Here is a 49282-nt window from a genome sequence, read left to right as displayed (position 1 = left end):
TCATAGTTGGTGGATAAAAGCATTTACATCATTTACATCAATTCTTACACAAAGCCCCCACGAAACTAATCGAAAATAAAGTAAAGTAGGATTTTGAAAAAATCTGATTTGCGACTTATTTTGAACTATGTTGGGTTATAGCAAGAATTGAAACGATGTCCTAAATCGTCCCCACTATGAAGCCCATCGACTAATATGGCTATTGTAGCACAATGCATTTCGGGAATTTCCTACATCCTAAAAAGATGTTTTACACCTGATTTACACTTTTTCGTTTTATAAGCCCACAATAACGACTTCTGAAAAGACACTTTTGCGTAATGCAAAGGTGTTTTTTCTTATACCCATACCGCCCACAATAGGCAGGCGGTATACATATATCATTGTATGCTTATAAGATTATTGCAGGTAGTGCAGTAATGTTATAAACACACAGATACCCCGTATTAGCTCCAGAATTAGCTGTACGGGCTTTTATAACACTGATATAGTCGCCTGCCACAAAAAACGTCGTGAGAGGCGTCCTGCGGCTGTTACAAGGGATGGACTGGTTAGCTCCAGTCTGTCCCTTTTTTTTACGCAAAAAAATGGGGACATACCCAAGAAAGGTAGCCCCCATAATACACCCACAAAAAATCCGTTAGTCATTCTTTGCGTAACCCCTTATATTTTCTATGAAAGTATGGTTACGCATATGATTTTCATATGCTTCTTTGATAACCCTGATGGCGATATCTACTTCGCCATTTGTCATATCGTTGCTTGTGATAATGTTTTCGTACTCCTGATTGAACTGCGCTTGTTATCAATTAAAATAGAGAGAGTATCGCTATTGTTCTTATCCAGCTTCTTATCAAGCTCACTAATGCTCTTGTCATATTGCTCTAATTTCGAGTTCACCAGGCGTATCCAATCATCACGCATGCGTATGTTGTCTGTGCTATAATGCTGATTTAGGTCGTTCAGGGTAACCTGAACTTTGTCCAGAGTTTCTCCCATCTTATGTATCAGAACTTTTTCTTTTTTTCTTCGCTGAAACACTTTACGAATTTTGACAAACTCTGGAACAACCTTCCCTTTGAATTCCAAAAGCTCCCCGATAACTTGAATAACAAGGAACAGACCGACAAGGACAATAGCGACCTTAGTCGGCACGTTCAGAAATTCAATGTAGTTAATCATAGGGCTTGCTCACCCCCTAACTTGTTTGCTTGCAAGCACCTATCATTACTTGCTATCTGTTTTTGTAATCTGAGTAATCGTTTCCTTAAATTTGTCGAATCCAAACATAGCTGCATAAGAGGTGAAGAAGCCGACAATAACAGCTGCTACAACCATATACCATACTACGGCAATACCACTGATTTGGCAGTATGCGAAAAATGAAACAAGGGTAAGAACCATACAATGACCTGGCAACGACAAACCCGCAACTTCTTACGGAGTGGGATTATGAGAAAAATGCCACGGTCAGCCCGGAAATGATTTCGCCAAATTCGTTGAAAAGTGTCTGGTGGAGGTGCGCCTGTGGACATTCATGGAAAGGAAAAATCCAAAAGCGGGTATTTGAAGGTGAAGGATGTAAGGTCTGTGAACGTGAGTTTCAAAGCGTATTGCCCCAGCTGGCAATCAAGTATTATGCCGAAATGAAAGGGCTGACAGCTTGGTTTTATGCCGCCGAAGTTATCGGATTACCTCTTGATGTTTATCTTCCGGAAGAAAAGCTCGCTATTGCGGTGAACACAGAAACAGAGGCAATGGACAGAGTGAAAGAGCATTTATGTCGGAAGAGGGGGATTCGTTACATAAAGATGCCATATAGGAATTGCACAGTTGCATCAGATTACATGTATGATATTATAAAGGCGTTCCAGACAGCGCATATATACTTTTCAACGGACGTTGACAGGGATCTTGTGTATATCAGAACTCGATTTGTGAAATGGAGAACCGAACAGAAGTCTTTGTAGGCAGGAGGATAAATCATGTGGTGGAAGAAGAAAGAAAAGTATTATCTCTATCTTACATACAATGAACTGCGAGTCGTCATGGCCAGCCTGGTCCATTGCAAAAACAAGCTGATCCGCGAGGGCAGATACACCGATTGCATCGACGAAATGATCCTGAAGGTGGCCAACCTGATGTGAGAGCCTGCAATTACATATTGTTTCTTTGAGAGCCGCTTATTCTAACGCAGAGTAAGCGGCTTTTTCCATGTCCGTACACAGCCGCCTGTTGCCGCAGGCGGCTAAATCTATGAAAGGAGGAGGAACCCCATGGCAAACACAAAGGTTATCGCCGTGGCTAATCAAAAAGGCGGGGTCGGGAAAAGTACATCCGTGTACTGTATCGGCGCGGGGCTTGCCGCCGCTGGACACAAGGTCCTGCTCGTGGATGTGGACCCGCAGGGCGACCTGACAAAGATGCTGGGCCAGCGCAGCCGCTGACGCTGGCAAATAAAATGAATGACGTTGTAGCCGGTATCGACGCTGCGGAGCACCCGGAAGTTATGCACCATGCGGAGGGATAAGGATTACGAACAAGCAATTTCTCAGGAGGTACATACATAGGAACCTTTCGAATCTCTCATTATTGTCCTTGCTCTATCTGTAATGGCGGTTATTCTGGCACTGCGACTGGTGCCACGTTAACACCTTGGTGTACAATTGCTGTTGACCAGTCGGTAATCAAGCTTAATAGCACGGTATATATTGATGGGTATGGAGAATTCAAAGCACAAGATACAGGAAGCGCAATCAAAGGAAATAGAATTGACGTCTGTGTGAGCAGCCACGAAGAAGCATATCGACTTGGCGTTGTATAAGAAATTTTTGAAAGACAGAATTGACAATAAAAAAAAAGATGATATAATATATTCAAAATATTTAGTACTGATTAATAGTACAAAGAGGGAGGGGATATTTCGCTGGAATATAGTCAAGTAAGTGGACACATAAAAACAAGAAGGAGGTTTCATAATAAAATGAAAAAACTTTTATCGACACTATTAATAATGGTATTCTCTTTTGTTTTGTTTCCGCTAAGTGCCCTTGGAGCATCTACAGATGAATCTAGTCTTTCTTTGCAATTGATGGCGCTACCTATGGAAGAGATTATTGATTACATCAAGAACCATGAAGTAGATGTAAACACCTTGAGAGATGCATTAATCGATCGTGAATTATCAAGTTACCAGGATGATAAAGAATTTTCAAAGCACTATGCAGAAGATCCAACTTCTGCAATGGAAATGATTCAGGGTATTGTCGACAATCAGCTTGCCCTTATTCATGAGGAGACGGGTGTTATTCCTAAAGTTGGTAATTCTACAAATGCGTGGATTGATCCGGTTTTAATCAAACAAAAAAATAACTACTATTGTGGTCCTTGTAGTGCGTTGCAGGCAATAACAGCGTATGGTGGATATGTAGCCGGAAATACAAATAATGAAAAGCAAGATACACTTGCAAATGCCATGGGGACAAGTAGTACCGTGGGGACGCTTGTATATAAAGTCAGAAATGTTTTAAATACATATATATCGGGGTATTCTTATAAGCGCGGAAGCGCAATGAGCAACTATACTTTTAGACAAACTGTATTGAATAGTCTTGTCAACAATAAGGCCCCTATACTACATGCAAGGACACAATACTTGAATTACTATGGTGGTCATGCAAGTGGGCACTATATCTGTGTGACCGCAATCAACAACATTACTAACAAGATTCGTTTGTCTGATTGCAATCGGAATCCTGCTTACTACGGAACACGGTCTATTCCAACATCTGAAGCCAAAGCATCCGTTTCTGCAGCTGAAAGATATCTCATCTCTACCTCTTTGATTTAAGGAGACATACGATGAGAGGAAAATTACAACTTCTTCTATGTGCCTTTAGTATGATTTCCTCTGTAGCCTTACTGGTATCTGGATGCTCCCAAGATAAGGATACCGAACAAGCGAAGGCCGAAGAGGCGTATGTCCAAGAGATCCCCATTCACTTGGAGTCAGGTTGGGCTGTAGGAGGTATTGCGTCTAATGGAGATATGGCTTTCTGCCTTCTAACTGAAGACGTACCGATGACTTTAAATTTGCGTTCGGCAAAGCTCTGTGCTTGGGACTTGCTCTCCGGAGCGGAGACTGTCCTCTACGAATATACCAACGCAGACGGATTTTATATCAACGAATTGCAGGCTACAGCCAATGAGGTGTTTTGGGTTCGCACCGAGGGTGAGCAGTGCGCTATTGAGCGATTGGACTTAGCTACCAGAGAGGTCCAGATGATTGAGCAGTATAATTGGGGCGGGTATGATGTTCTTCTACAGTGTGATGGAAGCTATCTAACCTGGTATCGCCTGTCGGACGAAACGGCATTCATTCGGGGATATGAGATTGCAACAGGGACTCTTTTTGATATCGCCGAGGAGGTCGTTGCGGACTTCCCCTTTATCAGAGCTAATATTAGCGATGGGATCTGCGCCTATGCTGTAGATCAGGGGGGAGAGAGAAAAATCCAAGTGTATGACCTATTTGAAAAAAAACAACTTCGAGAGATCCCTTTGGATGCAGATATCGCCTTATTTAATATTGTTGCAGATAGAGAGCGATGCCTTTATTCCATCCTTAAAGAAAATACCGTGGATTATAGAATTTTTGTCTATGACTATGGTGATGGAAAAGAAACCGTGATCAATGAGGACGAGAGTATGTATGTGTTTTATTGGAATTATGACGATGGCAGACTCTTTCTCAATGAGCGTAACGACAATGCCATCCTGATGAAGACACTGAATACAGGTGAAACATCGATCATCTCTAACCAAGGAAATCATCTTTATATACTTAGTAGAATTACCTCTGATGGGAGTTACATTGTTTTAGACTCTGCCAACGAGGTAATCCCTGTTCTCACTTTGATCAAGGCATCGTGAGGAAAAGGGCTGATACCAACCATATGTGAACGCAAGGCGGGACCAGGAAAAAGCTGGTCCCGTTTTTGCAGGCCACATGGCAGATATATATATCGTTACATCGATGCCAAAGGCATACCAAGATTCGTTTATAGCTGGACTTTAACTCAGTCAGATCGAACACCGAAAGGAAAGCAGTCGTGGATTTGCTTGCGAGAACTCGAAAAATCAATTGCAAAAGACTTGCAGGATGAAATCGACACATTCAATGCAAGAAAAACCAGATTGGATGCCTTTTGTGAGGACTGTATATCTGACAAAAAAGAGTTGAAGAAAAGCACACGCAGTAACTAAATATATGTATGACAAGTATGTGCGTAACGAACTTGGGAATAAAAGACTGGTAGACATTAAATACAGCACGATCAAGAAGTTCTACAATTCTCTGCTCGAAAATGGTTTTGATTTTACTCTTAAGCCGGGGCAAACAATCAAGATTCCGACTGGAATTCGTGTGAAGATTGATGACGGATGGTGGCTCGGCGGATTTCCACGCAGTGGGCTTGGATTCAAATATAGATTCCAGCTTGATAACACAATCCCCGTTATTGACAGTGACTATTATGGTTCGGATAACGAAGGTCATATCTTCATTAAGGCCACAAACGATACAAAGGAAAACAAGACAATTGAAATTCATGCTGGTGACAAGTTCGTGCAGGGAATTTTCATTCCATACGGCATCACATATTCAGACAATGTAGATAACGTAAGAAATGGCGGTATGGGCTCCACGGATACAAAGGAGAATGTGCTATGAGCAGCAAGAGTTCGAGCAGTGGCCTTGGTATCTTGGACGTCGTAGCCGTTGTATTTATTATACTGAAGCTCATAGGCGTGATTAACTGGAGCTGGGTATGGGTTTTATCACCAATATGGATTCAACTTATTATCCTGTTGATTGTCATATGTGTAATTGTTATTAAAGACCGTTAATCACAGCAAAAAAATGGGCTGGCAATAAGCCAGCCCTATTTTTTTATAATCGAAAGTAGGTGTTACATGAATAAATCCACACAAATTCCATTCTGGGACGATATACAATGAGCGTAGAAGAAGCGTCTGCGTATTTCCGTATAGGCGAAAACAAATTGAGAAAGCTTATCAGTGAAGATAACGATGCTGATTACATACTATGGAATGGGAACAGGCCACAAATAAAGAGGAAAAAGTTCGAAGAGTATGTAGATAGGCACAATTTAATTTAGATATCTTGAAAAACAGAGCCGGCTATGATACACTAAGTTAATCGTATTATTGTGGGCTCTTTATCGGAAGGAGCTGAATATGTCCGAAAAGAGACGCGATAACAAAGGCAGAATCCTCAGACAAGGGGAGCTGCAAAGAAGTGACGGCAAGTACGAGTACAGATATTTTGACGCAAAAGGAGAGAGGAGAAGCGTTTATAGCTGGAAACTGGTAAGCACAGACAAGATTCCAAAAGGAAAGAGAGAATGCCGTGCACTCAGGGACATTGAGCGAGATATACGCAGAGATATCGAAGATGGAATCAATAGCCATGAGGCGTACCGAACATCTCTAAATAGGTTCTTTGACGATTATATCGAAACAAAATATGAACTGAAGTCGTCCACCAGAACTAACTATAAATATATAATGAGATGGAATCAGAATCCGCAAAAAAAGAAAAGCGTCAACCTGAACTTCTCCCTCATTTTACAGTTCATAATCTCAGGCATACATTCTGCACACGCTTTTGCGAGAATGAGACCAACTTAAAGGTTATACAGGAGATTATGGGGCATGCCGACATTTCAACAACGATGGATATTTATAATGAGGCAACAAAAGAAAAGAAGAAAGAAAGCTTTGCGAACCTTGAGGGAAAGGTCAAAATCAGTTAATCGAATTTACACCTGGTTCTACACCTTTTCAGAGCGGAGTTTCGTTAGCTTATAAGGTTTTATGTGTACTACGGGTTTTAAGGCATGTTGTGTCGCAACGGTTTCAACAGGATATAAGAGGATATGGGAATGCTGCCTTCACATCCCCACCATGAAGCCCCTGGATATGCCCAAGAAGGAGACGGCTGCCGCCCCTGCGGCAGAAGCACCCAAGGCCGAGCCTGAGAAGATCGACTTTTCCAACGTGAAGATCGAGCCCCTCTTTGAAGAGACGGTCGATTTTGAGACCTTTGCCAAGTCCGACTTCCGCGCAGTGAAGATCGAAGCCTGCGAAGTCGTGCCCAAGTCCAAGAAGCTGCTGAAGTTTACCCTGAACGACGGCACCGACCGGAAGCGGACCATTTTGAGCGGCATCCATGAGTACTATGAGCCCGAAGAGCTGATCGGCAAGACGGCCATTGCCGTTGTCAACCTGCCGCCGAGAAAGATGATGGGCATCGATTCTGAGGGGATGCTGATCTCTGCGGTGCACGAGGAGAACGGCAGAGAAGGGCTCAACCTCCTGATGGTGGACGACAAGATCCCGGCGGGTGCAAAGCTGTACTAAAACGGGAAGGACTTCCTGCTTCTTTCTGCCGCCGCAGGGCGTGCAGAGAGAGGAGAGCGGGTGGAAAGACGCTTGTCCTATGCCTGGCAGGAAGTCCCCTGAATAGAAACAATACGACATACCGGCGGGGAACTGCCGGTATGTTGCATATGGATTGTTGTGTTCTGAGTGAAGCGGGACTGGGCTGTGGGGCCCGATCCCATCAGGAGGTCTGCTTTGAAGCAATTGTTGCATTGGATATTGGGGAAGCGGGCGCGGCGGGGGATGAACGCCACCCGGATGGTGGCCCTTTCCTTTGGAGGAATGATCCTTTTGGGTGCTGCACTCCTGACCCTGCCGGCCATGTCGGCGGATGGAGAGAGTGCAGGCATCCTGTCCGGCCTGTTTACGGCGACCTCAGCCACTTGCGTTACCGGGCTGGCGCTGCGGGATACGCTGACCCAGTGGTCCCTGGGGGGCCAGGTGGTGATCCTTTGTATGATCCAGCTGGGCGGCCTGGGGTTTATGACAGCCTGCACCCTGATCCTGTCGGTGTTCCGTCAGGATATTGACCTGTCCCAGCGGATGGTGCTGGCCTCCGGCATGGGGCTGCGGCATATTGGCGGCGTGGTGCGGATGGTGCGGCATGCCCTGGTGGGCACGGCTGTGATAGAAGGGATCGGCGCCCTGCTCCTTTCTTTCTTCTTTGTTCCCCAGCATGGCCTGCTGCGGGGGGTCTGGTATGGCGTGTTTCACTCCATTTCTGCCTTCTGCAACGCCGGGTTTGACCTCATGGGTCCTGCGGGCGGCGGGAGTTTGATCACCGCTGCCGATCGGCCTTTGGTTTTGCTGATCCATGGGACGCTCATTGTAACAGGTGGCCTGGGATTCTTCGTCTGGGAGGACATCTACCGGAACCGCCGGTGGAAAAAGCTGTCGGTCTATACCCGGCTGGTGCTTGGAACAACAGCGTTTTTGATTCTTTCCGGCGGGTTGTATTTTCTGGCGGCAGAGTGGTCCAATCCCATGACTCTGGGGCCCATGCCCTGGTGGGATAAGGTGGCGAACAGCCTTTTTCAGTCGGTGAGCCTGCGGACAGCCGGGTTTGCCAGCATTCCTCGGGGAGGAATGTATGAGCACTCTCAGGTCATGAGCCTTTTGTACATGCTGGTGGGCGGAAGCAGCGGGTCCACGGCGGGCGGTATCAAGACCGTGACCGCCCTGGTGCTGGCAGCAGCTCTGTGGAGTGGTCTGCGGGGCCGCCGGGACGTGACCATTTTCCGCCGGCGGGTGCGGGAAGAACAGATTTCCGATGCGTTCACGCTGACGCTGACGGTGCTTCTGGCGGTGTTTGTGTGCGCCATGACCCTGTCTGTTTTGGAGGAAGTCCCCTTCCTGTCCCTGCTGTTTGAGGTGGTTTCTGCCATAGGTACGGTAGGCGTCAGCACAGGGATCACCAGTTCTCTGTCTCCTGTCAGCTGCCTTATTTTGATTGGACTGATGTACATGGGAAGGGTGGGCATCCTCTCGTTCTCTCTGGCCTTTATCATCCGGCGGGGGAAGACGGACAAGGTGCGCTATCCCACCTGCGATTTGATGATCGGCTAAGGAGGCACGGAAAAGATCATGAATATGTTTGTTGTGATTGGCTTGGGGCGGTTCGGTTCTTCCGTGGCCATGGAATTAAGTGACCTGGGCCATCAGGTGCTGGCCATTGATACAGATGAGGCCATGGTGCAGCGCATGGCAGACAAGGTGACCCAGGCTGTGGTTGCCGACTGCCGGGACCAGGAGGTCCTGCGGTCGCTGGGGGTGAAAAACGCCGACTGCGGCGTGGTAGCCTTCGGCAATGACATTGGCAACAGTGCGCTCATTACCTTGAACCTGAAAGAGTTGGGCATTCCTCGCATCATCTGCAAGGCCCGGGACCACAGCCACGAGGAGCTCCTGCTCCGCATTGGAGCGGACAAAGTGGTCTTTCCGGAGCGGCAGAGCGGCCGCTGGCTGGCGCGCACCCTGGACAAGCGGGAGATCCTCAGTTATGTGGAACTCTCGGAACGGTATGGGATCGTAAAGATCCAGGTCCCCGACAGCTGGGAGAACAAGACCCTGCGTGAACTGGACATTCGATCCAAGTATAAGGTGAATATCGTTGCCATTCAGAGTGCGGACGGCGGCCTTCAGACGGTGCCGGACCCCGGCTACCGGTTCCGCCCGGGGGATCTGGTCTTTACGCTGGGAAAGAATGAGAGCAACGAGCGGTTGATTATGGGGTAACGATGGAGCGGATTACAAGCAAAAGCAACCAGCTCATGGTACAGATCCGGAAGCTGGTCAGCGATCGGAAGCATCGCCGGCGGGACGGTCTTATGGTGTGCGAAGGGCCCAAAATGCTGGCAGAGGCCCTGCGCTGGGGGGCGGATTTGGATACTGTTGTCTGGGAGGAAGGAGCCGCAGAGACGGCGTCTGTTCCGGCAACAGTCCGCCAGGTGGAGGTACCCAAAGACCTTTTCCGCAGCCTGGCAGCCACGGAGACCCCGCAGCGGGTGCTCTTTCTCTGCCGGATGCCTGTCTCCCGCCTGCCGGATACCCTGGCAGGGGACCGGTATCTGGTGCTGGATGGGCTCCAGGACCCGGGCAATGTCGGGACGCTGTGGCGCACCGCAGATGCGTTCGGCGCAGATGGTATGATCCTTCTTCCAGGCAGCGCAGATCCCTGGAACCCCAAGACTCTGCGGGCTACCATGGGGGCCTGCTTCCGCCTGCCTGTGTGGGAGAGCGATCTCCCTGGGCTGGAGGCCCTGCTGGAGCGGGAAGGGCTGCCCCTGTTCGCCACGGCTCTGCGAGAGGACACGGAGGACATCCGATCTCTGTCCCTGGCGCGGGCTGCAGTGGTCATTGGAAGCGAGGGAAAGGGCGTGTCGGAAGCGGTCCTCTCCCGGTGTGAAAAGACGATTAAGATCCCCATGGAGGCCAGGTGCGAGTCACTGAATGCTGCGGTGGCTGGTGCTGTGGTGCTCTGGCAGATGGGATATGGAAGGGTACAATAAGAAGCGGTCCAACGGACCGGAAAGAGGTCGGTGAGTATGAGCGCGATCAGACACTGGCTATGGCTGAGCACCCGAGGGCCCAGCCCGGGCATGTATGCGGCCCGTATTTTGGAGCAATTTGGCACGCCCAGCGCGGCTTATTTTGCAGATGAAAAGGAATATGATCTCATGGCAGACCTGCCGCTGAAGGTCCGTCAGGCGCTGCGGGACAAGCGGCTGGATGAGGCTGACCGCATTTTGCATGACTGCGAGCAGCAGAACATCCAGGTGCTGACCATGCAGGACGCAGCCTATCCTGAGCGGCTTCGTCAGCTGGACCATCCCCCTTGTGTGCTCTATGTGAAGGGGAAGCTTCCCCGGATGGATGAGGAGGCGGCGATCGCCATGGTAGGCGCCCGAAAAGCCAGCCCTTATGGGGTCATGACGGCGGGAAGGCTGGCCATGGACCTGGCCCGGCAGGGTGCGCTCATTGTCAGCGGCAGCGCCTGGGGGATCGACTCTGCGGCGCTGAAAGGGGCGCTCCAGGCAGGGGGCAGGGTGGTCTCGGTCCTGGGCAACGGGATCGATGTGGTCTACCCTACAGGGAATCAGGACCTGTATGCTGACATTGCCGCGGCCGGCGCTCTGGTGTCGGAGTATCCGCCGGGCACACCCCCTTTGGGGGAACACTTCCCCGTGCGAAACCGGCTCATCGCCGGATTGAGTTTGGGGGTCGTTGTGGTAGAAGGGACCATACGCAGCGGCTCTCTCATCACGGCCCACTGGGCATTGGAGCAGAACCGGGATGTCTATGCCGTGCCGGGAAACATCAATGCGCCATTGAGCAAGGGTCCCAACAGTCTCATTCGTCGGGGTGAGGCGAAGCTGATCCAGGACGCCTGGGACATCCTGGAGGAATACGAATATCTTTACCCGGCGAAAATTCATCCAAGGGTTCCTTTGACGGAGGAAGGAAGCCGGGTGCGGCTGAAAGACACCGTTTCTCACCTGGCGTCCCGACCGAAGAAGAAAGCAAAGCCGGAACTGGCAGGGGAAGCAGAGCCTGCACCCTCCCCAACTGGACTGGTGATCGACCTGTCTCAGGACCCCGGCGCGTTGACCGACGACGAAGCAGCCATCCTCTGGTCCTTACAGGGCGGCTTGCAGTATACGGTGGATGACCTGGTGGAACGGACCTCCATTCCGGCCCGCCGCATCCTGTCGGCTCTGACCATGCTGCAGGTCCGGCAGATGGTGAAAGAGGAGAACGGAAAGCGCTTTCGGACAGAGATCCTGCTCAAGGGGCAGAATCCGTTGAAATAGGAAACAAGAGCAGGGCAGGCAGACCCTGCGTGACCATAGAAATAAGCCGAATGTTCGGAGGGATACTGTGTCTAAAACAAATCTGGTGATCGTTGAGTCACCGGCTAAGGCAAAGACCATCGGAAAATATCTGGGGCCGAGCTATGAGGTTCTGGCCTCCATGGGCCATGTTCGGGACCTGCCCAAGAGCAAAATGGGCGTGGATATTGAGCATGGATTTGAACCGGATTACCAACCCATCAAAGGGAAGGAAGAAACCATTGCGCTGCTGAAGGACGCAGCGGACGCCAGCCAGAAAGTGTACCTGGCCACCGACCCGGACCGGGAAGGAGAGGCCATTTCCTGGCATCTGAAGGAACTGCTGGACCTGCCGCAGGAGAAAACCAGCCGGGTCACCTTCAACGAGATCACGAAAAAGGTGGTCACGGAGAGCATTGCTGCCCCCCGTGAGATCGACCAGAACCTGGTGGATGCTCAGCAGGCCCGCCGGATCTTGGACCGAATCGTGGGCTACGAGCTGTCTCCGCTGCTGTGGAAAAAGATCCGCCGGGGACTGTCTGCCGGGCGGGTGCAGTCTGTGGCTACCCGTCTGGTGGCCGAGCGGGAGGAGGAGATCCGCTCCTTTGTCCCGGAGGAATACTGGACCCTGGATGTGATGCTGGATCGCATTGCCCCCAATATTGGCAGCTTCAAAACCCAGTTCTATGGACGGGAGAAGAAAATGGGGCTGAAGTCCCAGGAACAGGTGGACCAGGTGCTGACGGCGATCAAATCCTCGCCCTTCACCGTGCGGGGCATCAAGCGGCAGGATAAGAACCGCTCTCCTGCGCCTCCTTTCATCACAAGTACGCTGCAGCAGGAGGCCTCCCGGAAGCTGAATATGAGCCCCCGGCGCACCATGTCCATTGCCCAGCAGCTGTATGAAGGCGTGGACATCCATGACGAGGGCACCGTGGGTCTCATTACCTATATGAGAACCGACTCTTTGCGGATCTCCGAGGAAGCTTCGGAGGCGGCCCGTCGGTTTGCAGGGGCCCGGTATGGCCAGCAGTATTTACCTGCGGCGCCCCGCCAGTATAAGACCAAGGCCGGAGCCCAGGATGCCCACGAGGCCATCCGGCCTTCCAACGTGGAACTGACCCCGGAGAGCATCAAAAAGGATCTGACTGCGGAGCAGTTCCGTCTGTATAAATTGATTTGGAGCCGCTTCCTGGCCAGTCAGATGGCCTCTGCGGTGTATGACAGTGTAGGCATCGAGGTGGAGAGCGCCGGATACCTGTTCAAGGCCAGCCACTCCGAGGTGAAGTTCCCCGGCTTCCTGGCCGTCTATGAGGAGGGGCGGGACGACGACGGAGAAGAATTCCAGTCTCCTCTGCCCAACCTGCAGGAGGGAGAGATCCTCCGCTGCGCCGATACCAAGCCGGAGCAGAAGTTTACCCAGCCCCCCACCCGGTACACAGAGGCCACCCTCATCCGGGCCCTGGAGGAGAAGGGGATCGGTCGTCCCTCCACCTATGCCCCCACCATTACCACCATTATGAGCCGGGAGTATGTGGTGAAGGATGGAAAGTACCTCCATACCACCCCTCTGGGTGAAGTGGTGACCGGGCTTATGAAGGATAAGTTCCATGACATTGTGGATTATGACTTTACCGCTACCATGGAAGACCGTCTGGATAAGGTGGAGAGCGGCGAGGAAAACTGGAAATCCGTGCTTCAGGATTTCTACCAGGATTTCAGCCAGGAGATGACCCAGGCGGAAAAGGATTTGGATGGTACCCGGATCAAAGTGCCGGACGAGGTGTCCGAGGAAGTGTGTGACCTCTGCGGACGCCAAATGGTGGTGAAGTCTGGGCGGTTTGGACGGTTCCTGGCCTGCCCGGGCTTTCCCGAGTGTACCTTCACCAAGCCGTTGGTGATCGAGATGCCGGGTAAGTGCCCCAAGTGCGGCAGCCGCCTCTTGAAGAAGACTTCCCGCAACGGGTATACCTATTACGGGTGTGAACGCAACGGCGATAAGCTGGGCCGGGCCTGTGACTTTATGACCTGGGACGTCCCGGTGAAAGATAATTGCCCGGAATGTGGCTGGACCATGTTTAAGAAGTCGGGCCGTGGCTTTAAGAAGGCCTTCTGCATCAACGAGGCCTGCCCGGCTTTTGTCCCCGAGGAAAAGCGGGGCGGCTACCGAAAGAAAGCCAAGACCACTGAGGCCGGCGAGTCCGAGGCCCAGGCAGCGGATACCAAGAAGGAAGGGGAGGCAGAGGAGAAGACCGAGAAGAAGGCCAAGAAGACCACTGCCAAAAAGACTGCCACGAAAAAGACCGCCAAAGAAGACGACCAAAAAGACCACAGCGGCAAAGAAAGCCGAAGAAGAATCCCCGGAGGAGAACGCATGATGGAGAAAAGGGTGACAGTGATCGGCGCAGGACTGGCAGGCTGTGAAGCCGCCTGGCAGCTGGCCAGCCGGGGCATTCCGGTCACGCTGTGGGAGATGAAACCCCGGAAGATGACACCGGCCCACCACACGGCGCTGTTTGGAGAACTGGTATGCTCCAACTCCCTGCGGTCAGACCAGCTGGAAAATGCAGTGGGTCTGCTGAAGGAGGAGCTGCGCCGTTTGGACTCTCTGATCCTCCGGTGTGCCGACACCCATCGGGTGGCGGCAGGGGGCGCTTTGGCGGTGGACCGGATGGGATTTGCTCAGGCCGTGACCGACGCCATCCGAACTCATCCCCTCATCACAGTGGAAGAGGGAGAAGTGGGCGCCATTCCGGAGGAGGGAGAGGTCATTGTGGCCACCGGACCGCTGACCTCGGACGCCCTGGCAGAGGATATTGCCCAGCGCTTCCCCACGGGAAGCTACCTCCATTTTTATGATGCGGCGGCTCCTCTGGTGACCTTTGAGAGCGTGGATATGGACAGCGCATTTTTTGCTTCCCGCTATGATAAGGGAGCGCCGGACTATATTAACTGCCCCATGACCCAGGAGGAGTACCTTGCCTTTTGGAAGGAACTCTGTGCGGCAAAGGAAGCGCCGGTGCATGGGTTTGAGGATAAGAATGTGTTTGAAGGATGTATGCCGGTGGAGGTCATGGCCCGGCGGGGGGAGCAGACCCTTTGCTATGGTCCCCTGAAGCCAAGAGGCCTGCGGGACCCCAAAACCGGGAAGGAGCCCTATGCAGTGGTACAGCTGCGCCGGGACAATGCGCAGGGCAGCATTTACAATCTGGTGGGCTTTCAGACCCACTTGACCTTCCCGGAGCAGAAGCGGGTGTTTTCCATGATCCCCGCTCTGCGGGAGGCAGAGTTTGTCCGGTACGGTGTCATGCACCGGAACACCTATTTGGACTCTCCCCGGATGCTGGACCGGTATTACCGGGTGCGCAGTGAACCCCGCATTGTCTTTGCCGGGCAGATCACCGGGGTAGAAGGGTATGTGGAGTCCACTGCCTCCGGGTGCCTGGCTGCCATTGAGCTGGCCAACCGCCTCCAGGGAAAACCGCCGGTGGACTTTCCGCAGGAGACGGCGATTGGGGCGCTGGCGCTGTATGTAAGCAATGATACGGTCAGCCATTTCCAGCCCATGAACGTCAATTTCGGCATTATGCCGCCCCTGGGCTACCGGGTCAAGGGAAAGCGGAACAAGAACGCAGAGCTGTCCCGCCGGGCGCTGGAGGCGCTTTCGGCGCTTCCGCTGGATGCGGACAGATAAAGAGCCATAGAGAAGAAAGAAGGCGAACCGATGAAGATCATTGTGGATGCAATGGGAGGGGATCACGCTCCCATGGCCCCTGTGGAGGGGGCGTTGAAAGCTGTCCAGGAACTGGGTGTGGAAGTGATTCTGACCGGCCGGGCAGAGGAAGTGCTGCGCTGCATTGAGCAGCTGGGCCACAAGACGCTGCCCAAAGGGGTGGAGATCGCCCATGCCAGCGAAGTGATCGAGATGGAGGACAACCCTGCCCGGGCATTTAAGGAGAAGAAGGATTCTTCCATGACAGTGGGTCTGAACCTTTTGAAGGAGGGCAATGGCGAGGCCTTTGTCTCTGCGGGCAGCACCGGCGCCCTGCTCTCGGCAGCCACGCTCCTTATTAAGCGGATCCGGGGGATTCGCCGGGCTGCCCTGGCCCCTGTGGTGCCCACGGCAGCGGGGAGCATGGTGCTCATCGACTGCGGCGCCACAGCGGAGTGTACCCCGGAGTATCTCCTGCAGTTTGCCTTTATGGGTTCTTACTATGCCAAGCGGTTCCTGGGCAGAGAGGAGCCGAAGGTGGCGCTGCTGAACATCGGCGCAGAGCCCAGCAAGGGCATGGAGCTCCAGAAGGCGACGCATGCGCTGCTGACGAAGGCGGACCAGGAGGGCCGGATCCATTTCGTTGGCAACATTGAGGGCCGGGAGGCCATCAGCCAGGGTGTGGATGTACTGGTGACCGACGGCTACACAGGGAACATCTTCCTCAAGACCGTAGAGGGCAGCGCCCTGCTCTTCAGCCGTATGCTGAAAGGGATGTTCATGGAGAGCGCAAAGACCAAGCTGGCAGCGCTCATGATGAAGAAGAGCCTGGGAGAATTCAAAAAGACCTTTGATCCCAACGAGGTGGGCGGTACCGCCATGCTGGGGATCTCCAAGCCGGTGGTTAAGGCCCATGGCTCTTCCAACGGCTATGCGTTTTATAACGCCATTCGCCAGGCAATGCAGGTGGCCCAGTCGGATATCGTAGGCGACATCACGGCCAACGTGGAGCATATGCGTCTGCCCACCGGCAGAATGGGTGGGTGATTTTTCCGATTTACCTATTGACAGGTTAGCAATTTATCCCTATATTAAGTACAGTCATTCTTAGTGAAAAGGATTCCAACAAAGGAGCAAATGGATATGATTTTAGAGAAACTGAAAAGTTTAATCGCAGAGCAGTTAGGCGTAGAGGAAAACAATATCTCTATGGACACCAATTTTGAGGAAGATTTGGGTGTTGACTCTCTGGATATTGTGGAATTATCTATGGCCCTGGAAGAGGAATTTGACATTGGAGAGATGAGCGAAGAGGATCTGGCTGCCATCAAGACGGTGGGCGATCTGGTTCATTACCTCCAGGGCAAGCTGGATATGTAATACTGTAATGAACGCGACCCCCGTCCCATGGCGGGGGTCGCCGTTTGAAAGGAGCGGAAACGATGCATACGCTGGAAGAGAAAATCGGCTATACGTTCCGTGACCGTACTTTATTGGAAAATGCGCTGACCCATAGTTCCTATGCCAATGAGCACCGGGAGAAGGGGATGCCCAGCAATGAGCGCTTGGAGTTTTTGGGGGATTCCATTCTTGGCCTGGTGGTGGCGGACCATCTGTACCGCACCCGTCCGGACCTGCCGGAAGGGGATCTGACCCGGATCCGGGCTGCGCTGGTGTGCGAAAACAGCCTGGTGGAAGTGGCCCACGGGCTGGATCTGGGCAGCTACTTAAAGCTGGGCAAGGGCGAGGAGAGCGGCGGCGGCCGCACCCGGCCCTCCATCCAGGCGGATGCGGTGGAAGCCATGCTGGCAGCCGTTTACCTGGACGGCGGCATTGGCCAGGTCCGGAAGCTGATCCATACGCTGGTCCTTAACCAGGAGCGGGAGAAAACAGCCGCAGGCCGGGACTATAAAACAGCCCTGCAGGAACTGGTCCAGCGGGAGAGCGGACAGGTGCTGGCCTACCACTTGATCGGAGAGAGCGGGCCGGATCACGCCAAGATCTTTTCCATGGAAGTCTTGCTCAACGGCGCGCGGATCGGCACCGGAGAAGGGCGGAGCAAGAAAGAAGCGGAGCAGGCTGCGGCCAAGACGGCGGTGCTGCAGATGGAGAAAAAAGCATGAATCACTCAAAACGCAATGTTGCCATCGCCGTGGTCCTCCTGGTGATCCTTTTGCTGATTCCCTTCTGGCCGAAGTTAAAGAGCGCTGTGCATCCGGCAGGGGGCAGCGATACTGGTCCCATGGTTTCGTGTACCATGGAGATCACCTGTCCGCAGGTACTGGACTATATGGATGAGCTCAAACCGGAGACGGCAGCTGCCATCCCGAAAAAAGGGATTTTCCTGCCGAAGACCGAGCTGGAGGTTCCGGAAGGAAGCTCCCTGCTGGATGTTTTGCAGCTGGTCGGTCAGCAGCAGAAGCTGTCGGTAGAAGTTTCCGGTTCTCCGGCCTATGTGGTGGGCATCGGCGGCCTGCGGGCAGGAGATGCCACGGATATGGCCGGCTGGACGTACACGGTCAATGGGGAAAGCATCATGGTAGGGTGCAGCGAACAGAAGGTGGAAGAGGGGGACCAGATCGCATGGACCTATCTCTGCACCTGGGAGTGAGCCCGGGAAAAATCAACTTGACAGCCATGAGAAAGCATGATATAGTCAACCCATAAACCGAAGACCGGGAAGAGTACACAGGAATGTCCTTTGAAAGCGAGCCGCAGTTGGTGAAAGTGCGGTAAAGGTCCTCTTTGTGGAATGGTCCCGAGAGGGCGAACCGAACGAGGGATTCCAGTAGGGGAGACGGAGGACATACCGTTACCATATGTCGGCACTTGCTGCAAGAGTGCGTTGAGTGGGCGCAGAATGCGTCAAGCCGGGTGGCACCGCAGAAGCTAAGTACGCTTCTGTCCCTGCAAACAAAGCAAGGGACAGAAGCGTTTTTTGTAATGGAAAGGAGCCTGAAAGAGCATGGCAGAACAGAGAGAGATCCCTTATAAAATTTATCTGGATGAAAAGGATATGCCCAAGGCATGGTATAATGTCCGGGCAGATATGAAGAATAAGCCGGCTCCGCTGCTGAATCCCCATACCTTTGCGCCCATGACAGCAGAAGAGCTGGAAAAGGTATTCTGCACTGAACTGGTGAAGCAGGAGTTGGACGACACCAATCCGTACATTGCGATCCCCCAGGAGATCCAGTCTTTCTATAAGATGTATCGCCCCTCTCCTCTGGTGCGGGCTTACTGTCTGGAAGAAAAGCTGCAGACCCCTGCAAAGATCTACTATAAGTTTGAAGGCAACAATACCTCCGGAAGCCATAAGCTGAACTCTGCCATTGCCCAGGCCTACTACGCCAAGCAGCAGGGACTCAAGGGCGTGACCACAGAGACCGGCGCCGGTCAGTGGGGCACCGCCCTGGCCATGGCCTGCTCCTATTTCGGCCTGGAGTGCCAGGTGTACATGGTAAAGGTCAGCTACCAGCAGAAACCCTTCCGCCGGGAGGTCATGCGGACCTACGGGGCCTCTGTCACCCCCTCTCCCTCTGAGACCACGGCCATGGGTCGGAAGATCCTGCAGGAGTTCCCGGGCACTACAGGCTCTCTGGGCTGCGCCATTTCTGAGGCGGTCGAGGTGGCCACGGGCCGGGAGGGCTATCGTTATGTGCTGGGTTCCGTGCTCAATCAGGTGCTGCTCCATCAGAGCGTCATTGGTTTGGAGACCAAAGCAGCCATGGATCAGTATGGAATCAAGGCGGATATCATCATCGGCTGCGCCGGTGGCGGCTCCAACCTGGGCGGCCTGATCGCACCCTTTGCCGGTGAGATGCTCCGTGGTGAGGCAGATTATCGCATCATTGCGGTGGAGCCTGCCTCCTGCCCCAGCTTGACCCGGGGCCAGTTTGCATATGACTACTGTGACACAGGCAAGGTCTGCCCCCTGTGCAAGATGTATACCCTGGGCAGCGGCTTTATTCCCTCCGGCAACCATGCCGGCGGTCTGCGGTACCACGGCATGAACAGCGTGGTGAGCCAGCTGTACCACGATGGCATCATTGAAGCCACCAGCGTGGAGCAGACGAAGATCTTTGAGGCTGCGCAGTATTTCGCCCGTGTGGAAGGCATTCTGCCTGCCCCGGAGTCCAGCCATGCCATCCGTGTGGCCATTGATGAGGCGGTGAAGTGCAGAGAGACCGGGGAAGAGAAGACCATCGTCTTTGGTCTCACCGGCACCGGCTACTTTGACATGGTGGCTTACGAGAAGTTTAACGACAAGACCATGTGGGACTATGTCCCCACCGACGAGGAACTGGCCCAGGGGCTGGCCGGTCTGCCCAAGATGGATAAGTAATCTCCCAAAGAGACAAAAAAAGAAGGATGACCGTACGGTCATCCTTCTTTTTTGTCTGGAGGGATCAGTAGGGGATCGTAATGGAGATGGTCCCCATGGCGTCGTTTCTGCTGTACCAGATAGACTGGTTGAGGGAGAGGCGGATCTGGAGATCTGCTTCTGCCCGCTGGAAGAGGGAGTAGATCTCCCCTTCGGAGAAGAGGGCGTGGGTGACGGTGGGATACACCGACCTGTCAAAACGGAGGTGGACCTGACGTTCGTTTGTGGCGATGGCCCGCTTGAGGGTGGAGACCAGCTTCTCCCGGTCGAAGGTCTCAAAGTACAGGTCGTAGTAGCGGTAGTAGTTGTAACCGTTCACACCACAGTAGGGGACAGGCACCGTGCTGTCGATGGTGTGGGTGCTCAGCAGGTCGCTGGTGGTGATGCAGAAGTAGTCATAGGAGGGACCATCGTTGGCGGTCCTCCCTTCAAAGACCGGGTCACCCCAGGTGGTGTCCAGCCAGCAGGGAGTACCGTCCACCCATACCAGGTTCCAGGCGTGGGATTCTCCGTTGGCTGTTCCGCTGATATAAGCGCAGTCGATGCCCAGCAGATTGAGCAGGTACTGGGTGGTTTTGGCGTAGCAGCCGCACATCCCGGCGCCGTTTACCATAACATTGATCATGGAGTTGCGCTCCACAGGCTGGTAGTCGGTGTTTTCGATGATGTACTCATACACCGCCAGGATCTTTTCATAGTCGGGGGTGTTCTGGGGGATGGAGGCCAGACAGGCTGCGGTCCAGTGGTCAACCTGCTGCTGCAAGCGGTCCTGCTCCTGTTTGTCCATGAGATAGCTGGGCAGATAGGTGGCCTCCAGTGGGGTCTCGCCCAAAAGGGTGGTCTCGATCTGTCCGGTGCCGGCGAACCAGAAGAGCTCGGGATAGTCCCGTTCGATGGCCTGAACAGCGGTCTGGATCATATCCGTGTCAGGATAGAGACCGGTAATTTTTTCTTCGTGGGTCTTGATCCCCATGAGGATCTGGTCGTAGATGGACTGCACCTGGGGAGAAAGGGTGGACTTGGTGTAGCGGAAGCCGTCATCCAGGGAGATGTAATCCTCCGGAGGAGCGGAAACAGCCACCTGGGAGGCCAGCTTGGAGACACCGGAACAACCGGACAGAAGGACCAGAACAAGACAGAAGAGGAGAAGAAGGGGGCGGCGAAGACGCATGGAACACCTCCTTGTTATTTCCGGGCGAGGACCCGAAGAACCGCCTGACAGATGCCGTTGGCGTTCAGGCCATATTTCTCCATCAGGGCTTCGGGAGGGCCGCTTTGTCCGAAGGTGTTTTGCACGGAGACCGATTCCATGGGAACGGGACAGGTCCGGACCACCACTTCTGCCACGGCGCTGTAGAGCCCGGCGCTGAACTGATGTTCTTCTGCGGTGACGATGGCGCCGCATTCTCTGGCTGCGGTGATGATGGCCTCTTCGTCAATAGGTTTCAAGGTGTGCAGGTCCAGAACACGCAGAGAGATGCCCTGGTCCCGGAGGATTTCGGCGGCGACCATGGCCTCATACACCATTGCGCCGCAGGCAAAGACTGCGCAGTCGGTGCCTTCCTGCACCAGCCGGGCTTTCCCGATGGTGAAGGGGGTGGCGCGTCGTCGGTGACCACAGGGACGGCCTCTCGGCCGAAACGGAAGTAAACAGGGCCGTCCAGGTCTGCTGCTGCGATCACGGCCTTTTTGGTTTCCACGCTGTCACAGGGGGCGATGACCGTCATGTTGGGGAGGACCCGAGAGAGGGCCAGGTCTTCCAGGGCCTGGTGGGTGGCGCCATCCGGCCCTACGGAGATGCCGGCGTGGGCGCCGCCAAAGCGTACTTTAAGATGATTGTAGCAGACGGTGGTGCGCATCTGGTCAAAGGCGCGGCCGGAGAGAAAGACGCCGTAGGTGGAGACATAGGGGATGAGACCGCCCAGAGCAAGACCGGCTGCGGTCCCTACCATATCCTGCTCGCTGATACCCAGATTGTAGAAGTGGGAAGGAAACTGGTCTTTGACCCAGTTGGTGCGGGTGGAGGCGGCCACATCGGCGTCCAGAACGATCACGTCGGTGCGGGTACGGCAGAGTTCCAGCAAGCCTTCTCCATAGCCATCTCTTTGGGGGATTCGTTTGACATCATTCAGCTTCATAGGGCAGCGCCTCCTTATACAAGTTCCGCCAGCGCGGCGGCCAGTTCTGACGCATTGGGGGCTTTTCCGTGCCAGGCCGCCTGGTGCTCCATGAAGGAGACCCCTTTGCCCTTGATGCATTGAGCGATGAGGACGGTGGGGCGGCCTTTGGCTTCTTCTGCCAGGTGGAAGGCATGGGAGAGGGCGTCCAGATTGTGGCCGTCCACCTGGATCACGTTCCAGCCGAAGGCATGGAACTTGTCTGCCAGGGGTTCTACTCCCATGATCTCCCCTGTGGGGCCGTCCAGCTGGACGCCGTTGTTGTCGATGATGGCGCACACGTTATCCAGAGCAAAGTGGGCGGCGGTCATGGCGGCTTCCCAGACCTGACCTTCCTGTACCTCGCCATCGCCCATGAGACAATAGGTGCGGTAGGAGAGTCCTTTTTGGCGGGCGGCCAGAGCAAGACCGTTGGCAATGGAAAGGCCCTGTCCCAGAGAGCCGGAGGAACAGTCCAGGCCGGGGAGGCTGGACATATGGGGGTGTCCCTGGAGGGGAGAACCCAGCTGACGAAGGGTGAGAAGCAGCTCAGGGTCAAAGTATCCTCTGCGTGCCAGGGTGCTGTATAAAGCGGGGGCGGCATGGCCCTTGGAGAGGAGGAAGCGGTCCCGGTCGGGCGCCTCGGGATGGGAGGGGTCCAAGTGCATAATGTCGAAATAGAGGGTGGCCAGGATCTCCACGGCGGACAGAGAACCGCCGGGATGCCCGGAGCCAGCAGCGTGGGTCATATGCAGGATGTCCTGCCGGATTTGCCGGCAGAGAGAAGGAAGGGAACCGTTCATAGCAGACCTCCTGGAAAAGATAATGTTCTACTAAAAAAGTACCATAGCCACCTGGGAAAGTCAAATAGGAGGAGCACGGGACGACAAGAAAATGATTGAAAAAGGGGGAAGAGCATCCTATAATAAAGACAAAATGTTCTGAATTCGGACAAAAAAGGGGGTCCTGTCGTGCATGCCATTCCTGCCTTGATCTCAGACTTGGCGACGATCCTGGTGCTTGCAGCCATCACAACACTTTTATGCAAAAAAGTCAATCTCCCCTCGGTGCTGGGTTATATCCTGGCCGGCTTCCTGGTGGGGCCGGTGGTAGATATCATCCCGACCATTCATGATATGGAGGGCATTGAGGTCTGGTCAGATATCGGGGTCATCTTCCTCATGTTTGGCCTGGGTCTGGAGTTCTCCATCCATAAGATGGAGGAGGTAGGGGTGTCCGGCTTCCTCTCTGCGGGGATCCAGGCTTCCGGCATGGGAGTGGTGGGCTTCTTCCTGGGTATCCTTCTGGGCTGGGACACCATGAACAGCGTGTTCCTTGGGGTCATGCTGGCCATGTCGTCCACCATGATCACCATGAAAAATATCGAGGATATGGGGATGAAGGGGGAAAAGTTTTCTTCTCTGGCCATGGGCACCCTGGTGATCGAGGATATCATTGCAATTTTTGCCATGGTGATCCTGTCCACCATTGCCGTGTCCCAGAGCATCAGCGGATGGGCCCTGGCAGAACAGATCGGTTTGCTGCTGCTCTACCTGGCCATTTGGCTGATTTTGGGGATCTATCTGGTTCCCACGATGATGAAAAAGCTGGTGGGACTGATGAACGACGAGGTTTTGCTGGTGTTTTCCCTGGGCCTCTGCTTTCTTATGGCGCTGCTGGCGGCGGAGATCGGCTTATCTACGGAACTGGGTGCGTTCCTGGCCGGATCCCTGCTGGCTGGGACCGTTCATGCCGAGCGGGTGGAGCATCTGGTCACCCCCTGCAAACATCTGTTTGGTGCGGTGTTTTTTGTGTCCGTGGGATTTATGGTGCAGCCGGCTATGATCTGGCAGTACCTCCCGGTGATCCTCCTGCTCTCGGTGGTGGCCATCGTGGGCAAACTGGTGCTCCTGACCCTGGGTGGTCTGGCGGCCGGGCAGGAATTAAAGGTCTCTTTAAAGGCCGGTGCCTCTCAGACTCAGGTGGGAGAATTCTCCTTTATTATTGCCGGTTTGGGGCAATCCTTATCGGTGACGGGACCATTCCTCTACCCAGTCATCGTGGCGGTGTCGGTGCTCACCACCTTCACCACTCCTTTTGTGCTGAAACTGGCGGGGATGGTGGGTCCCTGGCTGGAGGAGAAACTGCCGGAGAGATGGCTGGACCGGCTGGAGCGGTACTGCATCGTCTGCAAACTGGAAAAGCCCGGGGAGGATAAGGACTGGCCTCTCTTCCTGAAGAGCTTCTTCCGGAGCATTGCCCTCTACGGGGTGCTGTCCGTGGGGACCATCCTGCTGGGTGTGCGGCATATGCGTCCCTTCCTGCGGGAGCTCCTCAACCAGGGGGACCTCTGGGCTGACCTTACCACCTGCGCGGTGATTTATGTGTTGCTGGCCTTTTTGCTGGCAGGGATGCTGCGGGTGAAGAAACGGCATTTTACCGCCCTCTGGCTGGAAAAGCGGTCCAACCGTCCGCCGCTGGTTTTGCTGCTGCTGTTCCGTGTGGGGGTGGCGGTGCTTCTTCTGGTGGCCCCGGCCTTCCTGATTTTCCAGGTCAATCCTCTCTGGCTGGCGCTGGGGGCTATGCCGGTCATCTGGGTGGCCACCCGATCCCGGCTGCTGGCCGGGCGCTACCTGGAGGTGGAGGCCCGGTTTCTGGCCAACTATAACGAGCGGCGTCTGGTGGAGCAGTTCTGCCAGGAAGAGGGGAACAAGGAAGCAGAGATGCACCACTGGTTAAAGGAGCAGCTCTACGTGATCACCCTGGTATGCAGTGAGGCATACCAGGAGGAGGGACGCAGCCTGCGCCAGCAGAACTGGGGCCAGGTGGACCATATTAAGGTGATCAAGATCCTCCGGGGAAGAGAGCACATGAACATTCCGGAGGGCCATACCAGGCTGCGGAAAGGGGACCGTCTGACCATTATGGGGAGCAAACGGGCGGTGGAAAACTTTGCGATGAAACAGAGGCCCAAGGGCCTGCTGCCGGAGAGATCCGCTGAGCTGGTCACCCTGAAGGAATACATCGACCATCAGGAAACAGTGGCGGAGTCCAAACAGCTTTTGTGCTATGGGGTTCGCATGGGGAAGGGAATGCCCCAGCAGGGTAAGCGGATCCGTGACAGTAAGATTAAGGAGGAATGGGGCGCCTTCCTCTTTGGGCTGGAACGGGATTTGCTGCCCATTCCCAATCCAGACCCCAACATCACCTTGCGGACAGGAGATGTTTTGTGGGTCATGGGGTCCCAGAATATGGTGTCAAAGCTGGCAGGTCGTAACCTGCTGGACTGAAATAAGAAGAAAGGACGTTCTCCCCGGGAGGGAGAACGTCCTTATTATATCCGTCGGATCAGTTCCGTGACAGGAACCATCAGACCATGGGGGATGCATTTTGCGCCGATGCGGTGAAGGGTGCAGACGATGCCTGGGGTCACCACCCAGAGATTCCAACGGCTGGCCCACAGAGAAAGGGTGACAACAGAGCGGGCCCGGGAGGCCAAAGGGAAGTGTTTAAAGTCGCTTTTCTTTCCTTGCTGGGCCAGAGGAATGAACTCCGTGTCTTTGATCCAGTAGGGGCAGACTGCGGTGACATGGATACCAGCAGGGAGCAGCTCATGATGGAGAGTTTTGGTATAGCTTTGAAGAAAGGCTTTGGTGGCGGCATAGACCCCCAGGCCAGGGAGGGGCTGAAAGGCGGCAGTGGAGCAGATTTCCAAAACCCGGCTGCCCCGGCGGAGATAGGGGAGGCAGAGGGAGGTGACCGCCACAGCGGCTTTACAGTTCAGGTCGATCATACGGGCGGCATCCTCACAGGAGAGGTCCCGGATGGGGCCCATGGTTCCCACCCCGGCAGAGCAGACCAGGACGGACAGGGTGGGGGTCTCCTGTTCCAGCAGGGTGCGCAGGGTATCCAGTGAGGCTGGACAGGTGAGGTCCAGAGGAATGGGCCGGACGGGACAGCTGGTGTGCTGCGCCAGTTGGTGCAGCCTATCTTCCCTGCGTGCTACGGCCCAGATCTCTTCGACCGAAGGGTCAGTGCTGAGTTTTTCCACAAAAGCCCGTCCAAGACCACTGGAGGCCCCAGTGACGAGAGCGATATTCAAACAGATTCCTCCTCTCCATGGGATTGGTCAAAACCGAAGATCATGATTTTTCCGACAGGGTCCCCTTTTGGTTCAGCTGGTGGATCACCTGGTCGATTTGCTTCCCAACCCATTCTACCTCACGCCACAGTTCGGCAGCAGAGATCCGCAGAACGCCCGCTCGGAGAGCGGAGAGCTGGATGAGACTGTCGGAGGTAGCCACGCGAACGGCGTAGTTTTTCCCGATGTCGGATACCAGTCGCTCGATGAACATGTCGCCGGTTTCGTCCTGCTTGGTGTAGACCACCTGGATATGATGGTAGTCAAACCGGCTGCCCTGGCCGCCTTTTACCTTGTACCCGTCGAATACCAGAACCAGGCGGCACTGTTTGTAGCCGCAGTAGTTGCTTAAAATATCCATCAGCCGCTGCCGGGCGGCGTCCAGATTTTCTCGGGCCAGGTCCTTGAGCTCATCCCAGGCGAAGATCATGTTGTAGCCGTCCACGATGAGGTACTGCTGTTTGGGTGGAGCGATGGTCCGCTTTGGGGTGCTGGACTCCCGCTGCTGGAGGAACTGGTATTCCCGGTGCTTGATAGGACCGAATTCCCGCTCAAAAATGGCTTCCAGCTCCTTCTCGTCGATGTTCAGGTTCCGTGTAAAAACCCGGGGCGGCGGTGTGTTCTCTTCTTCCCGCTGGGGTTTCAGACAGCTTTCCAGGTGCATGTATTCTTCTACCTGGTTCCATTTGACCGTGAACCCACCACCGTGGGCGCAGAACACCGAGTCGGGGGTGTTGTCCAGGTCCCGTTCCGGTTCGTACCCCATGTCAGCGATCACCTGCTTGGCGTTGTGGCAGGGAGCGTAGCCATGGTAGGAACAGAAGAAGTGGCCTCGTCCTCTGGTGTAGGCAGCCACTTCCAGAGGATAGTCTTTCATAGCTGCCACAGGTGCGGTGCCTGTGAGAACGGCCCAGGCCCCATCGCTCTCCGGGGAGGAGAAGGTGGCGGACATGGTTTGCAGGTCGCTGATGGCCCGACCCAGCTGTTCTGCGGGCAGCTCCAGTTTAAATTCATACCAGGGCTCCAGAAGGATGCTCTTTGCTCTCATGAGTCCCTGGCGGAGACCGCGATAGGTAGCCTGCCGGAAGTCACCGCCTTCCGTGTGTTTCAGATGGGCCCGCCCGGACATGAGGGTGATGCGCAGATCGGTGATGGGGGACCCGGTCAGGACGCCCAGATGGGTTTTCTCTTCCAGGTGTGTGAGGATGAGACGCTGCCAGTTCCGGTCCAGCAGGTCCTCGCTGCATCGGGTGTCAAAGACCAGACCGGCCCCCTGTTCCAGGGGTTCCAGCAAGAGATGGACTTCTGCGTAGTGGCGAAGGGGCTCGAAATGGCCCACGCCTTCCACGGGTTCCTCGATGGTTTCCTTGTAGAGGATGTGCCCGGAGTCCACCTGGATATCCACGTCGAAGCGCTGTGCGATGATGCTCTTGAGCACCTCGATCTGTACCTGTCCCATAAGGCGGGCGTGGATCTCCTGGAGCCGTTCCTCCCAGACGATGTGGAGCTGAGGGTCTTCCTCTTCCAGCAGGCGGAGCTTGGGGAGCATCACTTGGGGGTCACATTGGGGCGGAAGCACCAGACGGTAGGTGAGCACCGGTTCCAGAAGGGGAGGGGAGGCGTGGGTTTCTCCCCCCAGCCCTTGCCCGGGATAGGTTTGGGTGAGCCCCAAAACGGCGCATACATCCCCTGCGGACAGGGTCTCTGCCGTTTCAAACTTGGCCCCGGAGTAGCGCCTGATCTGTGTGACCTTTTCTTCCATCGGTTCCTCTCCGTGGAGAGGGAGATAGGACACCGGGGTGCGGACAGACAGAGCGCCCCCTGTGAGTTTCAGATAGGTGAGACGAGCGCCCTGGGGGTCCCGGGCGATTTTAAAGACACGGGCGCCGAAGGTGTCAGGATAGACCGGTGCTTCCGTGTAACGGTTGAGTCCGTTTAGAAATTCCTCTACTCCTTCCATACGGAGGGCGGCGCCGAAGAAGCAGGGAAAGACCTTTCCCAGGCGGATCAGGCCGGAAATATCCGGCAGGGAAAGGGAGCCGCTGTCCAGGTAGCGCTCCAGGATGGTTTCGTCCCGCAGGGCGATGGACTCTTCCCAATCCTGCCCCTTCTGGGAGAAGTTGATGCATCCTTCGTCCAGGTGCCGCCGCAGCTGCTCCATGAGCGCATCCTGTCCGGAAGAGGGCAAGTCCATTTTGGTGATAAAGAGAAAGGTGGGGATGTGGTTGCGCCGGAGCAGCCGCCAGAGGGTTTCTGTGTGGGCCTGCACGCCGTCGGTGCCGCTGATCACCAGGATGGCGTAGTCCAGGACTTGAAGAGTCCGTTCCATTTCGGCGGAGAAATCCACGTGGCCCGGGGTGTCCAAAAGGGTAATGGAAAGGTCCGGGGTTTCCAGGCGGGCCTGTTTGGAGAAGATGGTAATTCCCCTGGCCCGCTCCAGATCGTGGGTATCCAGGAAAGAATCCCGGTGATCCACCCGTCCCAGCTTTTTGATGGTGCCGGCAGCGTAAAGGAGGGCTTCCGAGAGGGTGGTTTTTCCTGCGTCCACGTGGGCGAGGATCCCGATGACGAGTTTTTTCATATGATTACCTCACTTGGGGGGGAGTTAGTCAAAATCATGTTACAGAAGGTCGATGCTACTGGTTGTTATTATAGCAAAAAAAGGGAGGATGGGAAAGATGGGGGAAGAGAAGGGAGAGGGCGGCGGGATAAAACCTACAGTTTCCTTGATTTGTCTATGAGGGAGAGGGCGGGGGAGACTTTACTTTAGAGAGAAAGGGGCGTATACTATTTGTAAAGAATCTTTCCGTTTTTTGACGATTGTTGTGTTTCGTGCGCCGTCGCGAGAGGCAGGAACCGTATGCGGTGTCGCAGGGAGATGCGGACCGGAGGAAAGGAAGATGCCGTGGAATGCCGGGAGCGCCATGGCATTTTTTGTCCGGGTTTTAGGGAATGTCAGGTTTGTGAAGCGTTGGAGAGAGGGTGTGTACAATGGCTATGGTTGCGCAAAAGAAAGAACTTCCCATGACGGAAGGCAATATTTTCCGACAACTGCTGCTGTTTTCCCTTCCCTTATTGGCGGGGAATTTTTTTCAGCAGTGTTACAACACGGTGGACAGCATTGTCGTGGGAAATTTTGTAGGCAAGGCTGCACTGGCTGCGGTGGGAACCGTCAACCCGATCATTAACACATTGATTGGGTCTTTTTTGGGGTTGTCGGCTGGCATTGGCGTGGTGATTTCCCAGCTATACGGCGCCAGAGAGGAGAAGCGCGTAGAGGAAGCGGTCCAGACCAGCTTGATGCTGCTGCTTATTCTCTGTGTGGCCTTTACGGTGGCAGGGGTGGCAATGGTCCCCTTTATGCTCCGGCTTATGGCGACTCCCTCCGATGTGTTTGGGGAAGCGTCCCAGTACCTTGGGATCTATTTTGCCGGTGTGGCTGGACTCATGATCTATAACTGGGGTTCCGGGGTGCTGCGGGCCATTGGAGACTCCAGACGTCCGCTCTATTTTCTGATTTTTTCCGCAGGGCTCAATACGGTGCTGGATCTGCTGTTTGTGGCGGTCTTCCAGTGGGGCATCGCCGGTGCGGCCATCGCCACTGTGATCGCCCAGGTGATCTCGGCCATTCTGGTCCTGGTCGTTTTGACCCGGTCCCAGCAATGCTACCATATCCTCTGGAAGGGGATGCGGATGCGGAGAAGGATCCTGCGGAACATGTTTATTGTAGGGGTCCCCTCTGCGCTGCAGATGGCGATCACCTCCTTTTCCAATGTATTTGTCCAGTCTTATGTGAACCGGTTTGACTCTTCCTGCATGGCAGGCTGGGCAGCATACAATAAGATGGATGCCTTTGCGCTCATCCCTATGATGACCCTCTCTGTGGCAGCCACCACGTTTGTGGGCCAGAACGTGGGGGCAGGGAACTGGGAGCGGGCCAAGAAGGGGACCCGGTGTGCCCTGCTGATGACGCTGGTGGTGACAGGCATCCTGTTGGTCCCCCTGCTTGTGTTTGCCCGGCCTCTGTGCGGTTTGTTTAATCAGGAGCCGGAAGTGCTGAGATATGGCGTGTTCTTTGTGCGCATGATCTCGCCCTTCTATTTGATCTGTGCCTATAACCAGGTCTATGCCGGGGCGCTGCGGGGAGCGGGAGACGCCAAGATGCCAATGGTGCTGATGCTCTGCTCCTTTGTGGTGTTCCGTCAGATCTACCTGTTTACGGTGTATCGGCTGACTGGCGCGCTGGTGCCGGTTGCGCTGGGGTATCCTGTGGGATGGATCCTGTGCAGCTTCCTGATCTTCCTGTATTATCGAAGCGGCAAGTGGGTCAAAAACAGCTTGGTGACCTTCCCGGAGGAGGAAGCCAAAGCTTAGAGCGAGGAAAAAGAAACAGAAAAAACCTGGCAGTTCATTGATTGGTGAACTGCCAGGTTTTTTGTTATGGATAGGATTTAAAGAGCGGGGTCGTGAATTTCCTTCATGACACTCATGTAAGCGGGGCGGATGATCTTATTCATGCCCACCAATTCTTCGATTCGATGGGCGCTCCAGCCAACGATACGGGCGATGGCAAAGAGGGGCGTGTAGAGCTCCATGGGGATATCCAGGAGGTCATAGAGGAAGCCGCTGTAGAAGTCGATGTTGGGGCTCACGCCCTTGTAGATGGGTCTGGACTCGGAGATCAGCTGGGGTGCCAGCTCCTCGATGTTGCGGTAGAGGGCCAGATCCTGGTGACGGCCTTTGGCCTCTGCCAAAGGCAGAACGAAGGACTTGAGGATCTGTTCTCTGGGGTCGGAGATGGAGTAGACCGCGTGACCCATACCATAGATCAGACCACTGTGGTCGAAGGCTTCTTTGTTGAGGATTTTCCGCAGGTAAGCAGCCACTTCTTCCCGGTCGGTCCAGTCGTTCAGATGGGCCTTGATATCCTGGATCATTTCAATGACCTTGATGTTTGCACCGCCGTGACGGGGGCCTTTCAGGGAGGAAAGGGCAGCTGCGATGGTGGAGTAGGTGTCGGAGCCGGAGGAGGTGACCACACGGGTGGTAAAGGTAGAGTTGTTGCCGCCGCCGTGCTCCATGTGGAGGATCAGGGCGATATCCAGGGCCTTTGCCTCCATGGCGGTGTACGTCTGGTCGGTCCGCAGCATTTGCAGCAGGTTCTCTGCCGTAGAGAGGGCGGGGTCCGGCCGGTGGATGTACATACTGCTGTTGTTTTCATAGTGGTTGTAGGCGTGGTAGCCGTACACAGCCAGCATGGGGAACTCGGAAACCAGCCGGATACATTGCCGGATGCTGTTCTCCAGACCGCCGGATACCTGGCTGTCGTAGCTGGCCAGGGTCAGGACGCTTCGGGTCATGGAGTTCATGATATCCTTGGAGGGGGCCTTCATGATGACGTCCCGGGTGAAGTTGGTGGGCAGGGTACGGCAGTTGCTGAGAATGGCGGAGAACTCCTCCAACTGTTCTGCGGTGGGCATCTGGCCAAAGATGAGCAGGTAGGCGATGCGTTCAAAACCGAATTCCTGGGGGCCCAGAGAGTGGATCAGGTCTTTGATGTTATAGCCCCGGTACCAGAGCTCGCCCTCGCAGGGACCGCGCTTTCCGTTGATGGTCTTGAAGGAGACGATTTTGGAAATTTTGGTCAGGCCGGTGAGCACGCCTGTGCCGTTTACGTCTCGGAGACCACGGTTCACGCCGTATTCCTGAAACAGGGAATCGGGAATGGTGTCGTTTTGCACGCAGAGCTGCTTCTGAGCAGCGGAATAGGCTTCAAGGTTCTGAATGCTCAATGGATTCACCCACTTTCTCGGCTTCGATGCGCATGATTTCTTCCAGGCGGGAGATCTCTCCCAGCAGATGGATAAAGGCCTCCTCGCCGTAAGCTTCCACCACCCGCTGGTCATACTGCCACAGGAGCTGTTTCTGTTCCTGGGCAGAGGTGATGGAGGTATCGGTCAGTTGGATGTAGGTGCCTTCCTCTCCGATTCCGTCATGGGTCCACCGAACGAAGTCTTTTTCCTGCAGTCTTCTTACGATTTTGGAGACTTTGTGCATAGGCAGGTTCAGCCGCTTGGCGATGTTTTTCAAGTAGATCTTTTCGTTGCCGGTGTCCTTGGTATATTTGGAGAAGAGCCACATCAGGACATATTCATCCGAAGACATCTTTTGGAAGAGACTCTGGATGGATGGATTTTTGAATAAGCTGGTGGCGCTGTAGGGCAGCAGAGAGCGTAAAGTCTCTTCACGGTTAATTTCGGACATAGGAGTTCACCTCAATCAATTGAAATTATCTCTATGGATCTATCTTAAGGAGGGGCAGCCTCAGGGCAGCTCTCCTTATTTGCTGGTCACGTTAGAAATGATTTTTTTCTGGATTCGAATGTATTCTCTGGCATCCTCGGGGCCAAGGCGCTCCAGCATCTGGGCGGCAGCGGCCAGGACCTCCCGACGGATCTCCTGAATGAGCTCCAGCCCGTGGGGAGACAGAGAGACGATGACCTGCCGGTTGTTGCAGGGGTCAGGGAGCCGAGAGATCAAACGCTTCTCTTCCATCCGGTTGAGCAGGGCTGCGATCCTGGCGGTGCTCACCGCCAGGCCTTTGCTCAGGTCACCGGGGTGGGCCTGGACATTATGGGTCAGGAGGTAGTTCAGGACAAAGCACTCTCCCTTTGTGAGCTTTGCGAGTTGCTGTCTGTTGGGCACTTGCAGCATTCGCTCATTGACCTGCAATAGTTCGCTGGCCATGGATTCATAGTTCTCAGACATCAGACGCATCCCCTTACTGACATAGCTAACGTTGTTAGTAATGATAGCAAATCTGTAAAGAACTGTCAATCCTTTCAGGGCAGCTCCAGGGCGAAGAGGGCAGCGCCCAGAGCGCCGCAGAGCTGGGAATCCTCATGCACGAAGAGGGGTGTGCCCAGGGCTTCCTGGATGGCAGCCACCACGCCGGGGTTTTTGGAGACGCCGCCTGTCATCATACAGGGTCCTTCTCCGTTGGCCCGGCGGTACAGGGCGGCAGCCCGGACGGCCACCGAGCGGTTGAGCCCGTGCACGATGTCGGGCAGGGCCTTGTTCTGGGCCACCAGAGAGACCACTTCAGAGTCGGCAAAGACCGTGCACATGGAAGAAATGGTGATTTCTTCCTTCCATTGTAACCCAACTTGTCCGATCTCTTCCAGAGAAATTTGGAGGGTCCGGGCCATCATTTCCAGAAATCGTCCGGTCCCGGCGGCGCATTTGTCGTTCATCACAAAGTTGGTGACAGCCCCGGTTTCATCCAGACGGATGACCTTGCTGTCCTGTCCCCCAATGTCGATCACGGTACGAATTTGGGGGTTTAAGAAGTGGGCGCCTTTGGCGTGACAGGTGATCTCTGTGACCGACTTGTCGCCCCCTTCAATGACGCTTCGTCCATACCCGGTGGTGACCGTTGCGGTCAGATCGTTTTTTTGAAGACCTGCCTGGGCAAGGGCCTGGTCCAGGGCTTTGGCGGCGCCGTTGGAAGCGCCGGCTCCGGTGGGGAGGATCACCTTGGCCAGCAGGGTTTTCTTTTCGTCCAGAATGACCACGTCCGTGGTGGCGGAGCCGCTGTCGATTCCGGCGAAGTATCCGTGTTTTTCCACGGGACCACATCCTTTCTGTTCCTGTAATCCCTCTGCGAAGGCATCCAGCCGGGTGCGCAGCTGCTCCCGGCTCTGGGTGGTCCCGTCCGACTCGATTTTCAGCAGGGGGACTGGGAGGGATTCCCGAAGCTTGGCGTACTCAAACCCATAGAAGTCGCAGAATTGCAAGGTGTGATAGATCACACCGGAGAGACCGGGGGTGTTGAGCAGCGCACGGCGGCCGGTGTTGTCGGTCATGCGCATACAGGGGATCTGCCCCAGCAGCATCCGGGCATACGCTACCATTAAAGCGTGGAAATCCTCTTGCTCCTGGGGAAGAGAGACGCTGCGGTTGGCCGAGCAGGTGAGATTTTGCACCGGCAGAGGCATGGTCTCCTGAACCAGAGAGAAGAGGGAGCCTCCCATTTTGGCCCCCAGAACGGCGATATGCTCCCGGGTCTCCATGGGCAGCGGAGCGAAGGCCTGGAAAAAGCTTTCCTTCTGGAACGAGGTCCCTTTGTATTCGCCATAAGCCTGTGCCAGTTCTTCCAGCTGTTGGGCAGCGTATTCTGCCGAGCAGCCCTCGTTGCCGTGAAGAAGGTCCAGCATGTAGAGGAAATCCAGGGTGCCCAGATCCTTGAGGATATCGTAAGCGCTGCGAATGGTGTCGCAGCAATTGACCAATACAAGCTCCTTCACTTGCCCGGTGAGAACCGCCTGGATCACAGACTTTCCAAACCCGCAGAGGTTGGGGTGGGCGATCTGGTCGGACTGCTCGAAGTTATCCGGCGTTTCATCCAGCAGCAGACATTGGCCGCCCAGGGCGGTGAGAAGTTCCACAGGGGTGTATTTACAGACATAATAAGTAGGGGTCATGCCATTGCCTCCAGTACTTCCAAAAAGGCTTCCACCCGGGTGGCCGCCTGGCCTTCCCCGCCGAAGCCCCGGTCACAGCTGTCCCCGTCCAGGATCAGGGTGGGGATGCCGGCCTCTTCCAGGGTTTTCTTGCCCAGGCGGGCGCCGCCCAGGGTGTGTTTGCATCCCCAGTGGCAGAACCAGATGGCGCCGTCTGCCTTGGTCTGGCGGGCGACTTCCAGCGCCCGGTCGATCCGTCGCTGGGCCGGCCCGTTAAAGGAGGAGTAGACCAACCGTTTGGCCATGGCTTCATAGGGGCGGTTGGGGTCAGCCTCTGTAATGCCCTCATAGTTCATATCGCAGGCGGCGATCTGGACTCTGGGATTCTGAGCAAACAGCTGGCGGAGGGGAAGCACCCAGTAGGGGGTGGTGTGGATCCAGAGCAGCTGTTTTCCCGCAGCGGGAGGAGCCTGGGTCACCTCCTGAAGAAGCTGACGGGTGTAGCGCTCGGTCCCCTCGGTACCCAGGAGAAAGTGGAAGGCAGCGGTGCGATAGAGCTCACCGGTAAGATCGCTGAGCATCTGTTTTCCAGCCCGCTGGGTCAGGAAGGTTTTGTAGTTCTCCAGGGTGCGCTGGCTGCGGGCCACAGACGCGGCCAGACGGGATTCGTCCACGGGGATCCCGGTCTGTCTGGTGAGGAATTCCCCCATTTGCCGCAGTTGTCCGGCTACGTAGTCCACAGCCTGGGGGCTGGACTCAAAGGGGACATCCACGGAGAAGTGGGGGACGTCATAGAATTCTGCCAGATGGCGGAAGGTCAGCATATTGGCGTCGCAGGCTAATGTGGTGCTGAGGATGAACCGGGGCTTTGGCATGAGATTTTTTTGGGCTGCGCCGATGAATACCTTGTGGTAGGAGCAGAGGGAACTGGGAATCCCCGTTTCCTCTGCCTGTCGGAGAAAGCCCTGCTCTACCATCGACCCGGAGAGATAACTGGAAAACCCCTCACAGGAGTAAGGGTGCAGACCCTGGATGTGCAGCAGTTCACAGGGGGTGAAGAGGCTGACCATGACATTGTCTTCCGGCCGGGCCAGGCAGGTGATCATGGACTGGTTGACCAGCTGAAAGAGGGTCCGCTCGGAAGGGGTGGTTTTTCCGTGGAACAGACGGTTTTTCCAACCATTGGCCCGAAAGCCGGTGGTCAGCAGACGCCGGGCGCGGGCGGGGTTGGAGGCAGACAGTGCGCTGACTTGCGCACCGAAGGTTTCAATGAGGTTCATGAGGGGCTCCTTTGCGTATAGGGATCACCGCCGGCGAGACATGGTACGGCGGGAGGGGAGAGAGATGGCGCTGGGACGGTTGGCCATGCTAAGGCTGTGCAAAAACCGCCGCAGGTACACGCGCATTTCCCGTCGGGTGGCTCGGTCCAGGTTCCCGTATGCCTTTGCCATGGCAAAGGCGCTGTCCACCCAGGAGACAGAGAGGTCAGAGAGGGTTTTGGCATGGTTGGAGGACAACACCTGAAACAGGACCTCCGTAAACTCCTCCCGTTCCTTTGGGTCCATGGAGGCGATCCACCCTTGCAGAGCGGCAGCGGAGCGTCGTCCGGCAGGAGAACGGTGGGTCAAATAGCGGAACGAGGGGCCGTTTACCTCCCAGGAGAAAGGATCATGCTGACCAATGGCCGTGGTTTCGTGGCTTTTGATGGTGTGGTAGTGGTGATCCTGGTGCAGAAGGATGCCTACGATGGAAGCCTGAGGGATAAACGTGGAGATTTTTCCCTCCAGCGCACGGTATGCGGTAGAGCGGGTGAGATCCCGGGAGAAACCCGGGCCATCGTTGCTGTATACATGAAGGATGCGGTTTCTCACCGGCGGGGCAGCGTGGATGGCGGCCCAGACAGCCAGGTTTCCTCCTTTGGAGTGGCCGCCCAGCCGAAGCTTGCCCGGGAAGGATGCTGCTACACGGGCCAGATACTGTTCCGCCTGCTTTTGGGCGGGAACCGAGGAGGAGAAGCTCATATGGAAGCACTCTTTCCAGCCGACCAGGGTATCGTCGGTTCCCCGAAAGGCGAGAAAGAGGGTGCCGTCAGGAAGAAAATAGGTGAGGGCAGCGAACTGCATCTCGCTCTCCTCGTCCAGGATGCTTTCACAGCAGCCCAGACGGAGGGGGGCAAAGCGGGGACTGGCCGCAGCCTTTTGGGCCAGCAGAGGGATCTGCTCTGCCAGGAGAAGGCCCAGCTTTTCCCCATCTTCGTAGTGGGGAAGTTGTTTCACTGCCTTGGAAAAGGAGAGCTGCTCTGTCCCGCTGAGGTCAGAAAGGATGTGCTCAAAAGGTAGATAGGTGCAGATGGAAAGGATCAGATTATCGATCTCGCAGAAGGGGGCCAGGGAAAAAGGGAGCATACCCCGCCGGCTCAGATAGTTTAGGCAGTTGCTGTAGGTCATAGGTCCTCCTTGGAGGGAACGGGAAGATAGGTATCTTCTTTGCCTGGTTCCCCCTCTTCTTAAAGCACTATTATATCATATTCTGCACGAATAGGAAAGTAAAAAAACACAACGCAGAATACGCCTCACATGGAGGGTCCTGCGCTGTGTGATATCTGCGCCTGAAACAAAGGTTGAAGGCGGTCAAAAGCCAAGATCCTCGTCGATCAGAATGACCTGGCAGAAGGGGACGTGCAGCAGGGGCTGCCACCATACGGAGAGGCCCCGGCAAATGCGCTCCGGACTGTTGCAGTCGTAGCATTGAAGGGAGTCACCGGCGGCGCAGGAGGTGTTGCGGTGCAGACGCCGGGCGTTTTTGGGGGCGGCGATGTTTCGGGCCCGCCAGAGGGCCTTGTGGAAGGTAGTCTCCACTTTGTTCTTCCCTACGATGAAATAGACAGCCTCTTTGGCGGCTGTGGCGGCGGAGATCCGGTTGCCGGCCCCGTCGATGTTGATGAGTTCCCCCGTCTCGGCGATGGCGTTGAGGCTGGTGAGATACACCTGTGCCCGGGCGGCTTGCTCCAGAGTTTCAGGCCCGGGGGTTTTCCAGTGCCAGAAGACAGTGTTGGTTTCGCAAAGGCGGGGATAGAGCCCCATGGCCTCCAGGGTCATGCTGCCTCCCATACCGATGGTTTTCCCGTGCAGATGCTGGACAAGATAATCTGCGGCCTGGGCAGAGGAGGGGAAGAAGCGGAAGGAGAATCCCGCTTCTTCCAGGTTGGTTTTCAGACGTTCTAAGTGCATCAGGACCTTCTCCTTTTGCATTACTGGTTGGGCAGGGCGAAGCGCTTGCTGTATTCTTCGTAATATTGGTCGAAGCTGTGAGAACGAAGCACCTTCAGGCTGGTGATGTACTCGTGGGTGTCGAAGGAATCGGATTCCAGTTCGATCATGGCCACGGCGATGTTGGAGCAGTGGTCTGCCACCCGCTCATAGTTGGTGAGCAGGTCGTTGAACACGAAGCCCTGGTCCAGTTTGCAGATCCCCCGCTGCAAGCGGTCCACGTGGTGGAGCTTCATTTCGTCGCAGAGGTTATCGATGAGTTCTTCCAGGGGTTCAATGTGGTACGCCAGTTCCATATCACCGGAAATAAAGGCGGTCACGGCGTTGAAGGTGATCTCATTGACTGCCTGGAACATCACATGCAGCTCCTGCTTGGCGGCGTCCGAGAAGATAATGTTCTTTTCGTGGATCTCCTTGGCGCACTCGGCGATGTTCATGGCGTGGTCAGAGATCCGCTCAAAGTCACCGATGCAGTGGAGGAACTTGGTGACGTCTTTGTTTTGCTGATCAGTGAGCTCCTTGCCGGTGAGCTTAATGAGATAGCTGCCCAGCTTGTCCTCGTAGCGGTCCACCACATCTTCCCGCTGAGAGATGAGCTGGAAGCTTTTTTCGTTGTAGTCAGTGATGAGGAAGAAAGCGTCTTCCAGATTGGCCTTGGCCTCCAGGGCCATGTTGTTCAGGGCCTCCCGGCTCTGCTCGATGGCCAGGGTGGGGTGGCTGATGAAGCGGGCTTCCAGGCGGGCGAAGTCTTCCTGTTCCCGGCCGGAGGTTTCGGTATCCTTGAAGATCCGGCAGATCTGCCGCTCGATCATCCCGATGAAGGGAGTGAGGACCAGAACGGTGGCAAAGCGGAACAGGGTGTTCAGGAAGGCAATGCCGACCATGTCCAGGGTGGTTTCCATAAAGGAGAAGTGGAAAACAGCGTTGGCGGCATAGAAGAGAATACCCCAGATGACGGCCCCCAGGACATCAATGAGGAGATAGACGAACGCAGTGCGCTTTCCGTTGATGTTGGCCCCCAGAGAGGAGAGGAGAACAGGCAGGGCGGCGCCAACGGCGATGCCCATAATAAGGGGGAAGGCCACGGAGAAGGTGATCACCCCGGTGGCTGCCAGGGCCTGCAGAATACCCACGGCGGCAGAAGCACTTTGCAGCACACAGGTGAAGAGAAGGCCCACCAGGATACCCAGCAGAGGGCTGGAGAAGGTGGTCAACAGGCCGAGGAAGAATTCGCTCTCCCGAAGGGGTGAGACGGCGCTGCTCATGGTCTGCATCCCGAACATCAAAACGGCAAAGCCCATGAGGATATCGCCGATATGGATGCGGCTCTGTTTTTTGGAGATCATGCGCAGAAGAATACCCACCACGGCCACAACGCCGGTGATGGTAGAGGTAGACAGCAGAGAGACCAGGCCGGAGCCGCCTTCCAGGGAGGAGAGGCAGATGATCCACCCGGTGACGCTGGTGCCCAGAATGGCGCCCATAACGATCCCGATGGCCTGATTCACCTTCATCATACCGGAGTTCACAAAGCCCACCACCATGACGGAGGTGGCAGAAGAGGACTGGATGATGGCGGTGACGCCGGTGCCCAGGAGAACGCCTTTGATGGGGCTGCCGGAGAGTTTGTAGAGGACCAGTTCCAGTTTATTGCCGGCTACTTTTTTCAGGCCATCCCCCATGAGAGTCATGCCGAAGAGGAAGAGGGCCACGCCGCTGAGCAGCGAAATCACGTTAGATACGCTCAGTTTAACTCACGCTCCTTTGGGTTGCAAATACACTCATTGAGTGTACTATAAGAAACCAAGGTTAAATCTAACCTATGTTTTTTGTTAAATCTGTGTAAAGAGACAAGGATTTAGCAAAATCGACGAAAGGACACGGAACGTGGCGGCAAAGAACCGGGTCTATTGACGGCGGGGGAGACATACACATGGAGTATCGAGCCGGCGCGGACCGGCGGAGCGACTGGCTGGGAAGGACCGCGGCTGACAGAGGAAGGCTCTGTTTGATGGAACAGAACGAAAAAAGGCGCATGGAGGTTTGTATGAATACCCTGACAAGCATCTATCAGGACATTGCCACCCGCACGGCGGGGGATATTTACATTGGCGTAGTGGGCCCTGCCCGCACGGGGAAGTCCACGTTCATCAAGCGATTTATGGAGACCATGGTGATCCCCAATATTGAGGACGCCTACCGGCGGGAGCGGGCCCGGGATGAACTGCCTCAGAGCGGGTCGGGCCGCACGGTAATGACAGCGGAGCCCAAATTCGTACCCGAAGAGGCTGTGGAGGTGGCCATGGAGGGCGGCGGGGCGTTCTCTGTGCGCCTCATTGACTGCGTGGGCTACATGGTGCCCGGCGCGGTGGGACAGATGGAGGATGATCTGCCCCGGATGGTCCATACTCCCTGGTTTCCGGAAGAGATCCCCATGGCAGAGGCAGCGGAGATCGGCACACGGAAGGTCATTGCAGAGCACTCCACCATCGGCATCGTGGTGACGACGGACGGAACGGTGACAGAGATCCCCCGGGAAGACTACCTGGAAGCAGAGGAGCGGGTGATCTCTGAGCTGAAAGAGCTGGGCAAGCCGTTCTTGATCCTGCTGAATTCAGCCCGGCCGGATTCGGACCAGGCCCAGGCATTGCGGGCGGAGCTGGCGGAGAAGTATGACGTGACCTGTATGACGGTCAACTGCCTGGAGCTCAGCCAGCGGTCGGTGACGGAGATCATCCGGTCGGTGCTCTATGAGTTCCCGGTGGAGGAACTGCAGTTGTTTCTGCCCCACTGGGTGGAAGCCCTGGAGCCGGGGCATCCCATCAAGGGGAAGGTCTTTGATGCCATCCGTGGCGCCATGGGGGGGCTGCACCGGATTCGGGATGTACGGCCTGTGGTAGAGGAGATCGGGCAGTGCGAGCTGCTGACCTCGGTGCAGGTGACGGCCATGCGGCTGGGGAGCGGCAGCTGCTCGGCCCGGCTGGAGCTGCCCCGCAGCCTGTTCTATGAGACCATGTCCCAGCAGACGGGCTTCCCCATTCGGGACGACGGGGAGCTCATGACCCTTCTGGCAGAGCTGGCGGGACAGAAGGCGGAGTACGAGAAGGTGGCGGCGGCCATGGAAGAGGTCCGGGCCACGGGGTATGGCATTGTGATCCCCGGGGCTGGGGAACTGGAACTGGAGGAACCGGAGATCATCAAGCAGGGTGGGCGGTATGTCGTTCGTCTGCGGGCCCGGGCCCCCAGCATCCATATGATTCGGGCGGATATTCAGGCGGAGGTTTCACCCATCGTGGGCAGCGAAAAGCAGTCGGAGGATATGCTGGGCTTTTTGCTCCAGGAGTTTGAAGGGGAGCCGGAGCGGATCTGGCAATCCAACATTTTCGGCAGGTCCTTCCACGAGCTCATCAACGAGGATCTGGCCAGCAAGCTCAAGCACATGCCGGAGGACGCCCGGCAGAAGATGCAGCAGACCCTGGAAAAGATCATCAATGAGGGATCGGGGGGCCTCATCTGCATCATTTTGTGAGTTGCACGGAAAAGGAATTGATTTTTTTGGTGTATCCACCTATAATAAAATAAAAGTGATTTTAGGATACGAATTAAGGATATGAATGAGGTGAGACCCATGATTTTAGCCGTGGACATAGGCAATACGACAATGACGTTTGGCTTGTATACGCCGGAAGGATCGCTGGTGTTTCGAGGGGCGATCAAGACGGATAAAAATAAGACCCGCGACCAGATCGCCATTGACTTTCTGGATATGTTCCGCCTGTACGGCGCAGAGATCCAGTCGGTGACCGGTGCGGTGATCTCCAGCGTGGTTCCTCCCATGACGGCGGCCACCGCTGACGCCATCCGGCAGCTGAGCGGCACCACGGCCATGATCGTAGGACCTGGGATGAAAACCGGCATGAACATCCTGGCAGAGATTCATAATCAGCTGGGTGCGGACATTGTGGCCTCTTCGGTGGCGGCGCTGCAAAAATATCCCGCCCCCATCATCGTGATCGATATGGGGACGGCGACCACCATGTCCTATCTGGGCAAGAATATTTACGAAGGCTGTATTATTATTCCCGGAGTGCGGATCGCAGTGGAAGCGCTCTCCGGGCGCGCAGCAGAACTGCCGTATATCTCCATTGAAGAGCCCCCGTCTGTGCTGGGGCGGAGCACCATCGACGCCATGCGCTCCGGGGTGATCTACGGCAACGCCGGGATGATCGACAGTATGATCGAGAAGATGGAGGAGGCCGCCAAACCCGCCGCCACCGTGGTGATGACGGGGGGAAATGCCGACCCCATCCGCAAGTACTGCAAACGGGACATCATCTACGATGAGAACCTCATCATTGACGGACTGTACTATCTCTATCAGAAAAACCAGGACCGCCGGCGGCGAAAGAACGATTGAATTTTTATGTAATGGGACAGAGGGATCTGCCGGAAAAGGCAGGTGCCTCTGTTCTTTTTTTGAAAGTGCCCAATAAAAAAGGGTCAGAATATATATTTTTAGAGACGTTGCTATTGCAAATATGCAGGATTGTATCTATAATATTTCACCGAGAGACGAAATAATTATTATACGGGAGGCCTGTATTATGAAAGAGTTGTCTGCACTTGCACAGTCCGTTCGGGCGTCGACCACCATCGCCATCGACACCCAGTTCAAGAAAATGCGCGCCGAGGGGATCGACGTGATCGGGTTTGGCATGGGAGAGCCTGATTTCCCTACGCCGGAGCATATTAAACAGGCCGGAATCCGTGCGATTGAAAACGATCAGACCAAGTACACCCCCACCCCCGGCACCATGGAGGTCCGGAAGGCAGTCTGCAAGCGGATGCTGGAGGACTGGGGAGTTTCCTATGAGCCGGAAGAGGTGATTGTCAACGCCGGCGCTAAGCACATCCTGTATGTGACCCTGAAAACGCTGGTGAACCCTGGGGATGAGGTCATCCTCCCTGCCCCCTACTGGGTGAGCTACTATGAGATCATCAAGATGGTGGGCGGCGTGCCTGTGGTGGTGGACACCACCGAGGCCTCGGGCTTCAAGATGAGCGCCCAGCAGCTGAAGGATGCCATCACCCCCAAGACCAAGGCCCTCATCTTCAACAACCCCAGCAACCCCACCGGCATGATGTACAGCAGAGAGCAGATGGAGGAACTGGCCAAGGTCTGCGTGGAAGAGGACCTCTATGTGATTTCGGATGAGATCTATGGCAAGCTGACCTTCGATGGAAAGCAGTATGTGTCCTTCCCCTCTCTGAGCCCAGAGATCAAGGAGCGGACCATTCTGGTCAATGGCGTCTCCAAGTCCTATGCCATGACCGGCTGGCGGATCGGCTTCGCCGCAGGCAACCGGGACATCATCAAGGTGATGAGCAACTACCTCAGCCACTGTATTTCCGGCACCAGCGCCATCTCTCAGGCAGCTGCCGCAGAGGCCTTTGCCGGCGAGCAGGATGAGATTGAAACCATGCGCAAGGAGTTTGAAGTCCGTCGGGATTACCTCTATGAGCGCATGAACAAAATCCCCGGCGTGCATGCTGTCCGCTCTGAGGCAACCTTCTATATGCTCATGAACCTGGAAGAGCTGGTGGGCAAGACCCTGTATGGAGTGGAGATCCACGACTCTGACGACTTTGCCAAGGTCTTTCTGGAAAAAGGCTTGGTAGCCGTGGTGCCCTGCACCGGCTTTGGTGCCCCCAACTATGTCCGCTGGTCCTTCGCCGTCTCCATGGAGAACATCAAGGAAGGCTTGGACCGCCTGGAAAACTTCTTGAAAAACGCATGATCTACTGACATAAAACCAAAAGCGCTCACCTTTGGGTCTCGATCCAAAGGTGAGCGCTTTTATGTTTTCCTGCCTGGGCTGCGGCGGTTAAAAAGTCAGCCGCATTTGGTACCATTGTACGTTTCCGTGTACGGAAGCGGAAATTCCCTCGTTGACAAAGCCGAACTTGGCATAGTAGGGGAGGAGCGCCTCTTTACAGGTGAGGACCAGGCCCTTTCTCCCTTGCAGCTTGGCCTGTTGGATCACATGACGCAGCAACTGACCGGCGCAGCCCTGGCAGCGGTAAGCCGGGTCGGTATCCACGCCGAAGATCATCTGCCAGTCGCCGTCCGGCTGGTGGAGGCTGGCCTGGTCATATAGTTCGTCGGTCAGGTCGGCCTGGCTGGTGGCCATACCGTTGACCATACTTACCAGCTTGCCCTGGTGCAGCAGCAGCCAGAAACAGTCGGGATAGGTTTCCAACCGTGCCCGGAGGGAGGCTTTGCTGGCGGCCTCTGCCGGGGGGAAGCAGGAGGCTTCCAGGGCAGCTGCCATGTCCAGATCACGGAGGGTTGCGGTTCTAATTTCCATAACGGGTTCCTTCCTTATGATGATTCTTGCTGGATTACAATATAGCATAGTATAATATAGCATAGATTGGACATAGAAAAAATGATCTTCCCCCAGTTGGTGAGGAGGAAGATCATTCTTTATTGACAGTTTGCGGGAAATAGAGTATTCTATGGGTGGGTGGCTTTCCCACCCAAGAACACTCTATAAAGTTACCTTACATGTACTTATCTATGATAAGAAGAGTAAGGCCAACGAAAAAGTCTACGATTGCGGTTACAACTATTACTTTTGTATCTAACCGCGATTTTGTAGACTTTTTCTTTTTCCTGCTCACTGTTTATACAAGCTATACGATATCAAAATATAGGAGAAGGAGCGGCAGAAGTGAAAAAAAGAAGGAGGGGAGTCCCTCCTTCTTTTCTCTTCTCCTCACCTTGCAAAGGGGGAGGGAGTATGATAAGATTAACTCCAACTAAATGGTCGCGAGGGGACTGATCCCTCCATCTCTTCCTGCCATGAGGAATACGACCGAGAAATGAAAGATAAGGTTGTGAGACAATGAAGGATACCTACGAGAGCCCTCTGGCCTCCCGCTATGCCAGCCGGGAGATGCTGTACATTTTTTCTCCGGACAAAAAGTTTACCACTTGGCGTCGGCTCTGGATTGCGCTGGCCCGGGCGGAGATGGAACTGGGTCTGCCCATCACCCAGGGTCAGATCGACGAGATGGAGCGGGAAAAGGATAACATTGACTATGAACTGGCCCAGCAGAAGGAAAAGGAACTGCGCCATGACGTGATGGCCCATATCCACGCTTACGGTGCCCTGTGCCCCAGCGCAATGCCCATCATTCATCTGGGTGCCACCAGCTGCTATGTGGGTGACAACACCGACATTATCCTCATGCGGGAGGGCCTGGAACTCATCCGGGACAAGCTGGTGCGGATTCTTGCCTCCCTGGCGAAGTTTGCGGAGGAATACAAAGCTCTGCCCACCCTGGGCTACACCCACTATCAGGCCGCGCAGATGGTCACGGTGGGCAAGCGCGCCACCCTGTGGATGAACGAGCTGCTCATGGACCTGGAAGAAGTGGAGTACCGTCTGGACAACCTGAAGCTGTTGGGCTGCAAGGGGACCACCGGCACCCAGGCCAGCTTCCTGGAGCTCTTTGGCGGCGACCAGGAGAAGGTCCTGGAACTGGATCGGAAGATCGCTGCGGAGATGGGCTTCGACAAGGTGCAGCCGGTGTCCGGTCAGACCTACACCCGGAAGGTGGACGCAGCGGTGCTGTCTACCCTGTCCGGCATTGCCCAGTCTGCCCATAAGTTTGGGACCGATATGCGTCTTCTGTGCCACATGAAGGAAGTAGAAGAACCCTTTGAAAAGCATCAGGTGGGGTCTTCTGCTATGCCCTATAAGCGCAATCCCATGCGCAGCGAGCGGATCTGCGCCCTGGCCCGCTATGTCATTTCCGACGCCATGAACCCTGCCATGACCTCTTCTCTGCAGTGGTTTGAGCGGACCCTGGATGACTCCGCCAATAAGCGCATCGCCGTTTCTGAGGCCTTCCTGGCGGTGGATTCCATCCTGAACCTGTATGAGAACGTCTCCTCCAACCTGGTGGTCCATCCCAAGGTGATCCAGCGGCATATCATGGAAGAGCTGCCCTTTATGGCCACGGAGAATATTTTGATGGACGCAGTAAAGCGGGGCGGCAACCGCCAGGAGCTCCACGAGCGGATCCGCACCCACTCTCTGGCCGCAGGCAGCCAGGTGAAGGACGAAGGCAAGCCCAACGATCTGCTGGAGCGGATCGCAGCGGATCCGGTCTTTGGCCTGACCAAGGAAGAAGTGATGCAGCACCTGAATCCCTCGGACTATATTGGCTGCTGCCCGCAGCAGGTGGACCGTTTCCTGGCCCAGTGTGTCCAGCCCGTGCTGGAGCGCTACGCGGAAGCACTGAAAGGAACCGGAACAGAGATCAAGGTCTGACGATCATTTTTGCAGCACGAAGGTGTTAGTTCAATCCCTCCTCGGGTTTTCCGGGGAGGGATTTGTCAGGAAAAAGAGAGGAGGATGGACCGTTGACCTGGTTGGTGGTTTTGGAAAAAATGGTCATGCTGGTGCTGCTCATGGTGGTGGGCTTTGGGTGCGCCAAGGCGGGCTGGGTGGACAGTGCGTTCAGTCAGAAGGCCAGTCGGCTGGTGATGAATGTGTTCATCGTGTGCACCATTATCAGCTCTGTGGCCAATGTGGAGCCGATGCTCAGCAATCTGGAACTGCTGATCACAGCGGGGTCTGTGTTCCTGGTGTTTTTTCTGGGTGCGGGGCTGGGATGGCTGGGGGCACACCTTTTACGAATGAAGGGGCACGATAAAAACGTAGGCCTGTTGTCGGTGTTCTTTATGAACAACGTGTTTATCGGCTTTCCTGTGGTAGAGGCTCTTTTTGGGAAAAATGCGATTTTCTGCGCCTCCCTGACCAACCTGCCCTTTAACCTTCTCCTGTATTCCATTGGTACGACCCTTCTGCGGGGAGAGGGAAAAAGAGGCCGGATGACGGTGCGTGAGATCTTTACTATGCCAATGATTGCAACCCTTGCTGCGGTGGTGATTTTCCTGTTCCAGATCCCCATTCCGGCCCTGGTGGCAGACACCCTCTCCACCCTTGGGGCAGCCACGGTTCCCATGTCTATGATCATCGTAGGCATTTCCCTGAGCCATGTTCCGGTCCGGAAGGCCCTGCTGGATGGCCGCGCCTATGGGATGAGTTTGGTGAGGCTGATTTTGTGCCCTGTGCTCACCTGGCTGGTGTTGGGGTTCCTTCTGCCGCCGGGCATGGAATTGGTGAAAGAGATTCTCATCGTAATTTCTGCCTGCCCCAGCGCGGCTATGATCACGATCCTCTGCGTACGGTTCGGGAAGGACGATCAGTTTGCCTCCAAGGTCAACTTCCTGAGTACCGTGCTTTGTGCGGTGACCATGCCGGTGATCACGTATTTCCTTTTATAAGGGCACTTGCTGCTCGGATGTAACCACAGGATAGAAAAAGGAGAGTTGCGTATGCTCTTATCAGCAGAACATATATCCCTGAATTTCGGCCTCAAGCAGTTGCTGGACGATGTGACTCACCTGCACATTGGGGTCCAAACTGACGGTCCCTTGGTCGGGTATCTGTTCTCCTGCCAAAACCCGGAGGAAACTGCTTTTCCCGGTCCCGTTGATTCCAATGATCCCAATCTTGTCTCTCTCATTTAAATAGAGGGTCACCTCAGCCAGAATCCCCGGATGGAGGAGACGGCTACCGTGCTGGAGCAGGTGTTTGCAGACTTTTCTCCAGATGTGCGCAGCCTGATGGAATACGAGGCCAAGGCCATGCTTACCCGATTGGGGATCACGGACTTTGACCAGCCGGTGGGCACCCTGTCCGGCGGCCAGAGAAAGCGAGTGGCCCTGGCGGCGGTGCTTCTCCACCCGGCAGACGTTCTGATTTTAGACGAGCCCACCAACCATCTGGACAGCGATATGGTGCTCTGGCTGGAAGGGTATCTGCAAAAGTTTACCGGGGGCCTCATTATGGTGACCCATGACCGGTACTTCCTTGAGCGGGTGGCCAACCGGATCACGGAGCTGTCCCACTGCCATATCCGTCATTACGAGGCCAATTACTCCAAGTATCTGGAACTCAAGACCCAGCAGGAGGAGATGGAGCAGGCGGCCCAGCGGAAACGGCAGTCCATTCTCCGGGTGGAGTATCAGTGGATCATGCGGGGGGCCCAGGCCCGGCGCACCAAGAACAAGGACCGGATCGCCCGATACGAGGCCTTAAAAGCCCAGAGTGGGCCGGAGGTGGACCAGTCGGTGCAGATGGCCACCCTGTCCAGCCGTCTGGGGCGGAAGACTGTGGAATTACAGGACGTAACCAAAGCCTTTGGTCAGCGAACAGTGCTCCATCACTTTTCCTATAGTGTGGCTCGGGATGACCGCATCGGTATTGTGGGGCGCAACGGCGCAGGCAAGTCCACCCTGCTCAACCTGATCGCCGGGAAGCTGTCGCCGGACTCCGGCGCAGTGGAGTGGGGCGAGACCGTCCGGATCGGGTATTTCTCTCAGGAGGGGAGAGAGCTGGACTTGGACCAACGGGTGTATGACTATATCCACGAGATTGCAGGAGAGGTGAAGACCCGGGAGGGGAACTTCTCTGCCACCCAGATGATGGAGCGTTTTTTGTTCCCCACCCAGCTTCAGGGTCAGCCCATTGGCAAACTCAGCGGCGGGGAACGCTGCCGGCTGTATTTGCTGTCCGTGCTCATGGAGGCGCCCAACATCTTGCTGTTGGATGAGCCCACCAACGACCTGGACGTGACCACCCTTGCCATTTTGGAAGAATACCTGGAGACCTTCCCCGGGGCGGTGATCGCGGTGTCCCACGACCGGTACTTCCTGGATAAAATGGCGGAGCAGATTTTCGAGGTAGGAGACGAAGGGGTCATCCGCCGCTATACCGGCAACTTCTCGGATTATCTGGAAAAGCGCCGTCAGGAGGAGCGGGCGGAAGAAAAGTCAGAGAAGAAGGAGAAACCGGCTGCCTCCCGTCCGGTCCGCCAGAAGAAGCTGAAGTTTTCCTTCAAGGAGCAGCGGGAGTATGAGACCATCGAGGACGACATTGCCGCCCTGGAAGAGAGGCTGGCATCCTTGGAAGGGGAGATGACGGCCTGTGGCAGCGACTACGTGAAGCTGCAGGAACTCACGGAGGAGCAAGGAAAATTTCAAGCAGAGCTGGAAGAAAAAATGGAGCGCTGGATGTATCTCACCGACCTGGCGGAGAAGATCGCAGCCCAGGAGAATACATAAATACGAGAAACGCCCCTTCCTATTGAACTGAACCAGTAAAAACGGACAATAGACAAAACGCCCCCTGATGTAGGAAAATGGAAGTACTACATCAGGGGGTAATTTAATGGCCAGAAAATATGAAAAAGTGAAGTTGCTTCTTCCCGTTGTTCAACAGATGCAA

The 49282-nt window shown here is 55.2% G+C and carries 44 protein-coding genes and 3 pseudogenes; 30 read left to right on the top strand and 17 right to left on the bottom strand.

Annotated features, from left to right (window positions below; all coding sequences use genetic code 11):
• Positions 1 to 750 precede the first annotated feature (750 nt).
• Positions 751 to 1182, bottom strand: a complete 432-nt coding sequence (locus SOR61_RS07280; protein ID WP_320612002.1) for a hypothetical protein — start codon at positions 1180 to 1182, stop codon at positions 751 to 753.
• A gap of 230 nt (positions 1183 to 1412) precedes the next feature.
• On the opposite strand from SOR61_RS07280, the gene SOR61_RS10270 reads away from it, so the two are divergent.
• From SOR61_RS10270 to SOR61_RS07175, 22 genes and pseudogenes are all read left to right on the top strand, one after another.
• Positions 1413 to 1970, top strand: a complete 558-nt coding sequence (locus SOR61_RS10270; RefSeq protein WP_407066520.1) for a zinc-ribbon domain-containing protein — start codon at positions 1413 to 1415, stop codon at positions 1968 to 1970.
• 15 nt (positions 1971 to 1985) lie between these two features.
• Complete coding sequence (locus SOR61_RS07275; RefSeq protein WP_320612001.1) at positions 1986 to 2147, top strand: hypothetical protein; 162 nt, start codon at positions 1986 to 1988, stop codon at positions 2145 to 2147.
• 129 nt (positions 2148 to 2276) lie between these two features.
• Positions 2277 to 2447, top strand: a complete 171-nt coding sequence (locus tag SOR61_RS07270; RefSeq protein ID WP_320612000.1) for a ParA family protein — start codon at positions 2277 to 2279, stop codon at positions 2445 to 2447.
• Between the two features lie 119 nt (positions 2448 to 2566).
• Positions 2567 to 2824, top strand: a complete 258-nt coding sequence (locus tag SOR61_RS07265; RefSeq protein WP_320612005.1) for a 3D domain-containing protein — start codon at positions 2567 to 2569, stop codon at positions 2822 to 2824.
• A 159-nt stretch (positions 2825 to 2983) separates the two neighbouring features.
• Positions 2984 to 3850: a C39 family peptidase gene (locus tag SOR61_RS07260; protein ID WP_320611999.1), complete on the top strand. Its 867-nt coding sequence runs from the start codon at positions 2984 to 2986 to the stop codon at positions 3848 to 3850.
• An 11-nt stretch (positions 3851 to 3861) separates the two neighbouring features.
• A complete protein-coding gene (locus tag SOR61_RS07255) occupies positions 3862 to 4932 on the top strand; it encodes a hypothetical protein (protein WP_320611998.1) in 1071 nt (356 codons plus the stop codon).
• Between the two features lie 9 nt (positions 4933 to 4941).
• Complete coding sequence (locus SOR61_RS07250; RefSeq protein ID WP_320612004.1) at positions 4942 to 5265, top strand: integrase DNA-binding domain-containing protein; 324 nt, start codon at positions 4942 to 4944, stop codon at positions 5263 to 5265.
• A gap of 4 nt (positions 5266 to 5269) precedes the next feature.
• On the top strand, positions 5270 to 5731 hold the full coding sequence (locus SOR61_RS07245) for a hypothetical protein (protein WP_320611997.1): 462 nt from the start codon (positions 5270 to 5272) through the stop codon (positions 5729 to 5731).
• Positions 5732 to 5973: 242 nt separating this feature from the next.
• A pseudogene (locus SOR61_RS07240) lies at positions 5974 to 6179 on the top strand (excisionase).
• A 79-nt stretch (positions 6180 to 6258) separates the two neighbouring features.
• Positions 6259 to 6408, top strand: a pseudogene (locus SOR61_RS10265) (integrase DNA-binding domain-containing protein); the annotation flags it as partial.
• Positions 6409 to 6584: 176 nt separating this feature from the next.
• Positions 6585 to 6836, top strand: a pseudogene (locus tag SOR61_RS07230) (tyrosine-type recombinase/integrase); the annotation flags it as partial.
• 166 nt (positions 6837 to 7002) lie between these two features.
• The gene (metG, locus tag SOR61_RS07225; protein ID WP_407066518.1) at positions 7003 to 7443 is read left to right on the top strand and encodes a methionine--tRNA ligase subunit beta; all 441 of its coding nucleotides are present in this window, start codon (positions 7003 to 7005) and stop codon (positions 7441 to 7443) included.
• A gap of 216 nt (positions 7444 to 7659) precedes the next feature.
• Positions 7660 to 9030, top strand: coding sequence for a potassium transporter TrkG (locus SOR61_RS07220; protein ID WP_320611995.1), 1371 nt, complete (start codon positions 7660 to 7662; stop codon positions 9028 to 9030).
• A gap of 18 nt (positions 9031 to 9048) precedes the next feature.
• Positions 9049 to 9699, top strand: a complete 651-nt coding sequence (locus SOR61_RS07215; RefSeq protein WP_320611994.1) for a TrkA family potassium uptake protein — start codon at positions 9049 to 9051, stop codon at positions 9697 to 9699.
• A 2-nt stretch (positions 9700 to 9701) separates the two neighbouring features.
• Complete coding sequence (locus tag SOR61_RS07210; protein WP_320611993.1) at positions 9702 to 10472, top strand: RNA methyltransferase; 771 nt, start codon at positions 9702 to 9704, stop codon at positions 10470 to 10472.
• Between the two features lie 36 nt (positions 10473 to 10508).
• Positions 10509 to 11774, top strand: a complete 1266-nt coding sequence (dprA, locus tag SOR61_RS07205) for a DNA-processing protein DprA (RefSeq protein WP_320611992.1) — start codon at positions 10509 to 10511, stop codon at positions 11772 to 11774.
• Positions 11775 to 11841: 67 nt separating this feature from the next.
• On the top strand, positions 11842 to 15486 hold the full coding sequence (gene topA / locus SOR61_RS07200; protein ID WP_320611991.1) for a type I DNA topoisomerase: 3645 nt from the start codon (positions 11842 to 11844) through the stop codon (positions 15484 to 15486).
• A 30-nt stretch (positions 15487 to 15516) separates the two neighbouring features.
• The gene (plsX, locus tag SOR61_RS07195) at positions 15517 to 16551 is read left to right on the top strand and encodes a phosphate acyltransferase PlsX (protein WP_320611990.1); all 1035 of its coding nucleotides are present in this window, start codon (positions 15517 to 15519) and stop codon (positions 16549 to 16551) included.
• Positions 16552 to 16647: 96 nt separating this feature from the next.
• Positions 16648 to 16884: an acyl carrier protein gene (acpP, locus tag SOR61_RS07190; protein WP_320611989.1), complete on the top strand. Its 237-nt coding sequence runs from the start codon at positions 16648 to 16650 to the stop codon at positions 16882 to 16884.
• A 62-nt stretch (positions 16885 to 16946) separates the two neighbouring features.
• Entirely contained in the window at positions 16947 to 17627 is a 681-nt protein-coding gene (gene rnc, locus SOR61_RS07185) for a ribonuclease III (RefSeq protein ID WP_320611988.1), read from the top strand.
• Complete coding sequence (locus tag SOR61_RS07180; RefSeq protein WP_320611987.1) at positions 17624 to 18115, top strand: DUF4430 domain-containing protein; 492 nt, start codon at positions 17624 to 17626, stop codon at positions 18113 to 18115. The genes rnc and SOR61_RS07180 overlap by 4 nt, the downstream gene beginning before the upstream one ends.
• Before the next feature lie 354 nt (positions 18116 to 18469).
• The gene (locus tag SOR61_RS07175) at positions 18470 to 19849 is read left to right on the top strand and encodes a TrpB-like pyridoxal phosphate-dependent enzyme (RefSeq protein WP_320611986.1); all 1380 of its coding nucleotides are present in this window, start codon (positions 18470 to 18472) and stop codon (positions 19847 to 19849) included.
• A gap of 64 nt (positions 19850 to 19913) precedes the next feature.
• On the opposite strand, the gene SOR61_RS07170 is transcribed toward SOR61_RS07175, so the two are convergent.
• From SOR61_RS07170 to SOR61_RS07155, 4 genes are read right to left on the bottom strand one after another with little or no spacing between them, the layout of a single operon-like run.
• A complete protein-coding gene (locus SOR61_RS07170) occupies positions 19914 to 21059 on the bottom strand; it encodes a transglutaminase domain-containing protein (protein WP_320611985.1) in 1146 nt (381 codons plus the stop codon).
• Between the two features lie 14 nt (positions 21060 to 21073).
• Positions 21074 to 21415: a transketolase C-terminal domain-containing protein gene (locus tag SOR61_RS07165; protein ID WP_320612003.1), complete on the bottom strand. Its 342-nt coding sequence runs from the start codon at positions 21413 to 21415 to the stop codon at positions 21074 to 21076.
• On the bottom strand, positions 21334 to 22026 hold the full coding sequence (locus tag SOR61_RS07160; protein WP_320611984.1) for a hypothetical protein: 693 nt from the start codon (positions 22024 to 22026) through the stop codon (positions 21334 to 21336). Before SOR61_RS07160 ends, SOR61_RS07165 begins: the two co-directional genes overlap by 82 nt.
• 14 nt (positions 22027 to 22040) lie before the next feature.
• Positions 22041 to 22847, bottom strand: a complete 807-nt coding sequence (locus tag SOR61_RS07155; RefSeq protein WP_320611983.1) for a transketolase — start codon at positions 22845 to 22847, stop codon at positions 22041 to 22043.
• 168 nt (positions 22848 to 23015) lie between these two features.
• Here SOR61_RS07155 and SOR61_RS07150 point away from each other — a divergent pair, with 168 nt between their 5' ends.
• Positions 23016 to 25334 (top strand): cation:proton antiporter, encoded by a 2319-nt coding sequence (locus SOR61_RS07150; protein WP_320611982.1) that lies wholly within the window; start codon positions 23016 to 23018, stop codon positions 25332 to 25334.
• Between the two features lie 44 nt (positions 25335 to 25378).
• On the opposite strand, the gene SOR61_RS07145 is transcribed toward SOR61_RS07150, so the two are convergent.
• Together SOR61_RS07145 and SOR61_RS07140 are read right to left on the bottom strand one after the other, a co-directional pair.
• Positions 25379 to 26146 carry an SDR family NAD(P)-dependent oxidoreductase gene (locus SOR61_RS07145; RefSeq protein ID WP_320611981.1) on the bottom strand — a complete coding sequence of 256 codons (768 nt, stop codon included), beginning with the start codon at positions 26144 to 26146 and terminating at the stop codon, positions 25379 to 25381.
• Between the two features lie 40 nt (positions 26147 to 26186).
• Positions 26187 to 28766 carry a translation factor GTPase family protein gene (locus SOR61_RS07140; RefSeq protein WP_320611980.1) on the bottom strand — a complete coding sequence of 860 codons (2580 nt, stop codon included), beginning with the start codon at positions 28764 to 28766 and terminating at the stop codon, positions 26187 to 26189.
• Positions 28767 to 29209: 443 nt separating this feature from the next.
• Between SOR61_RS07140 and SOR61_RS07135 the strand changes: the two genes are divergently transcribed.
• Positions 29210 to 30559 (top strand): MATE family efflux transporter, encoded by a 1350-nt coding sequence (locus SOR61_RS07135; RefSeq protein ID WP_320611979.1) that lies wholly within the window; start codon positions 29210 to 29212, stop codon positions 30557 to 30559.
• 77 nt (positions 30560 to 30636) lie between these two features.
• On the opposite strand, the gene SOR61_RS07130 is transcribed toward SOR61_RS07135, so the two are convergent.
• The 8 genes from SOR61_RS07130 to SOR61_RS07095 form a co-directional block, all read right to left on the bottom strand.
• Positions 30637 to 31977, bottom strand: coding sequence for a citrate/2-methylcitrate synthase (locus tag SOR61_RS07130; RefSeq protein WP_320611978.1), 1341 nt, complete (start codon positions 31975 to 31977; stop codon positions 30637 to 30639).
• Positions 31958 to 32449, bottom strand: coding sequence for a hypothetical protein (locus tag SOR61_RS07125; RefSeq protein ID WP_320611977.1), 492 nt, complete (start codon positions 32447 to 32449; stop codon positions 31958 to 31960). The genes SOR61_RS07130 and SOR61_RS07125 overlap by 20 nt, the downstream gene beginning before the upstream one ends.
• 75 nt (positions 32450 to 32524) lie before the next feature.
• Positions 32525 to 32953, bottom strand: coding sequence for a MarR family transcriptional regulator (locus SOR61_RS07120; RefSeq protein ID WP_320611976.1), 429 nt, complete (start codon positions 32951 to 32953; stop codon positions 32525 to 32527).
• Positions 32954 to 33027: 74 nt separating this feature from the next.
• Positions 33028 to 34668 (bottom strand): acyl-CoA dehydratase activase, encoded by a 1641-nt coding sequence (locus SOR61_RS07115; RefSeq protein WP_320611975.1) that lies wholly within the window; start codon positions 34666 to 34668, stop codon positions 33028 to 33030.
• Positions 34665 to 35927 carry a 2-hydroxyacyl-CoA dehydratase family protein gene (locus tag SOR61_RS07110; protein ID WP_320611974.1) on the bottom strand — a complete coding sequence of 421 codons (1263 nt, stop codon included), beginning with the start codon at positions 35925 to 35927 and terminating at the stop codon, positions 34665 to 34667. Before SOR61_RS07110 ends, SOR61_RS07115 begins: the two co-directional genes overlap by 4 nt.
• A 24-nt stretch (positions 35928 to 35951) precedes the next feature.
• Positions 35952 to 37094 carry an Mbeg1-like protein gene (locus SOR61_RS07105; protein ID WP_320611973.1) on the bottom strand — a complete coding sequence of 381 codons (1143 nt, stop codon included), beginning with the start codon at positions 37092 to 37094 and terminating at the stop codon, positions 35952 to 35954.
• A 183-nt stretch (positions 37095 to 37277) separates the two neighbouring features.
• The gene (locus tag SOR61_RS07100; RefSeq protein WP_320611972.1) at positions 37278 to 37877 is read right to left on the bottom strand and encodes a lactate utilization protein; all 600 of its coding nucleotides are present in this window, start codon (positions 37875 to 37877) and stop codon (positions 37278 to 37280) included.
• 20 nt (positions 37878 to 37897) lie between these two features.
• A complete protein-coding gene (locus tag SOR61_RS07095; protein WP_320611971.1) occupies positions 37898 to 39649 on the bottom strand; it encodes a Na/Pi cotransporter family protein in 1752 nt (583 codons plus the stop codon).
• Positions 39650 to 39963: 314 nt separating this feature from the next.
• Between SOR61_RS07095 and spoIVA the strand changes: the two genes are divergently transcribed.
• From spoIVA to SOR61_RS07080, 3 genes are all read left to right on the top strand, one after another.
• Positions 39964 to 41445, top strand: coding sequence for a stage IV sporulation protein A (gene spoIVA / locus SOR61_RS07090; protein ID WP_320611970.1), 1482 nt, complete (start codon positions 39964 to 39966; stop codon positions 41443 to 41445).
• A gap of 81 nt (positions 41446 to 41526) precedes the next feature.
• Positions 41527 to 42333 carry a type III pantothenate kinase gene (locus SOR61_RS07085; RefSeq protein ID WP_320611969.1) on the top strand — a complete coding sequence of 269 codons (807 nt, stop codon included), beginning with the start codon at positions 41527 to 41529 and terminating at the stop codon, positions 42331 to 42333.
• 187 nt (positions 42334 to 42520) lie between these two features.
• The gene (locus SOR61_RS07080) at positions 42521 to 43714 is read left to right on the top strand and encodes a pyridoxal phosphate-dependent aminotransferase (protein WP_320611968.1); all 1194 of its coding nucleotides are present in this window, start codon (positions 42521 to 42523) and stop codon (positions 43712 to 43714) included.
• 87 nt (positions 43715 to 43801) lie between these two features.
• Here SOR61_RS07080 and SOR61_RS07075 read toward each other — a convergent pair whose 3' ends face one another.
• Complete coding sequence (locus tag SOR61_RS07075) at positions 43802 to 44284, bottom strand: GNAT family N-acetyltransferase (RefSeq protein WP_320611967.1); 483 nt, start codon at positions 44282 to 44284, stop codon at positions 43802 to 43804.
• Between the two features lie 540 nt (positions 44285 to 44824).
• Between SOR61_RS07075 and purB the strand changes: the two genes are divergently transcribed.
• Complete coding sequence (gene purB / locus SOR61_RS07070; RefSeq protein ID WP_320611966.1) at positions 44825 to 46258, top strand: adenylosuccinate lyase; 1434 nt, start codon at positions 44825 to 44827, stop codon at positions 46256 to 46258.
• 92 nt (positions 46259 to 46350) lie between these two features.
• Positions 46351 to 47277 (top strand): AEC family transporter, encoded by a 927-nt coding sequence (locus SOR61_RS07065; RefSeq protein WP_320611965.1) that lies wholly within the window; start codon positions 46351 to 46353, stop codon positions 47275 to 47277.
• A gap of 60 nt (positions 47278 to 47337) precedes the next feature.
• Here SOR61_RS07065 and SOR61_RS07060 read toward each other — a convergent pair whose 3' ends face one another.
• Positions 47338 to 47535 carry an ATP-binding cassette domain-containing protein gene (locus SOR61_RS07060; RefSeq protein ID WP_320611964.1) on the bottom strand — a complete coding sequence of 66 codons (198 nt, stop codon included), beginning with the start codon at positions 47533 to 47535 and terminating at the stop codon, positions 47338 to 47340.
• Here SOR61_RS07060 and SOR61_RS07055 point away from each other — a divergent pair.
• A complete protein-coding gene (locus SOR61_RS07055) occupies positions 47524 to 49119 on the top strand; it encodes an ABC-F family ATP-binding cassette domain-containing protein (RefSeq protein WP_407066519.1) in 1596 nt (531 codons plus the stop codon). The two genes, SOR61_RS07060 and SOR61_RS07055, sit on opposite strands and share 12 nt — an antisense overlap.
• The last annotated feature ends 163 nt before the right edge of the window (positions 49120 to 49282 follow it).

Origin of the sequence: Evtepia sp., from assembly GCF_034090835.1 — a bacterium.
In the GTDB taxonomy this organism is placed as follows: domain Bacteria; phylum Bacillota; class Clostridia; order Oscillospirales; family Oscillospiraceae; genus Evtepia.
This window is presented reverse-complemented; position numbering and strand designations above follow the sequence as displayed.

Bases quoted from the DNA above. Each gene is read 5' to 3' on its own strand.
- SOR61_RS07275 (WP_320612001.1), top strand. From the start codon at position 1,986: ATGTGGTGGAAGAAGAAAGAAAAGTATTATCTCTATCTTACATACAAT.
- SOR61_RS07255 (WP_320611998.1), top strand. From the start codon at position 3,862: ATGAGAGGAAAATTACAACTTCTTCTATGTGCCTTTAGTATGATTTCC.
- SOR61_RS07075 (WP_320611967.1), bottom strand. From the start codon at position 44,284: ATGGAAATTAGAACCGCAACCCTCCGTGATCTGGACATGGCAGCTGCC.
- SOR61_RS07245 (WP_320611997.1), top strand. From the start codon at position 5,270: ATGTATGACAAGTATGTGCGTAACGAACTTGGGAATAAAAGACTGGTA.
- SOR61_RS07215 (WP_320611994.1), top strand. From the start codon at position 9,049: ATGAATATGTTTGTTGTGATTGGCTTGGGGCGGTTCGGTTCTTCCGTG.
- SOR61_RS07120 (WP_320611976.1), bottom strand. From the start codon at position 32,953: ATGTCTGAGAACTATGAATCCATGGCCAGCGAACTATTGCAGGTCAAT.
- SOR61_RS07180 (WP_320611987.1), top strand. From the start codon at position 17,624: ATGAATCACTCAAAACGCAATGTTGCCATCGCCGTGGTCCTCCTGGTG.
- SOR61_RS07115 (WP_320611975.1), bottom strand. From the start codon at position 34,668: ATGACCCCTACTTATTATGTCTGTAAATACACCCCTGTGGAACTTCTC.
- dprA (WP_320611992.1), top strand. From the start codon at position 10,509: ATGAGCGCGATCAGACACTGGCTATGGCTGAGCACCCGAGGGCCCAGC.
- SOR61_RS07105 (WP_320611973.1), bottom strand. From the start codon at position 37,094: ATGACCTACAGCAACTGCCTAAACTATCTGAGCCGGCGGGGTATGCTC.
- SOR61_RS07175 (WP_320611986.1), top strand. From the start codon at position 18,470: ATGGCAGAACAGAGAGAGATCCCTTATAAAATTTATCTGGATGAAAAG.
- plsX (WP_320611990.1), top strand. From the start codon at position 15,517: ATGAAGATCATTGTGGATGCAATGGGAGGGGATCACGCTCCCATGGCC.
- metG (WP_407066518.1), top strand. From the start codon at position 7,003: ATGCCCAAGAAGGAGACGGCTGCCGCCCCTGCGGCAGAAGCACCCAAG.
- SOR61_RS07270 (WP_320612000.1), top strand. From the start codon at position 2,277: ATGGCAAACACAAAGGTTATCGCCGTGGCTAATCAAAAAGGCGGGGTC.
- SOR61_RS07210 (WP_320611993.1), top strand. From the start codon at position 9,702: ATGGAGCGGATTACAAGCAAAAGCAACCAGCTCATGGTACAGATCCGG.
- SOR61_RS07165 (WP_320612003.1), bottom strand. From the start codon at position 21,415: ATGGTGTATGAGGCCATGGTCGCCGCCGAAATCCTCCGGGACCAGGGC.
- SOR61_RS07160 (WP_320611984.1), bottom strand. From the start codon at position 22,026: ATGAAGCTGAATGATGTCAAACGAATCCCCCAAAGAGATGGCTATGGA.
- SOR61_RS07140 (WP_320611980.1), bottom strand. From the start codon at position 28,766: ATGAAAAAACTCGTCATCGGGATCCTCGCCCACGTGGACGCAGGAAAA.
- SOR61_RS07170 (WP_320611985.1), bottom strand. From the start codon at position 21,059: ATGCGTCTTCGCCGCCCCCTTCTTCTCCTCTTCTGTCTTGTTCTGGTC.
- acpP (WP_320611989.1), top strand. From the start codon at position 16,648: ATGATTTTAGAGAAACTGAAAAGTTTAATCGCAGAGCAGTTAGGCGTA.
- SOR61_RS07085 (WP_320611969.1), top strand. From the start codon at position 41,527: ATGAATGAGGTGAGACCCATGATTTTAGCCGTGGACATAGGCAATACG.
- SOR61_RS07135 (WP_320611979.1), top strand. From the start codon at position 29,210: ATGACGGAAGGCAATATTTTCCGACAACTGCTGCTGTTTTCCCTTCCC.
- SOR61_RS07155 (WP_320611983.1), bottom strand. From the start codon at position 22,847: ATGAACGGTTCCCTTCCTTCTCTCTGCCGGCAAATCCGGCAGGACATC.
- SOR61_RS07100 (WP_320611972.1), bottom strand. From the start codon at position 37,877: ATGCACTTAGAACGTCTGAAAACCAACCTGGAAGAAGCGGGATTCTCC.
- SOR61_RS07080 (WP_320611968.1), top strand. From the start codon at position 42,521: ATGAAAGAGTTGTCTGCACTTGCACAGTCCGTTCGGGCGTCGACCACC.
- spoIVA (WP_320611970.1), top strand. From the start codon at position 39,964: ATGAATACCCTGACAAGCATCTATCAGGACATTGCCACCCGCACGGCG.
- SOR61_RS07125 (WP_320611977.1), bottom strand. From the start codon at position 32,449: ATGTCCGAAATTAACCGTGAAGAGACTTTACGCTCTCTGCTGCCCTAC.
- SOR61_RS07280 (WP_320612002.1), bottom strand. From the start codon at position 1,182: ATGATTAACTACATTGAATTTCTGAACGTGCCGACTAAGGTCGCTATT.
- SOR61_RS07110 (WP_320611974.1), bottom strand. From the start codon at position 35,927: ATGAACCTCATTGAAACCTTCGGTGCGCAAGTCAGCGCACTGTCTGCC.
- SOR61_RS07260 (WP_320611999.1), top strand. From the start codon at position 2,984: ATGAAAAAACTTTTATCGACACTATTAATAATGGTATTCTCTTTTGTT.
- purB (WP_320611966.1), top strand. From the start codon at position 44,825: ATGAAGGATACCTACGAGAGCCCTCTGGCCTCCCGCTATGCCAGCCGG.
- rnc (WP_320611988.1), top strand. From the start codon at position 16,947: ATGCATACGCTGGAAGAGAAAATCGGCTATACGTTCCGTGACCGTACT.